At 55.4% G+C, this 55,831-nt stretch carries 61 protein-coding genes and 1 pseudogene (1 of these 62 cut by a window edge); 26 read left to right on the forward strand and 36 right to left on the reverse strand.

The window, feature by feature from the left end:
• Together WMO64_RS08980 and WMO64_RS17145 are read left to right on the forward strand one after the other, a co-directional pair.
• Positions 1 to 411, forward strand: a 411-nt coding sequence (locus tag WMO64_RS08980) for a hypothetical protein (RefSeq protein WP_349231749.1), incomplete at its 5' end; no start/stop codon positions are given.
• A 130-nt stretch (positions 412 to 541) separates the two neighbouring features.
• Positions 542 to 1,843, forward strand: a complete 1,302-nt coding sequence (locus WMO64_RS17145; RefSeq protein WP_433443700.1) for a hypothetical protein — start codon at positions 542 to 544, stop codon at positions 1,841 to 1,843.
• On the opposite strand, the pseudogene WMO64_RS08990 reads toward WMO64_RS17145, so the two are convergent.
• From WMO64_RS08990 to WMO64_RS09035, 10 genes and pseudogenes are all read right to left on the reverse strand, one after another.
• Positions 1,798 to 5,478 (reverse strand): annotated as a pseudogene (locus WMO64_RS08990) (DUF6273 domain-containing protein); the annotation flags it as partial. The gene WMO64_RS17145 and the pseudogene WMO64_RS08990 sit on opposite strands and share 46 nt — an antisense overlap.
• A gap of 184 nt (positions 5,479 to 5,662) precedes the next feature.
• The gene (locus WMO64_RS08995) at positions 5,663 to 6,847 is read right to left on the reverse strand and encodes a hypothetical protein (RefSeq protein WP_349231751.1); all 1,185 of its coding nucleotides are present in this window, start codon (positions 6,845 to 6,847) and stop codon (positions 5,663 to 5,665) included.
• Between the two features lie 3 nt (positions 6,848 to 6,850).
• On the reverse strand, positions 6,851 to 7,738 hold the full coding sequence (locus tag WMO64_RS09000) for a mechanosensitive ion channel family protein (RefSeq protein ID WP_349231752.1): 888 nt from the start codon (positions 7,736 to 7,738) through the stop codon (positions 6,851 to 6,853).
• Complete coding sequence (locus tag WMO64_RS09005; RefSeq protein ID WP_087389011.1) at positions 7,731 to 8,081, reverse strand: hypothetical protein; 351 nt, start codon at positions 8,079 to 8,081, stop codon at positions 7,731 to 7,733. Before WMO64_RS09005 ends, WMO64_RS09000 begins: the two co-directional genes overlap by 8 nt.
• A gap of 60 nt (positions 8,082 to 8,141) precedes the next feature.
• Entirely contained in the window at positions 8,142 to 9,104 is a 963-nt protein-coding gene (locus WMO64_RS09010; protein ID WP_204704451.1) for a hypothetical protein, read from the reverse strand.
• 423 nt (positions 9,105 to 9,527) lie between these two features.
• Positions 9,528 to 10,994 (reverse strand): helix-turn-helix transcriptional regulator, encoded by a 1,467-nt coding sequence (locus WMO64_RS09015; protein WP_087389012.1) that lies wholly within the window; start codon positions 10,992 to 10,994, stop codon positions 9,528 to 9,530.
• 344 nt (positions 10,995 to 11,338) lie between these two features.
• On the reverse strand, positions 11,339 to 11,704 hold the full coding sequence (locus tag WMO64_RS09020; protein WP_058962748.1) for a hypothetical protein: 366 nt from the start codon (positions 11,702 to 11,704) through the stop codon (positions 11,339 to 11,341).
• Positions 11,701 to 12,279, reverse strand: a complete 579-nt coding sequence (locus tag WMO64_RS09025; protein WP_349231753.1) for a LytR/AlgR family response regulator transcription factor — start codon at positions 12,277 to 12,279, stop codon at positions 11,701 to 11,703. Before WMO64_RS09025 ends, WMO64_RS09020 begins: the two co-directional genes overlap by 4 nt.
• Before the next feature lie 51 nt (positions 12,280 to 12,330).
• A complete protein-coding gene (locus WMO64_RS09030; RefSeq protein ID WP_349231754.1) occupies positions 12,331 to 13,029 on the reverse strand; it encodes a recombinase family protein in 699 nt (232 codons plus the stop codon).
• A 128-nt stretch (positions 13,030 to 13,157) separates the two neighbouring features.
• On the reverse strand, positions 13,158 to 13,421 hold the full coding sequence (locus WMO64_RS09035; protein WP_349231755.1) for a hypothetical protein: 264 nt from the start codon (positions 13,419 to 13,421) through the stop codon (positions 13,158 to 13,160).
• 401 nt (positions 13,422 to 13,822) lie between these two features.
• On the opposite strand from WMO64_RS09035, the gene WMO64_RS09040 reads away from it, so the two are divergent.
• On the forward strand, positions 13,823 to 14,464 hold the full coding sequence (locus WMO64_RS09040) for a hypothetical protein (protein WP_075705375.1): 642 nt from the start codon (positions 13,823 to 13,825) through the stop codon (positions 14,462 to 14,464).
• Positions 14,465 to 14,827: 363 nt separating this feature from the next.
• On the opposite strand, the gene WMO64_RS09045 is transcribed toward WMO64_RS09040, so the two are convergent.
• Entirely contained in the window at positions 14,828 to 15,166 is a 339-nt protein-coding gene (locus WMO64_RS09045) for a helix-turn-helix domain-containing protein (RefSeq protein WP_349231756.1), read from the reverse strand.
• A 125-nt stretch (positions 15,167 to 15,291) separates the two neighbouring features.
• Here WMO64_RS09045 and WMO64_RS09050 point away from each other — a divergent pair, with 125 nt between their 5' ends.
• On the forward strand, positions 15,292 to 15,651 hold the full coding sequence (locus tag WMO64_RS09050; protein ID WP_075705376.1) for a hypothetical protein: 360 nt from the start codon (positions 15,292 to 15,294) through the stop codon (positions 15,649 to 15,651).
• Between the two features lie 92 nt (positions 15,652 to 15,743).
• On the forward strand, positions 15,744 to 16,121 hold the full coding sequence (locus tag WMO64_RS09055; RefSeq protein WP_349231757.1) for a hypothetical protein: 378 nt from the start codon (positions 15,744 to 15,746) through the stop codon (positions 16,119 to 16,121).
• Positions 16,122 to 16,224: 103 nt separating this feature from the next.
• Here the strand turns inward: WMO64_RS09055 and WMO64_RS09060 are convergent, their stop codons facing one another.
• The 4 genes from WMO64_RS09060 to WMO64_RS09075 form a co-directional block, all read right to left on the reverse strand.
• A complete protein-coding gene (locus WMO64_RS09060; protein ID WP_280842643.1) occupies positions 16,225 to 16,350 on the reverse strand; it encodes a hypothetical protein in 126 nt (41 codons plus the stop codon).
• Between the two features lie 79 nt (positions 16,351 to 16,429).
• Complete coding sequence (locus WMO64_RS09065) at positions 16,430 to 17,638, reverse strand: hypothetical protein (RefSeq protein WP_075705379.1); 1,209 nt, start codon at positions 17,636 to 17,638, stop codon at positions 16,430 to 16,432.
• A gap of 136 nt (positions 17,639 to 17,774) precedes the next feature.
• On the reverse strand, positions 17,775 to 18,419 hold the full coding sequence (locus WMO64_RS09070) for a helix-turn-helix domain-containing protein (protein WP_349231758.1): 645 nt from the start codon (positions 18,417 to 18,419) through the stop codon (positions 17,775 to 17,777).
• Positions 18,400 to 19,077 (reverse strand): DUF3990 domain-containing protein, encoded by a 678-nt coding sequence (locus WMO64_RS09075; RefSeq protein ID WP_075705380.1) that lies wholly within the window; start codon positions 19,075 to 19,077, stop codon positions 18,400 to 18,402. Before WMO64_RS09075 ends, WMO64_RS09070 begins: the two co-directional genes overlap by 20 nt.
• Positions 19,078 to 19,222: 145 nt before the next feature.
• On the opposite strand from WMO64_RS09075, the gene WMO64_RS09080 reads away from it, so the two are divergent.
• Positions 19,223 to 20,635: an NYN domain-containing protein gene (locus tag WMO64_RS09080; RefSeq protein ID WP_349231759.1), complete on the forward strand. Its 1,413-nt coding sequence runs from the start codon at positions 19,223 to 19,225 to the stop codon at positions 20,633 to 20,635.
• Positions 20,636 to 20,800: 165 nt separating this feature from the next.
• On the opposite strand, the gene WMO64_RS09085 is transcribed toward WMO64_RS09080, so the two are convergent.
• From WMO64_RS09085 to WMO64_RS09110, 6 genes are all read right to left on the reverse strand, one after another.
• A complete protein-coding gene (locus WMO64_RS09085; RefSeq protein ID WP_349231760.1) occupies positions 20,801 to 21,025 on the reverse strand; it encodes a DUF5348 domain-containing protein in 225 nt (74 codons plus the stop codon).
• Between the two features lie 12 nt (positions 21,026 to 21,037).
• On the reverse strand, positions 21,038 to 21,430 hold the full coding sequence (locus WMO64_RS09090; RefSeq protein WP_349231761.1) for a hypothetical protein: 393 nt from the start codon (positions 21,428 to 21,430) through the stop codon (positions 21,038 to 21,040).
• A gap of 15 nt (positions 21,431 to 21,445) precedes the next feature.
• The gene (locus tag WMO64_RS09095) at positions 21,446 to 21,769 is read right to left on the reverse strand and encodes a hypothetical protein (protein ID WP_349231762.1); all 324 of its coding nucleotides are present in this window, start codon (positions 21,767 to 21,769) and stop codon (positions 21,446 to 21,448) included.
• A complete protein-coding gene (locus WMO64_RS09100; RefSeq protein WP_349231763.1) occupies positions 21,756 to 22,685 on the reverse strand; it encodes a ParM/StbA family protein in 930 nt (309 codons plus the stop codon). Before WMO64_RS09100 ends, WMO64_RS09095 begins: the two co-directional genes overlap by 14 nt.
• Before the next feature lie 113 nt (positions 22,686 to 22,798).
• Complete coding sequence (locus WMO64_RS09105) at positions 22,799 to 23,416, reverse strand: RNA polymerase sigma factor (RefSeq protein ID WP_349231764.1); 618 nt, start codon at positions 23,414 to 23,416, stop codon at positions 22,799 to 22,801.
• Between the two features lie 122 nt (positions 23,417 to 23,538).
• Positions 23,539 to 24,084, reverse strand: a complete 546-nt coding sequence (locus WMO64_RS09110) for a hypothetical protein (protein WP_075703402.1) — start codon at positions 24,082 to 24,084, stop codon at positions 23,539 to 23,541.
• Between the two features lie 253 nt (positions 24,085 to 24,337).
• Between WMO64_RS09110 and WMO64_RS09115 the strand changes: the two genes are divergently transcribed.
• The 16 genes from WMO64_RS09115 to WMO64_RS09190 all read left to right on the forward strand — a co-directional run bounded on the left by WMO64_RS09115 (position 24,338) and on the right by WMO64_RS09190 (position 35,215).
• The gene (locus WMO64_RS09115; RefSeq protein WP_033117917.1) at positions 24,338 to 24,775 is read left to right on the forward strand and encodes a helix-turn-helix domain-containing protein; all 438 of its coding nucleotides are present in this window, start codon (positions 24,338 to 24,340) and stop codon (positions 24,773 to 24,775) included.
• Positions 24,776 to 24,885: 110 nt separating this feature from the next.
• Positions 24,886 to 25,425: an ImmA/IrrE family metallo-endopeptidase gene (locus WMO64_RS09120; protein ID WP_075703403.1), complete on the forward strand. Its 540-nt coding sequence runs from the start codon at positions 24,886 to 24,888 to the stop codon at positions 25,423 to 25,425.
• Positions 25,426 to 25,487: 62 nt separating this feature from the next.
• Positions 25,488 to 25,646 (forward strand): hypothetical protein, encoded by a 159-nt coding sequence (locus tag WMO64_RS09125; RefSeq protein WP_178388437.1) that lies wholly within the window; start codon positions 25,488 to 25,490, stop codon positions 25,644 to 25,646.
• 18 nt (positions 25,647 to 25,664) lie between these two features.
• Positions 25,665 to 25,931 carry an IreB family regulatory phosphoprotein gene (locus WMO64_RS09130; RefSeq protein ID WP_075703404.1) on the forward strand — a complete coding sequence of 89 codons (267 nt, stop codon included), beginning with the start codon at positions 25,665 to 25,667 and terminating at the stop codon, positions 25,929 to 25,931.
• Positions 25,932 to 25,992: 61 nt separating this feature from the next.
• Entirely contained in the window at positions 25,993 to 26,154 is a 162-nt protein-coding gene (locus WMO64_RS09135; protein ID WP_349231765.1) for an S-layer homology domain-containing protein, read from the forward strand.
• Between the two features lie 422 nt (positions 26,155 to 26,576).
• Complete coding sequence (locus tag WMO64_RS09140) at positions 26,577 to 27,734, forward strand: transposase (RefSeq protein ID WP_349231766.1); 1,158 nt, start codon at positions 26,577 to 26,579, stop codon at positions 27,732 to 27,734.
• A 5-nt stretch (positions 27,735 to 27,739) separates the two neighbouring features.
• Entirely contained in the window at positions 27,740 to 27,967 is a 228-nt protein-coding gene (locus tag WMO64_RS09145; RefSeq protein ID WP_075703406.1) for a hypothetical protein, read from the forward strand.
• The gene (locus tag WMO64_RS09150; protein ID WP_033117911.1) at positions 27,968 to 28,510 is read left to right on the forward strand and encodes a hypothetical protein; all 543 of its coding nucleotides are present in this window, start codon (positions 27,968 to 27,970) and stop codon (positions 28,508 to 28,510) included. It abuts the gene before it with no gap.
• A gap of 2 nt (positions 28,511 to 28,512) precedes the next feature.
• Positions 28,513 to 29,547 (forward strand): YqaJ viral recombinase family nuclease, encoded by a 1,035-nt coding sequence (locus tag WMO64_RS09155; protein WP_349231767.1) that lies wholly within the window; start codon positions 28,513 to 28,515, stop codon positions 29,545 to 29,547.
• An 83-nt stretch (positions 29,548 to 29,630) separates the two neighbouring features.
• Entirely contained in the window at positions 29,631 to 29,969 is a 339-nt protein-coding gene (locus WMO64_RS09160; RefSeq protein WP_435412062.1) for a DUF7768 domain-containing protein, read from the forward strand.
• Positions 29,959 to 32,172, forward strand: a complete 2,214-nt coding sequence (gene recD2 / locus WMO64_RS09165) for an SF1B family DNA helicase RecD2 (protein WP_349231769.1) — start codon at positions 29,959 to 29,961, stop codon at positions 32,170 to 32,172. Before WMO64_RS09160 ends, recD2 begins: the two co-directional genes overlap by 11 nt.
• Positions 32,173 to 32,234: 62 nt before the next feature.
• On the forward strand, positions 32,235 to 33,011 hold the full coding sequence (locus WMO64_RS09170) for a hypothetical protein (RefSeq protein ID WP_208318783.1): 777 nt from the start codon (positions 32,235 to 32,237) through the stop codon (positions 33,009 to 33,011).
• A gap of 31 nt (positions 33,012 to 33,042) precedes the next feature.
• On the forward strand, positions 33,043 to 34,170 hold the full coding sequence (locus WMO64_RS09175) for a CHC2 zinc finger domain-containing protein (RefSeq protein ID WP_349231770.1): 1,128 nt from the start codon (positions 33,043 to 33,045) through the stop codon (positions 34,168 to 34,170).
• A 68-nt stretch (positions 34,171 to 34,238) separates the two neighbouring features.
• Positions 34,239 to 34,391, forward strand: a complete 153-nt coding sequence (locus tag WMO64_RS09180) for a hypothetical protein (protein WP_156113767.1) — start codon at positions 34,239 to 34,241, stop codon at positions 34,389 to 34,391.
• A gap of 1 nt (position 34,392) precedes the next feature.
• Positions 34,393 to 34,998, forward strand: a complete 606-nt coding sequence (locus WMO64_RS09185) for a hypothetical protein (protein ID WP_208318781.1) — start codon at positions 34,393 to 34,395, stop codon at positions 34,996 to 34,998.
• Complete coding sequence (locus WMO64_RS09190; RefSeq protein ID WP_209344451.1) at positions 34,976 to 35,215, forward strand: hypothetical protein; 240 nt, start codon at positions 34,976 to 34,978, stop codon at positions 35,213 to 35,215. Before WMO64_RS09185 ends, WMO64_RS09190 begins: the two co-directional genes overlap by 23 nt.
• A 752-nt stretch (positions 35,216 to 35,967) precedes the next feature.
• On the opposite strand, the gene rpsI is transcribed toward WMO64_RS09190, so the two are convergent.
• Together rpsI and rplM are read right to left on the reverse strand one after the other, a co-directional pair.
• A complete protein-coding gene (gene rpsI, locus WMO64_RS09195) occupies positions 35,968 to 36,372 on the reverse strand; it encodes a 30S ribosomal protein S9 (protein WP_006570737.1) in 405 nt (134 codons plus the stop codon).
• A 16-nt stretch (positions 36,373 to 36,388) separates the two neighbouring features.
• Positions 36,389 to 36,820: a 50S ribosomal protein L13 gene (gene rplM / locus WMO64_RS09200; protein WP_294516811.1), complete on the reverse strand. Its 432-nt coding sequence runs from the start codon at positions 36,818 to 36,820 to the stop codon at positions 36,389 to 36,391.
• A gap of 238 nt (positions 36,821 to 37,058) precedes the next feature.
• Between rplM and WMO64_RS09205 the strand changes: the two genes are divergently transcribed.
• A complete protein-coding gene (locus WMO64_RS09205; protein ID WP_294516807.1) occupies positions 37,059 to 37,832 on the forward strand; it encodes a tRNA lysidine(34) synthetase in 774 nt (257 codons plus the stop codon).
• Positions 37,829 to 38,356, forward strand: a complete 528-nt coding sequence (locus tag WMO64_RS09210; protein ID WP_294516805.1) for a P-loop NTPase family protein — start codon at positions 37,829 to 37,831, stop codon at positions 38,354 to 38,356. Before WMO64_RS09205 ends, WMO64_RS09210 begins: the two co-directional genes overlap by 4 nt.
• 59 nt (positions 38,357 to 38,415) lie before the next feature.
• Here WMO64_RS09210 and WMO64_RS09215 read toward each other — a convergent pair whose 3' ends face one another.
• Positions 38,416 to 39,507, reverse strand: a complete 1,092-nt coding sequence (locus WMO64_RS09215) for a glycerol dehydrogenase (protein ID WP_349231771.1) — start codon at positions 39,505 to 39,507, stop codon at positions 38,416 to 38,418.
• A 208-nt stretch (positions 39,508 to 39,715) separates the two neighbouring features.
• Between WMO64_RS09215 and WMO64_RS09220 the strand changes: the two genes are divergently transcribed.
• Positions 39,716 to 40,915 carry an ATP-binding protein gene (locus tag WMO64_RS09220; protein ID WP_349231772.1) on the forward strand — a complete coding sequence of 400 codons (1,200 nt, stop codon included), beginning with the start codon at positions 39,716 to 39,718 and terminating at the stop codon, positions 40,913 to 40,915.
• Positions 40,916 to 41,065: 150 nt separating this feature from the next.
• Positions 41,066 to 42,979 carry a molecular chaperone HtpG gene (htpG, locus tag WMO64_RS09225; RefSeq protein ID WP_349231773.1) on the forward strand — a complete coding sequence of 638 codons (1,914 nt, stop codon included), beginning with the start codon at positions 41,066 to 41,068 and terminating at the stop codon, positions 42,977 to 42,979.
• Positions 42,980 to 43,041: 62 nt separating this feature from the next.
• Here the strand turns inward: htpG and WMO64_RS09230 are convergent, their stop codons facing one another.
• The 12 genes from WMO64_RS09230 to WMO64_RS09285 all read right to left on the reverse strand — a co-directional run.
• Positions 43,042 to 44,253 carry a stalk domain-containing protein gene (locus WMO64_RS09230; RefSeq protein WP_349231774.1) on the reverse strand — a complete coding sequence of 404 codons (1,212 nt, stop codon included), beginning with the start codon at positions 44,251 to 44,253 and terminating at the stop codon, positions 43,042 to 43,044.
• A gap of 180 nt (positions 44,254 to 44,433) precedes the next feature.
• Positions 44,434 to 45,906, reverse strand: a complete 1,473-nt coding sequence (locus WMO64_RS09235) for a tyrosine-protein kinase domain-containing protein (RefSeq protein ID WP_349231775.1) — start codon at positions 45,904 to 45,906, stop codon at positions 44,434 to 44,436.
• Entirely contained in the window at positions 45,899 to 47,389 is a 1,491-nt protein-coding gene (locus WMO64_RS09240) for a polysaccharide biosynthesis tyrosine autokinase (protein WP_349231776.1), read from the reverse strand. The genes WMO64_RS09235 and WMO64_RS09240 overlap by 8 nt, the downstream gene beginning before the upstream one ends.
• Positions 47,390 to 47,413: 24 nt before the next feature.
• Positions 47,414 to 48,220 carry an immunoglobulin-like domain-containing protein gene (locus WMO64_RS09245; protein ID WP_349231777.1) on the reverse strand — a complete coding sequence of 269 codons (807 nt, stop codon included), beginning with the start codon at positions 48,218 to 48,220 and terminating at the stop codon, positions 47,414 to 47,416.
• 122 nt (positions 48,221 to 48,342) lie between these two features.
• A complete protein-coding gene (locus WMO64_RS09250) occupies positions 48,343 to 49,104 on the reverse strand; it encodes a tyrosine-protein phosphatase (protein WP_294516788.1) in 762 nt (253 codons plus the stop codon).
• 22 nt (positions 49,105 to 49,126) lie between these two features.
• The gene (locus tag WMO64_RS09255; RefSeq protein ID WP_349231778.1) at positions 49,127 to 49,903 is read right to left on the reverse strand and encodes a hypothetical protein; all 777 of its coding nucleotides are present in this window, start codon (positions 49,901 to 49,903) and stop codon (positions 49,127 to 49,129) included.
• Positions 49,904 to 49,925: 22 nt separating this feature from the next.
• The gene (locus WMO64_RS09260) at positions 49,926 to 51,884 is read right to left on the reverse strand and encodes a polysaccharide biosynthesis protein (protein ID WP_349231779.1); all 1,959 of its coding nucleotides are present in this window, start codon (positions 51,882 to 51,884) and stop codon (positions 49,926 to 49,928) included.
• A gap of 173 nt (positions 51,885 to 52,057) precedes the next feature.
• Positions 52,058 to 52,549, reverse strand: coding sequence for a S24/S26 family peptidase (locus tag WMO64_RS09265; RefSeq protein ID WP_349231780.1), 492 nt, complete (start codon positions 52,547 to 52,549; stop codon positions 52,058 to 52,060).
• Positions 52,546 to 53,787: a nucleotidyltransferase domain-containing protein gene (locus WMO64_RS09270; protein WP_349231781.1), complete on the reverse strand. Its 1,242-nt coding sequence runs from the start codon at positions 53,785 to 53,787 to the stop codon at positions 52,546 to 52,548. The genes WMO64_RS09265 and WMO64_RS09270 overlap by 4 nt, the downstream gene beginning before the upstream one ends.
• A 15-nt stretch (positions 53,788 to 53,802) precedes the next feature.
• Entirely contained in the window at positions 53,803 to 54,669 is an 867-nt protein-coding gene (locus WMO64_RS09275; RefSeq protein ID WP_349231782.1) for a metallophosphoesterase, read from the reverse strand.
• Positions 54,670 to 54,930, reverse strand: coding sequence for a PqqD family protein (locus WMO64_RS09280; protein ID WP_349231783.1), 261 nt, complete (start codon positions 54,928 to 54,930; stop codon positions 54,670 to 54,672).
• Between the two features lie 9 nt (positions 54,931 to 54,939).
• Positions 54,940 to 55,831 carry the 3' portion of a radical SAM protein gene (locus WMO64_RS09285; RefSeq protein WP_349231784.1) on the reverse strand. The gene runs 230 nt beyond the window's last position, so only the last 892 of its 1,122 coding nucleotides appear in the window; its start codon lies beyond the right edge, outside the window; it ends in the stop codon at positions 54,940 to 54,942.

Raw genomic sequence — 55,831 nt, forward strand, 5'->3', positions numbered from 1 at the left:
ATGGCTCTTTTTATTTGCCATTGGGGTGCTCACTTTTTGAGTACCATTTGCTACATTTTCATTTTACCGAAAACAACGAAAAGCGGTTTTATTCTCTTAGCCAAGGATCTTAAGAACAAGTATGGCATCCCTATTTTGATCGTTCGTCCCAAAGCAATGCTCACAAAAAACTATGTAAATGTCCCGCCAGAGATTGAACAGGAGTTTCTTGCTGCGTTCGGTAATTATGCAACCCCGCTTGGTTTTGTCAGTGATCGGGTTGAGGCGAGCCGTAACCCCTCACGAGGATCAGACATCCGAATCAGAAATCATGGTAAGATTTATTCTGTTCAAATGGGGGAACTCTGGGAGAATCACTTTGCAAATTACTACTTTTGGAATGAGCCTCGACACGCTTACTACTTCCCGTGAAATGCTCCGTCCCAGACAGCACATCAGATTAAAATTGAATACGACACCGCAGAAGCGGCGTTCTCTGATCCCCTTGAGGGAGAAAAGGACGCCGCTTTTTTGCGCCCAAAACCAGAAAGGAGGCGACGCCATGTATTTCACTTCCGGCAGCGACCGCGCCTTTGAACATCTCATGCAAGGCAAGCCCGGTTTCGACCACTACGACAGCGGCGAGGCCGGAGCGCCGGAGGATTGCGGCGACTGCCGTTTCTACCGCCCCGGCTGGAAGTATCAGTTTTGCGTGTATGCAGAGTGTCCCTACCAGCCGGGCAAGCTGACCGCCTACGACGCGGTTTTATTCCAAGTAAAAGGAGTTGACGACGAGATGGCAGTTTTTCGTGTAGAGAAAAACCGGGGCTACACGGTGATGTCCAACCATCACCTGCGGAACAAAGACCTGTCCCTGAAAGCCAAGGGCCTGCTTTCGCAAATGCTGTCCCTGCCGGAAGATTGGGACTATACGCTGAAAGGCTTGTCCCTTATCAACCGGGAAAGCATCGACGCCATACGGACAGCGGTGTGGGAGCTGGAAAAGGCCAGGTACATCACCCGCCAGCAGAACCGGGACGGCAGGGGCAAGATGGCCGACATGGTTTATACCATCTACGAACAGCCCCAGCCCCGGCCAGAGGCAGCACAGGGAGAACAGCCGGGATTGGAAAACCCGGTGTTGGAAAATCCAACATCGGATAATCCAACGTCGGAAAACCCGGTATCGGGAAATCCAATGCATATGGATGGCGGTCTGGATAGCGTCAATGGCATAGTAGATGGCCTCGTTGTCCGGCTTGGTTGTACCCTCCATATAGACGGGGCGGTTCAGATGTCCCGCATTGTGGACGCTGGTAAGCCGGCCGAGCTTTTGGAGCAGGGCCGCACTCTTCTTCTCCGTGACAAGGTGGGAGGACGCCACAGCGTCCGCCAGCAGCTTCAGTTCCGGCAGTTCAAAAATACGGGAACCGATGAAGTAGCGGTTCTGTTTGCTTTTCACGCGGATAATATCGTGGCCGGCGTCCAGCAGGAGCTGGACATCTCCGTACACATTCTTCCGGTTGGCACGGATGCCCGCATCCTTCCAATATCTCAGAATGTCCGCACCGGATACGAAATGGGTTTCATCCGTCTGTTCATACAGCAGCTTCAGCAGCAGGAGCAGGCGGCGTTGGTTATTGCTCGTCATAGGCGCCTCCTCATACGGAGAAAGGGGGACGGCGAACCGCTCCCCTCTCCTTTGCTCTCAATGATTCACTTTTCTGCGTACTGCTCACAAAACCGCGTGAACATAGCTGCCGCCTGCGCTCTCGTGGCCTGCCCCTGCGGGGAGAGGGTGCTTTCACTGGTGCCGGTCACAATACCCGTGGCGTTGGCCCAGTCCATGGCCTCCAGCGCATAAGAGGAAACCTGGCCGTAGTCCGCATATTCCCGGATGGCCATGCCGCCCTGGGTGGTGTCATAGCCCATGTACTGGGCATAGCGGTACATCATGACGGCCATCTGCTCCCGATTGATAGGGGCATTGGGGCCGAAGGTAGCATCGTCATAGCCGCCCGCAATGCCGTTTAGCCGCGCCCAGTAGACCGCTGTGCCGTAATAGGCCGTGGCGTCCACATCGGCAAAGGGGTAGCCCCAAATCTTGTCCTCCATGTCGGGGCTTCCTGCCATACGCCAGAGGATGGTGACGATCATGCCCCGGCTGGTAGTACCCTCCGGGCTGAACGTGGTGGCACTCGTTCCATTCATCAGGCCGTTTTGGTAGACAAACTTCACATCATTGAAAAACCAATCGTTTTCGGAAACATCGGTAAACGGGTTTTCAAATCCTGTACCCGGATTTTCCTTGATTTCTTCCCAGCCCGCATAAACCGTCGTGTTGCGGGTAAGGCGTATACTCGTGATTTTTTCCGTCAAATTCTCGTCTGCATACCAGCCTGTAAACTCGTAGCCCTCGCGGGTCGGGGTATAGTCGGTGAGGTCGATTGTCGTATACTCGGCGCGTCGAATGGAACTAATCTCGCTGCCGCCGTTTGTTTCAAAGGTCAGGCGGTAATAATCCGTCGTACTCCCGCCACCGCCAATATACCGCCAATTTGCCGTAATTGTTGTGTCGGCTGCGGGCATGGTAAAGGTGGTGCTTGCGCTGGAAGCGTCGGCAAAGGTGCCGCCATCGGAAGATGTCCAGCCATTAAAGCGGTAATTGCTGCGGCTTCCCGCATTGATGTTGACAACCTCACCTGCGGGATATGTGCCGCCTGTCGTGCCGCCTGTCGTGCCGCCGCTGCCGCCGTTTAAGTCGACTGTGAGTGTGTAGGTTTTCGGAACTACGGTGTAGGCAGGTATCTCGATTTTCAGACTTTGGCTCACATTCCCCGCCGCGTCTTTCGCCACAATGTAAATGTCCTTTGCTGCTGTATCTGTAAGATCGCTGATGGAAATGGTATTCGGTCCGCTAATACAGGTAGTCCCATCCCCGGTGGTGTCTATGGTCGGGGCGGTATCGCCGCTTTCCACGACTGCATAGTAATAGGTGCCAGCTTCGCTGCTGGTAAACTTCACCGTTGCGGAAGTTTCGCTGGTGCGGGTTGCTGTGCCAGCGGTCAGTGTCGGGGCGGTGGTGTCAAGCACATCGATCAGTTGGCTGGCGTAGTCCGTCAGCTTGGTGTCATCGTTTTCCTCGCCGTTGTACTGCTCGTTGAACACATACAGCTTTGTATCATTGTCTAATGTTACACCCGCAGGGATCGTAAGACTTGCCGTTCCACTTGCGCCATTGGTCGTGCCGTCCAACTGTAAAATGCGCCCGTAGTAGGTGATTGCGCCATTGTCTACGATCACAGCGGAAATGTATTCATTTGTCCCTGTTTCTGCATCGGAGTAGGAAAATGTGATTGTGTTGTTGCTAATCACCGCATTGGAAATAGAAAAATTGCGGGTGCTGTCTAACAGCGTCAATTTCCATTCGTTGCCGTCGTAATTGCCTATCGCCGTCAAACCGCTGTCCATGCCGCTTGCGGATTTGCCGCCTGCGGCGGCAGATGTGAAGAGGACAGATTCCAGATCTAAATTAAAAGCGGGACGAACGGCGTAGAGATAGAGGAACACAATACCGCCGTTGCTACCCACGCCGCCGATGTCAGTCACAAGCGCCGCGATTTTATCATAGTTGCCGGGGGAGCGCAGCCACCAGTTGTCGGCTTCGCCGACACCGTACATATCGCCACCGATTTTCCCGCCGCCTGCTACATAGGCGGTATTGGTCGCGATACGGCTGCTGTTATCGGCAAAATAGCTGCTGTTCTGCGCTTCCGCAATCGACAAAAGAAAGATTTTATCGGTGTTGTTGCCGCCCTCTATACTTCCGTTATCGTCATTGACAACGGTTGTATCCGCGATCGCCCCCTGCTCTTTCTCCGAAAAAGCGGTGCCGATAAAATTATCGCTTGTATAATCCGTACCGCTGTCGCCGCCGATGTTTTCAGACGCGCCGTACCCATTGAGCCAGGAGCGCATGGTGCTCTTTTCCCATGTGACGCTTTCACTATCCGTGTGATACTGAAATACATCCAGATTTTGGTCGGAAAGCAGGAACAGCTGCCCGCTGGCGTTGGACAGCACCCGCCATTTGACGGGGTCTATATAATAATACGGACCTTGTCCATTTTTGTTGGCTGTGTCCGACTTGATCCAGTCCACGCCTTCCGTGCCGTCAGGCTCTGTGCTTCCGTCGCTGCTCTGCTGATAGGTGCCAAAATAAATGTTGTCTGCCTGTCCGCCGCTGATGTTTGCGACAGTTCCGCTGTCCACAAGCTGGATTGCCTTGCCGGTGTCAATTCCCGGTGCAGCAGCTTCCTCAACGGTGAGAGCAACCTCTGCAAAGGCGCTGGCATAATCGGTCATGTAATCGCCGTTATACTGCTCGCTGAACACATTAAGGGTATACTTCCCGGCTGCAAGGGAATCCGGAATTTTTATTTCCACTTGTCCGTTTGCACTGTCCGGCTGTGCAACTCTCCCATAGTACAGGGTGCTGCCGTTGCTGTCTGCAATGATGACAGAGATATATTCATTTGTTCCGGTGGTCGCCCCGGTGTAATTCAGCGTAATGGTACCGCCGGGGGCCCCGCTGACGGTTTGTTCCGTCACGGCAAAACTACGGCTTTTGTCTAAAAGCGTCAATTTCCACTCGTTGTCGGCATAATTGCCTATCGCCGTCAACCCGCTGTCCATGCCATTAGCGGATTTGCCGCCTGCGGCGGCAGATGTGAAGAGGACAGAGGTCAGATTTAAATTAAAAGCGGGACGAGCAAAAGCGGGACGAGCATCCCTGTCTTTGTTCACGAGGTAAGAGGTCACATAACCTTCAGGGTGGACCACGCCCGCATAGGGCAGGTCGCTGATGTTGCTCGCGCGAGGCGAGCGGAGCCACCACACACCGGCGCTGTCGCCATAACAGGCGATACGCGCCGCGTCATCGGTAAAGCCGTATCCGTCGTTTTCCGCTTCCTGCGCCGAGAGGAAAAACACCTTGTCCCCGTTCAGGATATTTTCAGACGCTTCAAACGGAAAGCTACATGTGCTGCTTGTAAACCCATCATCGCTTTTCGTAGTGGCAAGTACCGCGCTCTGTTCGCCTGTGGAAAAATTATCGCTGCAAAAATTCTGGCACCACGTTTGCGCGTTGCTGCCATGCCATGCGCTGCTGTACGGGGAAGATTCATCAAAATATACACCTCCGTTAGTACCGCTGCCTAACAGGACGTCGGAGAGCAGGAACAGCCCTGTGCCACCTGTATTGGTCTGGTCGTCCAGCACCCGCCATTTGATCGGGCCGGAAGTGGTGTGGTTGTCCGGCGCAGACCAGTTGCCGTAATAGATATAGTCGTAGCCTTTTGTGCTGTCATAGCCGCTGATCCCACTTGTCCCCAGCATAATGGTTTTGTCACCGTCTGCCGCAAACGCCGTTGTCGGCATAAGCCCTGCAACAAGGCAGATTGCAAGCAGTAAACTTAATATTCTGCTTTTTGGTTTCATGGTCTGTCCTCCTGTCCTTTTCTTCACACCTTTGATTTTATTCTATCGCGGGTTTTTCTCCCGTAATATCCCTTTTCTCTCTTTTCGGGGCTTTCGTCAAGACAAAGTTCCCATATACCTTAGCAGCTTCCTGCCCCATTTTTTTACCATTTTCTCCACTCCTTCCTTTCTGTCAATTTCAGTGTCAGACCAGCGGATCTATAATCGGATTTTTGGAGGTAAACCGGTGCCCGTTCAACTCCATATCCAGCGCGACAGTCGCCTTGGCATCGGCGGAAATGGGCTGCGGCAGTGTGGCGGTGATCACTCGGATATAATCTGTGACAGTCTCCACCTCATCCGGAGTATCCATATGGGACACCTGGCTTTCCTCTGTTTCATCCGCAACCGTGTAGTTTTCCTGTGGGATGGGCTGGCCGTCCACGAACACCGTCACGCTGACCGTCTCGCCCGCAGCGTCTTCCGGCGCGCCGCAAACCACGGGGATGAAATCCTCGCCCAGCAAGTTATACAGCCGGACCTTCACCGCGCCGGCATCCTTTTCGTACCGCACGGATATGGAGCTCGGGCCGTCTCCCATATGCTCGGACGCGTATTCCTCGCTTTCTCCGTCTGTCCGCTCGATGGTCAGTGTGAACGCAAAGTCAGGGAAAGCGCCCTCGCCGTTGGCCGCCCAGTAGGCTTCAAAATCCGGTACATAATTATAATATGTAGTGCTATAATGCCCGGTCTTAATATCCTCCTGGGGAATACCGGCACCAAATTGATCTTCATAGTATGTTTCTCCTGAAATCTGATCGAACATGGTGATCTTGGCCGATGAAATGGTCTCAGGATCCGCCAGGGTCACATCGATCAGGCCGTAAGAGCCGCCTATGGTAGCGGTGTAAATGGAGCTTTCCTCTTTAGGCTCTGGGGGCAGTTCCTCTGCTGATGGCGGAACCTGCATAGAATTATCATTAGGCTGTACTTGCGTTGCATCGTCGGGTGGGTCTGGGGGCAGTTCCTCTGCTGATGGCGGAACCTGCATAGAATTATCATTAGGCTGTACTTGCGTTGCATCGTCGGGTGGGATAGAAGAGGTCATATCTCCAGCTTCTGGCAATCCGGCCTCATACACCGCAACGGCCAACAATATCAGCGAGAACAACATAGTTGCCATACGCCATATGTTCTTGCGCTTCATCCTAAACGAATTGTTTTTTCCGCTGCTGTGAAACTCAGGAGGTAACGGTGCGCGTTCTGGTCCAGGAGAAGGTTCCGGCGGGATCATATACTCCTCTGGCAGAGGAAATTGTTCAGGTAAAGTATCCTCTGACGGAAGCTTATGCTCTAAAGGCGGCTCATGCCGCACATCTTTCCTTTTCATAGCCTATCTGCTGTGAACATCCAACTGCGGGAAGGGGCACTCCACTCCCAGCCGACGGAAGCCTAGCAACAGCTCTCGATTGAGGATTCGGATTGCTGAGTAGATATCTTTCTCTCTCACATCCACACAAAAACGCAGTATAACAGCGCTGTCGGCCAGACTTTGCACACCCAAGTAGACAGGCCCCGCTTTCATTGCATCACTATGTGCTTTGTAGATCTCATCAAGCAGCCCTGGAAGAGCTGCCTCCAAGTCTTCCAAGTCGGTCTTGTAGGGAATAGGTATATCGCAAATAGACTTTGAGACGCGATCAGATCGATTTAAAATGTTGCGCATATCCGCGTTATTGATGACTTTGATGTTCTCGCTGGCATCGGTAATTGATGTCGTGCGAATGCCAATATCGGTCACTGTCCCACGAAATCCCCCTATCTCCACAATGTCTCCCACGTTGTATTGATTTTCAAAGAGCATAAATAGGCCAGTTACAAGATCAGTAATAAGACTCTCTGCACTGAACCCAACGATCAACGTCAGTACCCCTACGCTGGCCAATACCACCGTAATATTTACTCCAATGATCGTCAGGCCCCAACAGAGTATAACGATGGCAGCTGCGTATTTCAACAGGCTGCGGATAATTGTAATCACCGACCGGGCACGATGTGCCTCTGGCTTGCAATATCCCAAGATAAGCTCTACCAGGTATTCCACGAACAGTACCCCTGCCATCATGATAACAAGGCGCAGCAACACATCGGCACTAAACGCCCAACTGGAAGCAAGCGCATCTGGTTGTATTGCCCCAGTTAAAAAACCGGTAATTATCGCAGCGACTAGTACCACTGCCAAGATCAAAAGCTTTATTACTCCTGCACGTTTCTTATCCATATTTATCCTCCTGCGGCATTATTATAGCAGCGCGATTATTCATCAAAAGCTCGTTTTCCAGATATTGTACGATTCGATCCATCACAGCGGTCATGGCCCGCTCTTTTCCCTGCTCAGACAATCCCACGCAGGACTGCAGCATGGTGACCTTCAGCTCGGTCCCCATCTCTTGCTCCTCGGCAGAGATAGAAAAGGTGCTGAGATTGCCGTATACCTCCGCTTTGGCCACGACCGTGTCCTCTTTCTTTTGATAAGGCACTCTTTCGCCGTCCAGCACGTCATAAATTCCAAGGAGCACATACCGACGGACATATGGGATGATCTTCGAGATGCTATAATTCATTCACGCTCCTCCTGTTCGTTAAAAAAATGCAGCTACCTGTCGTTGTAAGCAGGGCAGTTTTCACTCAATATAGCCGCTGATGGGCTGTACGTACATCTCGTCTTCCGTCACCGGCTGATAGCGCTCCCCAGAATAGCTGTCGCTCCAGCCGTTCTCCGCCCGGTAGATATCACCTGTTTCCGTGTCGTAAACGCGCTCATATCCCAATGTGGCGTCGCTCTGCTTCTGGCTCTGGATGTCCACGCTGGTGTCTCGCGCCTTCCAGGAAGACATGATCCCGTTCAGCACCTCGTTTGCATTTCGGCTGAAGTCCATGGCCTGCTGTACCACTTCCTGCCCCGCCTGGATGGTGGCGTTTACAAAGTTTTCCGAGTACTCCAGTGTGCCGAGGCTCTCGGTCAAAATGCCCTCCCACTCAACGAAGGTGTCCTTGGCCGCTGTGACCGCCATGATGTTATACGCCATATAATACCCGCCGTCCGCCTGGGGGAGCTGGTAGCCTACCGGCGGGCCGGCCGCGATGGGAACACTGCCAAAATCCACGACCGACGCGGCAAACATCCCCTCTCCCTCTCTGCCGTCTTCGGTGAAGGTGGCCCGCAGCAGCTCATCGCCCAGCGCGTAGGCGCTCAGGCTGCCGGTGGACGGGAAACGCTCGGTCACAGTGAAGGCCTCAAACTGGGGGAAGGTATAGCCGGCATAGCCGGGGCCATATTGGGCGGCAAAGTCGGCGTACTGCGGGAAGATCTGATAAAAATTCTCTGTAGATGGGCTGGACAGCACGGGAGCCTGGGCAAATATCTGCATATCAGGCATACCGGTCACGCCGGAATAATAGGTCCAGGCGTCCTTTCCCTCCTGACTGTGGAGCAGGATATCCGCCTTCAAGAGAACGAACATCTGATTGAGGGGCTCAGCGGGGTCCTGAATCCGGATGGAGTGATACATCCCTGTACCGCCGCTGGTGACCGTCCAGCCCTTGGGAATCTGGATGCTGAAATCTGGGGTTTCATACAGTTCCAAATCCACAGTCCTGGCCGCCGTTTCCGTGATCGACACCGCGGGTTCCCGGGAAGATGGGGCAGGCTCCGATGTTATCTGACCATCTCCCTTCGGCACGCTTTCGCTCTCCGGTTCGTTTCCCGGACCGCCGCAGGCAGTCAGGCCAAACAGGAGCAGCAGGGCCACTAAAATAGATCCTGTTTTTCTCAAATTTCATTTCCTCCTTATACAGCGACTGCCTGGCCTGAGCGTCCCACACCGCTGCGGACGGGGTGGACGCAAAAAACCGCGCCAGGAGATCCTGACGCGGTTTGTCGTAGGCCGGGATGCTGCGCCAGTATCTGTGGAAAGCGTAGCATAGATGGCCTTAAAATATAAGGTTACATTTGTCTCTTTTTTTATTTTACATCGTTTTTTTCGAATGACAGGGGGGGTACATTTGTCTCACGCCTTGAAATCCGGGCTTTTTTCAGGGGTAACGCCCTTGTTCTCCGGCATCCACTCATAATAGAACTGCAGCAGGCCGATCCGGCTCTGGGTTCCGGTCTTTTCATTCAGGCTTCTGATATGGCGATACAGCACAGGACGGGAAAGGGCCATCTGCTGCGCGATATCCTGCACGCTGCCGTCCGAGACCAGTAAATACTGCAGCACATCCCGCTCCCGGTCAGTCAATGAATAGAGGCTGGCAAAGGAAGAGAACTTTTCCTTCGGCGTGTAGCCCGCCGCCGGAGCCGGGGGCGGCGCCAATACGGCATGAGCCTTGACCGTGTAGGCAAACATCAGGATGCTGGCCGCGACAAACAGCACCAGCATGAGGACGATCAGCGTAATACTCCTGCCGGCAAGGAGCAGCGTCACCGAGCCGTTGGTAACCAGCGCCGCCACGAGATTATTCACCGCCCGTCCCATGCCGGCCCAGAGGTCCGGCAGGCGCATACAGGCAGCGAGCTCCAAAAAACTGGTGGTAAAAAACACGACAAAAAATCCGGAGGCCACATAGGCGACCGCTACTCCGGTCAGGAATGGCCCGCCCCACCGGAGAACAATCACACACAGCACCGAGAGCACCATCACGCAGTACATCATCAGCGTCATATATTTTCTTTTCCGGATATCAAAGAGGAAACCGGCAGCCAGGCCGCTCAGGGCCAGCAGCATACGGGGCCATTGCCCGATGTCCATCGTGCCCGCCGCATGGCCCAGGGTGATCGCGTTATCCAATGTGCTGAATACGCAGGCCATCAGGGCCACCAGAAGTACCAGGAGCAGTCCCGCCGGTATTTTCTTTCTGGACATTTCATCGGGGCGGAGCGCGGTTCGGAGCGGCGCCGTTTCATCCGATGCGAGTGCTTCTTTGTGGATGCGGCGTGTGCGCATGATCAAAACACTCAGTACCGCAAGGGAAACAGAGAGTACCGCGGCCTCCGCGATCTCTATATTTACCAAATTGTTGTTTGCGTACTGTAGCAGGATGCCGGCCGCGTAGGAGATTCCCACCAGGCCGGCTATGCGTTCGGTCCGGATCGTGCAGGCAGCCAGATAATGAACGGAGCCGCCAAAAACGCCCAGCAACAGAAACAGAACCACGCCTGCCGCAAGCGTGACGGAAAACGAGATGTGCTGTTGGATCAAAAATATGCAGATAATGGAGAGGAACGATAGGGAAAATATAAGGATCGTCTTGTTCCTCTCGCGGACAGAGCGGTTTATCAGCGGGTATATAAGAAATCCAAGGGCATTGACGCCCAGCGCATAATTTTGTGCAATGACCGTCTGGCTTTCCTCGACAATGCGGGAGACCATATTGACATATAGATATTCCGAACCAAGAAACACAAATGTAAAAATACTCAGCAATAAAAATATGGCGCTATGCGACGCCATAGCCTGCGTTTTCCTTCTCTCCATTGCTCCTCCATATGGCATGAGTATACTGCACTCATATCATTGCTCTGGCACCTGTAACCATCTTAGGGGCCGTTCTCGTTTTACTTCTTGTTTGTTGTCCAAGTGGCTATACTTTATTGTAATTTCTGACGGCCCATTATACCACAACAAGAAACGTCAGGGAACTACAACTGATTCCAAACACATAATACGGGAGGAAATATTATACCACAACAAGAAACGTCAGAAAAGTGATTTTCAAAGATCAAAGCCGATCCGAAAAATGGCCTCCCGCTGGTGTCCCGGGGCTGTGTGGTCCGTGCGTATCGGCCATAAAGTTTTCCCTTATAGTTTCCCTTACGCGCTTAACACAGGTCTTTCGGCGGCGGTACAATCCAACACAACAGCGGATGATCTTTTCCCGAAAACAAATCAAAAAAGACCACAACGCAGTCAAAAAGATACGCTAACAACGCTATCTTATAATTCATTTTTTTCCGTTGATAATACCATGCAACCGCAGTGATAACCAATACTTCAACGGCCATTACGCCGATGGTGGGTAACGACGCCGCTTGCAGAATGGTGGCAAGGCATCCACCAGCACCGGTCAGCAACAATGCTTTCCGCTCCAAAGAAAAATCCGTCAGCCTTGCCACGAGATAAACCCCTAAAAACAGGCGCAGTTCATTGGTGAAAAGGCAAGAAACCACCCGTACCCAATCCATCATATATGCGCCCCCCAAAATTGATTGATTTGTCGCTTGACTTCCTGCAAGTGGGAGCGGCTGATGGGTAGCTGATCGCCGTTTTTCAGTATGGCAATGCTATCGCTGACCTTCATAATCTGGACGATATTGACGATATAACCACGGTCAATAAAAATAAATTCCGGTGCATTCAGTTCATCAAATACCCGCTGCAAGCTCTTTCGTACTTTTGAAGTTCCAACGCTGGACACGATACTGGAATTCTTGCCGTCCCGTTGGATATAGAAAATATCCTTGTAGGGAATCTTCTCCATGTGGTTTGCGGTCTGAATCGTGTATTCCTGTCCAGCCTCCAACTCAATCAGTTTTGCGGCATCAGTTATAGCGGCGGTCAGCTTCGTTTCCAGATTATTTTTCGGCACATAGCGGAAAATGGACAGTTCAAATGCATCAATCGCATACTCCGTATGTGAGGTCACAAAGATAATTCTGGCATTGGGCAGAAACCCTTTGACCTGCTGAGGGATTTCCATGCCGCTGATCCCCGGCATTTCAATGTCCAGCAAAATCAGGTCATAACTTCCGATGAATGTCATTCACACTGATGTGGAATTACCTCCAATAGAAAGAGGTGGCCGCAGCTGAGTTCACTCGGCAGCGACTGTCTCTTTATTCTCATCCCGGAGTTCCCTTTTATATTTGTAATAAGTATTCCGAGCCAGGCCGGTCAAGCGCATGATTTCCACATCACTGAGATTACCGTCAAATTCCATGGAGAGTTTTTTGATCACTTCTTTCGATTCGATGCTTTTCCTCGTGACGACGATACTGTTCTTCTGACGTCCAATCTGTTTCCCATTCAGGCGTGCAGTTTCAATTCCTTCCCGTGTGCGCTGATGCAGATCCTGGACTTCCTTTTCGGACTGCTCAAAGGCCAGTCGAATCTGTTCCTTGGCCAGTTCCAACAGGTAACGATTGATACCTTCCAAGATGTAGTCCACATTGCTGCCGGTCAGTTGAATGTTGTTTTCCAATGCTTTCTTATAGGTCTCAGTATTGATGTGGGGTTCTTTGAGGTAAACAAGGTTTACCCCTTTTTGATACAGCTCTTCATAGGCGGCAAACCCTTCTTTGGCATCTCCGCTCATACGGGAAACACTGTCAAAGACAATCTCATCCCCAGGCTGGATTCTGCGCATCAGTTTCAGCCATTCTGGCCGATCCAGCCGCGTCCTGGTAAAAACCTCCTGCACAATGACAGCATCAGGGTAGGCAACCTTGATATTTCGGATCTGCCTCTCGATGCTCTGCTTGGGTTTCGATGTCCTACAATAACCATATCTCATATGCTTTGTTTCACCCCTGTAATCCGGCAATATCCATATCGCATATTTTCGTTCCTCACGCCCATTGAACTCTAATTAGTAATACGAGAATGCCAGCAAATATGCAACATAACCTTTCCGGATAAGAGTTACTCAGCATCACACTTAATGCGAGGATCCGTTATAATGGCATACACATAGGATGGACCACGCACTTTTGAATGTAATGCTGCCGTGTTCTTTGGATTAAGCGAAGCAGCCTTGACAAAATCACTCCGTGGGATTCCTGCTGAAGTAAGATTGTGATATAACATATCGCCAACTACTTCATACACGAGTTCCTTTTTTCGGACTGTATAAAAGGTTTCACCTTGATGTTGTTGAATTTTAGCCCACAAAATTTCATCATTCACGTTAAGCACCTCCCGGGTTCATTATCGCATCTCCTCCAAGCATCGTCAATCCGTAAGTCGTGGTGTTGTTTGCGTGGTGTGATGTTGTGGTGTGATAAAAGGAGAACTGTAGTTTATAGAAACAGGCCCGGCCTTGCGATAATACGCAGGCGGGCCTGTTTCCTATTTGCTGGAGTATTAGATTAAACCATCGTTTTAACTAGTACTATGATTTACGCCAAGATCGATCTTTCAGCAACAAAGATTGAGACACTTCAAAGGCAGGTTTATTTTGATACTGTGAGGGAGCGATTCAACCAGCAGTTCAATGACAAACGCGTGTGGATGCAGTACGATTGGAGCAACGGTGAAGCACTTCTGGCGTTAATAGTAGTCTGATGTCGTTCAAGGAGGTATGCACTATGAACATGAAAGATGCATTCCGTTTTCAAAACAAACTCAAAAACCTGATGTGTGAGGCCACCAGCATCCTGCAGGACCGGCGCAACATTGTCAAAGTCAAAACCACCCATCTGCGCAGTAAGGTCATGTCGGATGCCCTGGATGCCGTGGTGGAGGAGACTGCACCCAGCGAGTATGCCGGGCACGCCAACGAGGTGGCGGCCTTCATCATGCTTTTGATGGAGGAGCGGGAGAATCTGAGCAAAGCCATTCATGCGGCCAAGAGCGGACTGGATCTGGATATGGACAGCGAGGTCGGCCTGAACCGGCAGCGCCAGGAACTGGCCGAAGTTTTCCGGCATATGACCACGCTCCGCAACAGCGAAAAGACCATCGCCGGCGGCGGATCCGGATTCCGCTTCAATGGTGAGGGCAACCAGGTTTCTTATCGGTGTGACGCCACCCAGGTTACCACCATCGACTTCGACCGGAACAAGATCCGGGGCATGGCCACGGCGATGAGCAAGAAGGCAGACGAGATCTCCATGGCCTTGGATAAGTGCCTGGTCAATACCGAGGTGGCCTACGAAGCTCCTTTTGATATCAACGACAGCTTTGGGGAGATCCTCAACGACTTCATTGAAAAGGCGGCAGTTGCATAACTTTCCGAACCACACCTTTGGGTGTGGTGGGCGTGGCAGAATGGATAGGTCGTGATGATCGGTTCAGGCGCAGATGAATTATGAGGCTGCGCAACTCCGGCAGATTATGGACAGCATTTGCATGAATGTGAAATGAGCTCATAACTCATGATGAAAGGAACGCCAGGCGTTTCCCTCTGCGTTCAGCGCATTGCCGCCGTTTCTTCCACACGTTTACCCTTAAATGCAGAATTCAATTTTACGCTCCCTTGGTACACATAGTAATGATGTGAAAATCTTTTTTCAAGTCGCTTGCTCACCTGGGGGAGGCCTGTGACTCAGCTGGGTCGCGGTGGGCCCCAGGTTGGACAAGTGGATAAGGGTCTAAGCGGTTTTGAAGTTCTGCCATGCCCACTGCACCTGAAGAAATTCTCTGATAAAATGATCTGAGCAGCAGACGGCTGCCTGCTGCTCGAAAGAGACGATATGAGAAGTGGGGATGATGATTTCGTTCATTGGCACCTGGAGCAAAGCGCTCAGTGCGTAGAGATTATCTACGCTGGGAAGACTCTGCCCTCGCTGCCATTTGTAGATGGCCTGCGGCTCCTCAAATCCGAAATAGTGCTGGAGATCTCGGACTGTCAGGCCGCGATCCTTTCGGAGCCGGCAAATATTCGCTCCGGTGGCCACAGGATCGATCACGGGAAACTGAATCATGGACATATGGATCGCCTCCATTCATCAGGATGATTTCCGCCGCAGCGGAGTATTTCAGCATACCCGATATATTTCGGAATGGCAAGCAATTTTGACCATTTGTAATGAGATTGTCATATAGGAGGCGTTCATTGAAACAAACAGACTTTTATCAGGATATTGAGCGGTTCTCACTGTTGAATGCCTACTACGCATACATGGATACAGATGCGTATCTGGCTGACCAACTTTTTATCAAGCACCAGGTGCGGGTCCATTTTCGAGAGGAATATGTGCGGGATGGTTCTCCATACCGGGTCATTTTCTGCCATGTACGAAAGCGGGATCAGGAGCGTTTCCTTGCGGCACTGAATGAATTACCAGGTAAAATGATGCTGCTCGGCTATACAGACTATCTGGATGCCTGCCGTGCCATTTGGGGGAACCGAAAATCGCATAATGAGAAGGAAGTGACAGACTGTGATGCAGTTCGTACCACTGAACAAGCGTAGCAAGAAGGCGCAGCGGGAATTTTACGCCCAAAAGCGCGGCTCCTGGCATGGAGTTAACCCGATTTCCCGGACGGTACAGAGCAGGAAGGCTTATGACAGAGCAAGAGTTAAACAATCGGATTACCGAAATCCTGAAGGTATCTGAAAAAGATGCGCGGCTGTGTCAGACCTCGGGTGGACGTCGGACTGGCAGGCAATACCGGCGCATACAAAGGGCCAGACACGATGACCGACTTCTGTTTCTTATTCAACACAGTGGATATGCACCAAACATAGGGTATATCATCGGAGATTATGAAGAGAAGACGACACTGCTTCATTCCGGCCTGCACATCAAGTATATGAAATCCAGCAGTCGGCAGCAGTATCTGAAACGGAAGGCCAATCGCAAGGCTCGCAAATACTGCGGCCTGTCAGGTAAAGGGAATCGGTATCGTAAGGTGTTTGACTATTGGTGGGAATTGTATTGAGAGACTGAATTTATCATGCAGCATTTGCTGTCATGCTTATATGGAACAGGGGCAGTGTGTTTTCCGTCAGAGAAACTACACTGCCCGTTTTTCATATGTTCAGCTAAATCCGAAAGAAATCCTCAAATTCTAAGGCAAAGAAATCTGCAAGCTCCTGAACAACGCTTATTTTATTGATCCCTTGATTTACATATCTGCTCACTGTCCGCAGTTCCATACCGTAGTCCAATGCGAACTCCTCCTGAGATGAATAGCGCTCTTGAATCAATCGCTTGAGAACCAGGCCGGCCTTTTGCTGTGGAGTGCAGCTACTCATCATCTTCACCCCCACGAGCATTTGAACGCGCCCAGACACGAGCAATCATTTCACGGTCACTCTCTTCTGAGGGTGTGTAAGGTACCCGGAGTCCTCCTATTGAGGTGGAACTGGAGACCGCTTTCAACCTCTCTACATATTCTTTATCAGTTCCAAGTTCTTCGTCCGTCTTTGGCACGAAGATTACCGTCTCATCCGGCGGGTTAAAGGAATCTGGTCCGACTTCCACAGTCATACCCAGCCCAGGTAATTCTACGGTTTCCGGTTGTGCCGGCGCTGCATCAGACCACTTAAAGCGGAATTGAAATTTCGATACCGCCATAGCAAACTCTCGCATGTCTTTTTTCATGGAGGGATAAAGATTCACAAACTTCTGGACAGTTTCTATATCGTCCAGGAATTCCGCGCAGCGGTATGGCGCAAAGGATCCAAATGGAGACAGTCTGACCGTGTCGCCAATTTCAACAACGCCTTCCGCCTGATATACTCCTCGATACTTCACAAGACGATCATAATAAAGATACTGATCTGGATCATAGCGATCCTCCATTTCCAGTACAGAGGCCAGCCTGTTGAACTCGGATATTTCGCTTTCAGAGAGTTCATTGGTCAGTGCTGCCTGAAACAACTCATTTTCGCGTTTAACCATTTCGAGATAAGAATCGCACAGTTCCTTTATCTTGCTGAAATGACAAAGCTGCGCTGTTCCAATTCTCAATCCCTGCATGGCAGCACCTTCGTGGAATGTCCCTGGTACTTCTTTATCCATTTGCCGAAGCAATTCCAACAACCTTTGATATACACTGCGGTAATTGTACTGAACCGGAAGAACATCATGGTTGTGTATTTGATCACCCAAGATGGCTTTGAGGAGCCTGTGCTCGGCCAGGCGTGGGCCGTAGCGAAGCTTCTCCAATTCCTTCTCAAATTCAGAGCGAAGTTTGAAGTAGGGGTATTTCGTCATCCATGAACTGATTTCTCGTCCATCGAGCTGCATCAGGGCCTCAATCGGCAGCCCGAGAGATTTCGCTGCCCTGGCCAAAGTTTTCTTTTGAAGTTTTCCATGCTTTTCAATGGGGTTTGGTGAAAAATCATTCTCGTCGTCCGGTGAGGCGTATCCAACGCAATGAGCGTAATCGATATACAACCAATGAAATAAATCCCGGACAAAATCTTCGATATCGGTTGCTGTCGGTTTCATGTCTATCCCCCCTTGCTTTTGTACTACCATCATAACGGACAGAGGACAAGTTGTGTAGGACTATTTTTGTCGCATGCAATGTGCAATCCCAGTAAACAAAGCAATCGCTCCCTCCGAGCAAAGGAGGGAGCGGTTTTTATACGACCTTTTCGAGAATATCTTCTATGTCGCAGCACAGAATTCTGGCAAGCATTACAAGGTATTCGACTTGTGCTTTATTGATGTTTTTCTGGCGCTGTTCGTATTGCTGGATTGTCCGGATGGGCACTCCGGACGCATCGGCCAACTCTTTCTGGGTGAGCTTCACCTTCTGCCGGCGCAGCTTTAGGTTGGTATCCGGTTTCGCAACCCGGTATAACTCGTTCATCCGATCACAGAATTGGCGAATGTCCATCTCATGGTAGGGATGATAAAATGCGGACACTTGCCGAATGGGAATATAGGCATTGATCTCCTCAAAGGAAAGTCCTGTCTCCCATTGATAATAGGCCAGGGCCCAGCCAGTCCAGTATTCAACGCTGCGGTCAACCGGATAGTTTGGTTTGACCCGCTTTCTGCTGATGCCGGATTGCTCCAGAACATCATAGGCAAGCTCTACTCCGGACTGACCAACGATGACTGTGAAGTCACCACGGCCAAATCGATCTGCGATACCGGAGGCCAAAAAGAGGTCATAAAACGTCTCCAGACTGTATCCCAGGTCATGCACCGCAAAGTCCAGCATACGCCCGAGGGCAGTGCGCGCCTTCTCCAGATAAACATTATCGTAAGCGTTCATCATCGGGCTTCATCTCCTCGTCCAAAATCTGCGTGATATACAGATCGCCACGCTGCCGCTTGTTGCGTTCAACGCTGAAGTACTCGCGTCGGGCTGACCGATCTCGCAGCATCTTTTTTGCGTACCATTCATCATGATCAGCCACTTCATAACCAAGGAATTGAATCCGATCAAATGCCTGTTTGCTCTTCAAAACGAATTGCTGACCCAGTTTTCCCAGATGCATCGCATTGTTGAGCTGCCGATAGGAGATCGTACCGTTGATAAAGTCCTGGGCAAAGGAAAAATAACTGTCATCGGCACGATATCCGATGATGGCATCCTGTGACTGATAATCTACGCGAAAAGTATTCAGGATATATTCTTTGGCCTCCAGCGCCAGTCCGGAGGGCACGTCAAACTCACGGTTTTCCAAAAGAACAGCGAGCCAGTGGAGGATATTGAAAGAAGGTCCGTTCAGATCCAAAATTTTGAGACCTTCACAGTCCAGCTCATAGCGGTTGGCATACCCGTTCCGATTCTGAGCCACGCCCCATTCTTTTGCCATTTCCAGACTGTCGGTACAGTAAAACCCCAGGCCATAGTCATTATATACTTTACCATAACCAAATTGGGGCTTCTCTATGATGCTGGGGGATCCATGAAATAACTGACGGATCATACTGCCACCTCCTCAAAAGAATTATACTCCTTTAGGAGTATAAAGTCAACTCGGTTGGATAACGGGGTGAACAGTTGTCTTTCTATTGCCATTCCCGTATAATAAACTAAAAAGGACAATCAATGCGAAAGGGGGACAATGGCTTGTGAAAGAGGAGCAGCTGATTGCCGAAGTGTTGTATGGCGAGGAAACTGCAGATCGTTCCCGATATGCGTTATATGAGAATGGTACCTATATGGTGATCTCCAAGTTCGCATATCTCATCGGTGTTCCGTTCCATATCTTTGAAAATGAGCATGAGCCCCCGAAGATGGAGTGGTATGAGGCGCTTGAAAAAGATAAGAATGCCCGGATCATTCGGAACCTCTGTATGCTGCGGACAGCATTCGAGCGCAACTACCGGAACATCTTTCAGGCTATGCGGTATGATTTGAAGGGCATTGCCAGTATGCCGGAGTATATTCCGAGAGAATGTATCGATCAGCTGTCGGCAGATGGCCTTTCCATCTATCGAGCCAATGCCCAGCCGATTCAGTACATTATAGATATCAACAACCATATCGCAAACCGGATCAACAACTGCAAGAATCTTTTCCCCATCTGGTTGAATTGGTCTTACATCCGCCAACTGTTTATCATGCCAGGCGGTACAACGGAGAAAGGCGCCAAAGGCGCTGCCGCTGACTATTATGCCCATAAAGAGATCTATCCCTATCAAGTTTACATGAACTGGTCAGCTCCATCCGATGTGGGTAACATCCTATATAACGATAAGAAATTCGTCCGGCTCCTCTATGAGCACCATGAGGACTACTTCACGGACATGAGCAAGGTCACAGATGCAGGGCTCATAGCCAAAAACGGAATCTATGACTTCCTGGAGCGAAGCAATCGGACAGCAATCGTCGTGGACTGTGAGAACGCAGACCCCTATAAACTTTATGCCACCCTGAACAATCTGGATCAGGCTGCACTTCTTGGGAAGATCAGCAAAATCATCCTCTATGATGATGTCCACACCACCACTGCCTGGAAGATTCTTGAGAAATTCACCCAGATCCCGATCGAGCACAATATGATCGAGCGCATCAAGGAGAACAAATCTCTGGTGGATATTCGCCTTACCACTGGAACTTGCCGGGAATTCTTTCAGAACGACACAGATTCCTTTATTTTGGCCTCCAGCGACTCGGACTACTGGGGCCTGATCTCGGCCATGCCAGAGGCGCATTTCCTGGTCCTTGTGGAGTCGGACAAGTGTGGGCCGGATATCAAGCGAGCAATGATCGATGCGGGCATTACCTATTGCTATATGGACGACTTCTGCACCGGAAACAGCGACGAGATTCGCATTCAGGCGGTTTTGAATGAGGTCAGAAAGAGCTTGGACGAAGCAGTCCATTTCAATATCCAGGAATTGTTTCAAGAGGCCATCCGCCGCACCAGGGCCGAGCTCTCTACCGGTGAGCAGGCGCAGTTTTACGATCGCTACCTTAGACCCATGCGGCTGAATGTGGACAAAGAGGGGAATGTGGAAGTCCTGCTGGGGCCACTCTGAGGAAATAAATAAGGTGGAGAACGGGACAGTTAATAAAAGCTGGCTGTCCCGTTCCTATAAGCTCTATGGAAATAATAGGCGGATAGATTGCAAATAACAAATAGCGGGAAGAAGGGCGGACTTCAATACGAAGTCCGCCCTCTTTTTGTGTATCTTCAAATTTACTTAGATTCTCACCCTCAAGCCAATCAGATTATCCGTCTGGATTCCCACCAGGTACCAAGTGCCGGCCATTTCAATGCGAGTAGGCACCCAGCGCCCACCGACCATCACATCAAAACACTGGCCGCAATGCAGCCCACCATAGTAGTTGTTAAGATCAAATCGGATATCGATCCGATCCCTCTCATTGTTGTAGACCAGCACGCCGCAGCGCTGTTTTATGGGCATATAGTTTCCCTCCTAATCTCTTTTGGACATGTGGTTCTCTTCAAACTCCTGTTTGGCAACCCATTCCGGGAGTTCAAAGATGCGGGCGGAGTGCAGTTCTAAGGCATACAGCTCGCGCTCTCTCTTGGTGTGCAACCACGGGGTATCCGCCTCAACCCAAGCGAGAAGTGCTTGGTACAGCGCCTCTTCCCCGCTGTTCCGAATGAGCCGGTGCATCGCAGCTTCCCACACCGAAATCTCAATGTCGCCGATCTCGGTCTGTGCACCAAAGCGGTAGTCACTATGCTTGCGCCCATATGCACCTATGGATGTTTTCGACTGGCCTGTACCATGGAGATATCGAAGATCCTGGAAGGTTGCAGATTCCGGGATATGTTCGAGGTTATCGATTGTGATGTGCTTCATTTTGCGCCCCTCTGGTCATGCTTGATTTCGAAATGCGGCCATCATATCACTGAGATCCGGATCGGCCGCAGGTTCATCCGGCTCAGAGGACGGCGAACAAACGCCAAGGCTGCCTTCTGCCTGCATTTCTAAGATGACCTCCCGAATAATCTTCTTCATGGACTCCTTGTTGTACTCCTGTTCAGCATCCGGACAGCTGATAAAGTGCAGAATTGCATTCACAACCATATCCGTCATGTTGCGGGGCCTGGCTCGAAGGATCTCCAACACCTTCCGGTGCCGGAAATCGAAGTCATTGAATTGGAGAGAGATTCTGGGACGATGATTACTGGCCGCCATGTGCTGCCACCTCACTCTTATAGAGAAGATCATAGCCGACGGCATTGGCATGGATGTCCTCGATAAAGATCGGGAACCCGACCTTATCACTGCGTTCAATGATTTGACGAAGCAGCAGAGAACCGCCGCCGGCGAAGACGCATTTGCTGACCTTCAGATCGATGCTGCGCTCACCAAGGAAATTGCAGAACTCGGTCAGGAACTGACTGGCCATCTTTCGAATCAGGATCTGCACCTCTCCCGGCAGAATCGTGGGTTCACCTTTGATGACCTCGTCAATATCGCAGTCTTCCAGATGAAGAGCATACTGGGAATTACACTGGCTGAAGATGCTGTTGTAGAGCGTAATCACACCCTGCTCAAAACTTTCGACCACAGCCAGGTCCGGCTTGCCATACCTCAGTTTCAGGACATCGACGGTATAGCCGCCGATATCGATGATATAGGAGGAGGCGTGTTTTTTAAGTTCACCGAACCTCGTAACTGCGGCCGCCAGAGCCTGGGTATAACTCACTACCTTTCCGATCCGGATGGAGTAGTAGCGGCCATTGTACTCGAAATCTACCACTTCGCGTTTTCTCAGGAAGTACTGTTCGAACCGCGCGTGAAGCTGGCCATAATGTGCGGGCGGCAGCCCGATCAGGAGCGTGACATCTACCGTATCATCGGGTTCCTTGATGCCGGCATACTCCAGCTCTTTGGCAATGGCGAACAGTGTAAGCACAAAGAACCGGTCATCCTCAGTCTTGTCCCGTAAATAAGAGATGCGCTTTTCCGTCAAGGAATAGTATTTTCCGTCCCAAAAAATACAGTCCGTTTTGATTCCGGGCTGGTTTTCGGATTCGACCAGTCCGGACGTAAAGAGCAAATGCGGTGTTTTGATGCTCTTGTTGCCGTGATCTACTGAAATAATCATACGATGACCTCCTGCTGATTGAACTCTATTTCTATTTACGCACATCGTCGTCAAGTAACAACAATGCGAGGAGAGCGGGGGACAGCCAGGGACGGCTGCCCCCCTGGGATCAATTAACCTTTGAGGAGAATACGTAAACGCAGAAAACTCTTTTCCACGGAGCGGTAGATCACAGAGGGATCCCTGCCTTCGGCCTTTGCAATCTGCCAGCAGTTCATATCCTCCAGGAGCATCATGACGCGGCGCCGCTGGATGGGCGTCAACTTGCTGATGGCCTCGTAGAGACGTACAGCCTCATCGCGGCGCACGACCTCATCCGATACGGGATCAGGGCCGGTTGCAGCCATGTTGATTAACACATCATCAAGGGGGACGCCGTAGTGATGGTAAGAGATCCGTTTGCGCTGGCGATCTTCCTCGCGCTGAAGCTCAAGCCACTCTTCATAGACCTCATCACTCACGGGAACCACTTGCTCGACGCCATAGTAATCCTTAATTTTAATCGTTTTCATAATTCCTCCAAGTTGTTCAAATTTTTGGGATTTGAACAACTTGGAGGAGGCCCTCGGGCCCAACAGGTCGTACGCATTGGCCATGCTCCCCAATTTGGGCAGCAAAAAAGCCGAGTTGCTGCTTTGTGCAGCGACTCGGCTCATGCTCCCGTATTGGCTGGTGAGAGTATGAAAAAAGGGCTCTTGGATGACTCCAAGAACCCGAATGCTCTCCAGCATAGTCAATTATACCTGGTTAAAATGTCACCTTCAATGCCAGCTGCCTGCCAATTTCACCTCCATTTTACTGCCATTTGTTCTCCCATTTGACTCCCACATTCTCTCCCATTTCACCTCCCACTTCATGCCTCAGCTGCTGCAGAGGTTTTATGGTTTCGCATCTGTTCCTTCAGAACCAAGTCGGGAATGATGATGCACCACAGATAGGCGGCATACATCCGCACAGCCTTTTTGGAGTGCCGGTAGTATGTGGATGAAGGCATTCCAAGCGTCAGGAACGCATCTTCATTTGTCCTGCAATACGCATTAAAATACCGGCCGGAAAGGATTTTGTAGTAGAGTTCCCCATGGCGCTGGTCTTCTTTGACCAAGAGCAGTGCAGATTCCAGGATAGAGAGCAGCTGCATGGAGTGACCCATATCGGTCAGTCGTTCCGCAATGCGTTTCCGGTCTGTATCGTGGTCATAGTCGATGGCCAGATTGATAAAATCGGTAATGGATTGTCGGCGCCCCTCGTAACACATCTCATCCAATTCACCCAGGCTTTGCGCGGCAGCCCGCAGCATAGGGCCATATACCCGCAGTAAGGTTTCTGTCTTCTGGACTTCTTCGTCTGTGACATTCTGTAAAATGTCTAACTTCTGAAGAAAAAGTGTGAACTTATCCAATTCGCTTACCTCCCTTTGTGTATCGTTCAGCCGGACATACGCTCCATTCGCTTGATTTCAACGTAAATTCTATAAAGTTCCTGTTCGTTCTGCTTGACAACACAGTAAAGTCCCTTTATAATGCAATTAAGTTCCAACAAATTCTTGAAAGTTCCTTAAAGTTCTATAATCAAAATAGCAGGTGACTCGCGAGTTGTCAATAGAAGTTTTGAAATTTCGACCGAGAGATCACCGGCAGAAAGAGGACGACTTAATGAAAACAATTGGCGAAAAGATTCGTGAGTGCCGCATCCGTCTCAACTTAACACAGGCTGATTTATCGGAAAAAACAGGGCTCACTGTACGTACAGTTTCCAAGTATGAAACGGATTCTGTCACGCCTCGTGGCCTAAACTTGCATAAGTTGGCAACTGTACTCGGTGTAGCCGAAGCGTATCTGCTGAATCCGGAGATTGAAGATCCAACCTATGGCTTGGAAGAGGCGCCATACATTGAGGCGGCACGAGAACAATATGGGCGGAAGGGAGCAGACGACATGGGTAGTCTCCTCTCCGGTGTGCAAACCATGTTTGCAGGCGGTGATATCCCTCAGGAAGAGAAGGATCTGTTCTTCCAGGCAGTCATGCAGGCGTATCTGGAGTGCAAAGAAGAGGCACGCAACAAGTTCACACCGAAGAAGTATCGCAAGTAATCTGAACCTCTTTTGGGGGATTCCCGATGGAGTACAGATTATGGGACAACGAAACTGTTACTATGACCGTATCAGGTGAAATCGGTCTGTTTTGAATCGAGGTGCTGGAAATGCGTGCAGAGGATATCAAGCGTGAAGTGGCTCGTCTGAAGATCAAGTTCAAGACATCGGATGCAGCGGAGATGTGTGACGCGTTGGGGATTCGTGTTTCCAAATTCTCCATGGGAATTAGCGAAAAAGCCTGTAAAGGTTTTTTCATGGTTCAGGATAGGATCAAAGTTGCTGTTCTGAATAGCGATCTTGATGAACGAATCCAAAATGTGATTCTGCCGCATGAGTTGGCACATGGAGTTCTGCATGTGGATCGCAGAATTCGCACGTTTCATGAACTGTCCTACCTGGATGAGACCGATTTTCTTGAACGGGAGGCAAATATCTTTGCTGCGGAGTTCCTGATAGATGATACATCGCTCTTTGATGTGGCAAACAGTCAGGCGGACTTTTTCCAAATGGCCAATTTGCTGAATGTACCTCCAGAACTTCTGGATTTCAAATTAAGACTACTCAAACAACAGGGGCATCGTGTCAATGCGCTCTATATTGCGCAGTCGGATTTTCTCAAACGGGATATTAGTAAGCCTCTAATCTGAACCGCAGATTCCGGTGAATGCCGTGAAATACTATCACGCAAAGTCCTTATGGGGGTATGAAGATGATAGCTACCAAAGAGAACGTATGCTGGGTGGATTGGGAAAATCGTGTCATCTCCTTCCGCGATTTTGCGCACGCCGAGCTGCGGGTATTTGAGGAGCGGGAAAAGATGCTGAAGTATGTGTTGGATGCGGTAGAACAGGGCTTTCGGATTCAATAACGAGAGGGGGCTTCTGACGTGTCTGATGCCGAGAGATTACAACAGATTCATGCAGCGCTCATGCAGCGTGGTTATTCACCTATTAGGCAGATCGTTGGATTCCTTCTGACCGGTGATCCGACCTACATCACGAATTATAACGGTGCAAGAACACTGGCCGGCCAAATCAATCGAACAGATTTATTGGCTGATATCGTGTCATATTATCTGGAGGAACATCAGCTCATGGAACCTGATATCAAGCACAAAGAACAGATCCTCCCGGCTGGTGAAAGGTGCGGATGAATAGTATCATAGATTTTCCATATGGTTTGAACCACACAATGTCCAAGAGCAGGGCTATGATGTGTCCATCGGTGAGGACACCAATATCCTGTCCTATACGGATGTGGCCGATCTCAGTGAGTATGCCATCCCTGCCATGCAGTGGGCCGTGGGCGCCGGAATCATCAACGGCACCGGCGACGGCTCCACCCTCACTCCCCAGGGCCAGGCCACCCGCGCCTAGGCGGCGGTGATGCTCATGCGGTTCTGTGAGGAATATGTAGTCTGGTAACTGCACTAGAAGGCGCCTGCGAATGTTCGCAGGCGCCTTTACAATGTCCATGGTGTTTTTTGAATTCTTCTGTGAGATTTCTGATTATAGGCAGATGGGCGGCGGCGTAATTTCTGGTATGATTGTTGTAATCTTCACTACATGGTATGATTCCTTTGTACTTATTAGAAAACCTTTCCCCTTGGGAATCTAACTAAGCAGTGATTAGCGAGTCATGTAAGGCTCGCAAAAATGGAAAGGCACTCCAACCGGACAGGTAGGGGGCCGCAAAAGTGCGCTTTGATTTGTGATGACGCAAATCGAAGTGCTATTTTTTTGTCCAAATTCCGTTTGAACAGCGGATTTGAGAATAATTTGAAAGGCGGTATTGACCAATGACAGACCAGAAAATTTACGCAGACAACTTCCGATGCACATTTGATGACCCAGGTGATTTCATTCAATTCCTGAAGGAACGGAAAGAGAACAGCCGCTGGATGACAGCGCCGTCCCGGAACCTCGTGTTCGAGTCCTTGGAGAAGAACACGCAGATGGGCGAACTGTACCTGAAGCTCTATGACCACGACGGCCGCGCGGAAATTATTGCCGACACGATGGAGAACACCAGCTTGTTGCTCAAGGTCAACGGTGAGACTTACCCTGTGCGATCCTGTGCAATCAAATCGATTTTGGAACGGGCCCGCATTTCCGGGCACGCCCTGAACAAGGTATCCAAGTCGATCTTCACACAGATCCTGAACTACTGCATGGATGTCGCTTCCGGGGACAGTCTTATCAAGGTGGCGGACGACAAGGTTTCTGCAGTACACGGCGGGGACCCGAAGGATTACGCCATTCTGGAGATTCTTCCGCTGGTCCAGTGTGTCCGGTCTATTCTGGATCGAGACTTTGCGGGAAATCACTTCCTGACAGCCAATTTCGACCATTCCATCGTAACAGCTATCTGGAGCTTGGATGGCCAGGCCAATGAGCTGATGGAGACCTACCGGCAGGCCGTTGCGGAAAAGGGTGTGACCGAGGCGATGTCTGCCCGGCCCGGGCTGCGCTTCACTACGTCGGATGTCGGCGTGAGTGCGGCCAACCTGTATCCTATCCTGCTTCTGGGCGGCAGCAATCGAATCATTCCGCTGGGGGACCCTTTGAAGCTAGACCATAAGAACGGTGCAGACCTGGATGCCTTCGCGTCCAGCATGGATCAGCTCTATGCCTGCTTCAAGGAGTCGATCGAACGGCAGCAACAGCTGCTGAATGTGGAGATCCGCTATCCCTATACCACAATGCTCGGGGTTCTCAAGCGTATCGGCATCACCAAGAAAATGAGCTATGAGGTAGCAGACCTTTTCGCCGGCCAGTCTGGTGTAAGTTCTGGATGTAATGCCTATCAGCTCTATCTGGCCATGTCGGATGTGATTTTCCTTGCACAGTGCGAAGGCGCCAGCGCCTACCGCATTGCACAGTTGGAAGAAAACATCGCGCGTGCTCTGCGCATCAACTGGCATGAGTACGATCGGCCCGGTGACTTCAAGTGGTGAGCGCCATGGGAATCTATCGTGTCCCTTTGGTTTGGCAGATGTACGGGCATATGGATGTGGAGGCCAAGTCATTGCACGAGGCAATCGAGTATGCGCTTGGCCCGGAATGCCCGTTGCCTGAAGGCAGCTATGTGGATGATTCCATTATGGTGGATACCATTGCAATGGAGTGCCATGATGAAGCCCGCAGCAAGGAAATTCAAGCGTATTTGAAGAAGAACGGGGGTGAATAAATGTCTGATTGGGCAAGTGGAATCGTTGATGTGACCGGGACGAAAGCCTCCATTGAGGCGTTCTTGAACCGGTTCCTCTATGATGCTGAGCCATCGACTGTACCGGGCGTAAGATACTTTGCTCGGAGCGTACTCTATGAGAGCCGCGATAAGATCCAGGAAGATCTCGATAGTGTCTTTTTGGATGTGCCGGAAGGCGAAGAGCGGGAGTATCGAGTCTATCCGGAGTTTGCGTGGTCTGCGGCTTATTGCCTTGCGGGGCTCTATTCCATGAAGTATCCCGGACAGTGTGCCGGGTTGGCAGATGCCTGTGTGGAAGACCAGGTCGATGTCATAATCCGCACAAAAGCTGCATCTGAAGGTTTTCAGGAGCTGATCCAATGCAACCGGATCGGTGTCCTCATATGCCAGGCAGATTCACTACACAATGCTCGCTGCAAGAACTGCGGCCAGATCGAGTCCATGGCAGATTTTGAGACCCTGGACGATTTGGAGTGTTCTGAATGCGGCGGCACCGAATTTGAAATGAGCGAGGAGATGTAACTATGGCGCTGGATTTGAATTATAAGCCGATTGCTCTTGTGGATACCTCCACCTTAACGGAGGAAGAGTGGCTTGCCTGGCGGAAGAAGGGAATTGGCGGTAGCGATGTCGCTGCCGCCCTTCATCTTTCTCCATACAAAACGGCACGAGATCTGTACTTCGACAAGATTGGGGTTGAACCAACTGTCGAGCAGCCGGACAAGTCCATCACATTTGCCATTGGCCACCTGCTGGAGGATGTGGTTGCTCAGATCTTTTCCAAGAAGACCGGGTTCACCGTATACCGGGATCAGACGATGTATCAGCATCCGCTTTTCCCGTTCCTGCTGGCTGATGTGGACAGATTTCTTATCCTCCCGGATGGCAGGAAAGCCATTTTGGAGTGTAAGACGGCCCACTACAACATGCAGTATCTCTGGGCCAACGGAAGTGTGCCGCGCCATTACGAGCTCCAGGTGCGCCACTACATGAGCGTTATGAACATCGATGTCGCATACATTGCATGCCTCTTTTCCAACCATGAAGATGATTTCGTGTGGCAGCGTATTGATCGCGACCTTGATGACGAGGAAAACACGATCTACTTTCTGGAGGACTTCTGGAAAAATTATGTCTGCCTGCGTAAAGAGCCTCCGCTGACGGAAAAGCCCGATTTGGTGCTTGAGACAATCCGCAGTTTTTCGGGTCTGGCAGATAAGAATGCTCCCTGCATCCAGTTGGAAGAGCATTTTGCCAGCCAACTGGAACAGATCATCGCATGGAAAGAAGAGAAGTGTGAACTGGATCGGCAATCGCGGCAGTTGGGCAGCAAAATCAAGAGTGCTTATGCCCCGATCGTAGAGCTGATGGGTACCGCATGCAAGGCCTCCTGTCAGGGCAATGACGGAATCTATGCCGTTTCCTATGTCCCTGGGTATCGGGAAGGTATTTCCAAGACTCAACTGTCCCAACTGCGTGCACAGTATCCGGAGATCTACCGCGATTTTGCGGATGTGACCGAATACCGCACATTCGATGTGAAGAAGAGCAACCTGTAAAGGGGCTGCAGTGCGACCGGTATGCATGGCAACACTGATTAAGAAGTTGGAATCAATGAAGATTTGGAGGTGACTGAATTTCTATGACATATGTATGCTCTCCACTGTCGGCGGCCACAAGGGCGGAAATGCTCTCAAATGCGGCCAAGGCGAAGAACTATATGGGACTGGCAGAACGGGAGTTTGGGGATCGCGCTGTTGCTCCTCACGCCTTCCTGCCGTACCTACTGGATGATGGTGTTCCGGAGGAACGAACTCTGGCAGTTGAGTTTGGCAAGAAACTGTTGGCGCTGTGCACGCGGCTTGTGGTCTATGGATCCAGAGTGTCGGCGGGTATGCAGGGAGAAATTGCTATGGCTGAGCAACTCGGAATTCCAATCTACTATCGAACGGAAACCGGAGGGGTGCGGGATGCGATGTAAATTCAGCCATGCAAGGTACAAGGGGCCAGATGGATTCTGTGTGTTCCTGTATCACACCCAGGACCTGCAGGTACCTGTCGAGGCGAGGACACATAGCAGATACGGAACGGACTGGGCGCTGATCACTGCTGTGGGATATGGACTGACGGATACCAGCAGTGTGGACGTGGAATTAGAAGGCACGTGGCAGAACTCAAAATACGGCATGCAGCTCAATGTTACTTCATGCCGGGAGGTGCTGCCCAACACGGCGGCCGGAGCCATCGCCTATTTGAGTTCAGGACTGATCAAAGGCATTGGGCCTGAAACGGCAAAGGCAATCGTGGCTCGTTTCGGGACGAATGCCATTGCAGTGCTGGACAGTGAGCCGGAAAAACTGCTCGAGGTCAAGGGCATTGCCAAGGCCAAGCTGGAAAAGATCCTGGTATCTTACCGGGCAACCAGAAAACTCCGCGATCTGACGGAGTATCTTGCCCCATTCGGCGTGTCGGTCAAGAAGATCGCCAAGATACAAGAGGTGTTTGGCGATGACAGCCTGGCCATTGTTCGGCGTGATCCGTTTCAACTGTGTAGAATACGTGGTTTTGGATTCCTGACCGTCGATGAAATCGCACGCAAGACCAAAGTCAGTCTCAAGAATCCACTGCGCTTTGCAGGTGCCATTGAATTCTTGCTGGATGAAGCAAAGGGAGCCGGGCACCTGTTCCTTCCGCTTGAGAGCCTCTCAGGGCGATGCTATGACCTGCTCAACCGCGACTGTGAGCAGGAGGTCGTTTCTCTCCAGGACGTCGCTGCGGCGCTGCAGACGGCTCACCAGGAAAAGCGGATCTACAATGAGAACGGACGTGTCTATCCGTACTTTGAACGGCACTGCGAGGTTCAGACAGCAAAGCGTCTGGTGTCTATGCTGCTATACGGTGAAGCGCCCACAATTCATGGACTGCGCAACGAAATTGAGGTGAGTGAACGCGCTCTGCATCAACAGCTCGCCGATTCTCAGCGCAGGGCCGTGGAACTGTGTCTGACTCAGCCGGTGTCCATCATAACGGGAGGACCTGGCGTGGGCAAGACTACGACCCTACGGGTGATTCTGGATATCTACCACCGCACGCAGCCGGACAATGAGATCCTGTTGGTGGCGCCTACCGGCAAAGCCAGCAGACGCATGAGTGAGCAGACTGGATTTCCAGCCTATACGCTCCACGCCGCCATGGGAATCAAGTATGACGATGATCTGGAATCAACGGACTTTGATCTGCTGTCTGCGGATTTTGTTGTGGTGGACGAAAGCTCCATGGTGGATATGCGCTTGGCCTACGCGCTATTTGAGCGCTTAAAGCCAGGGGCGCAGCTGGTGCTGGTGGGAGATCCCGATCAGCTGCCTTCCGTCGGCCCGGGGAATGTGCTGCGTGAGATGATCCGCAGCCAGATGATTCCGACAGCCGTGTTGGACATCGTGTTCCGCCAGGCATCCAATAGCCGAATTGCGCTGAATGCGCAGGCGGTCAACCATAACGATACCCGGCTGCAGTATGGGCCGGATTTTGCGTTTTATGATGTGGCGGACAGTGAAGCGGCAAATCAGCTGATTCTAAAATGCTATTTTGAAGAAGTCTCAAAACACGGCGTAGAAAATGTGCAGATCCTATCTCCTCAGCGTAGAAAAGGAGTCGTCTGCTCCAATCGCTTGAATGAGCAGATCCGTGAGATAGCGAATCCGCCTCGTATCGGAGTCCGGGAAATCAAATGCGGAGGAAGGCTGTTTCGGGAAGGAGATCGCATTATCCAAACGAAAAGTGAGGGTGATGTCTCCAACGGAGATGTCGGGGTAATCACTGCCATTCGTGAGGATGGCGAGGGGGAACCCACAATCCACATCCGGCTGCTGGACGGTCGAGAGTTCGAGTATTCTGCGGACATGCTGGAAAAAGTGGATCTCTCATATTGTATCAGCATCCATAAAAGCCAGGGCGCTGAATTCCCGGTAGTCATGATCCCGATACTGAAGGAGCACTACATCATGCTGCGCCGAAATCTGCTGTATACCGCGATTTCCCGAGCCAAGGTAAAAGTGATCCTGATTGGTCAGAAACAAGCGGTCTTTATGGCCATTCACAAGAGTGATGTGGACAAGCGCAATACGATCCTATCCGATCGGATTGTAGCCTACTATGCCCGCGAGAAACAGAATTTGGTTGGTTAAGTCCGGAGGAACAGGTGGTATCGATGCCCCTGTTCCTCCATCAGAATGGAGGTTATTTTATCATGACGGAAACTGTGACAAAGAAAATCCCTACGATCAATGCGGTTGAAGGATTTGACCCGGCGGAATTTACTCGGCAACTGCCCAACGAAGATGGCAGCACAAGCCTTTATCTGGACGTGAAATACAGACTTCTGTGGTTCCGTCTACACCGGCCCCAGGGCAAGATCGTGCCGGATATCGTCCATGTTGACGAGAAGTCGGCTGTTGTGAGCTGCAAGCTGTACGAGGATAAAGCGGATGCCGCCGATCAATTCCTGGCGCAGGCCTCAGCTCAGAGATTCTGCTCTGAAGAAAAGTACGGCGACCGCTATCTGGAGATTGCTGAAACGGCGGCAATTGGACGCGTGCTGGCGGCTGCCGGTTATGGCACACAATTCTGCGGCAATACGGATATGCTGTCCGGCATTATTGCAGATGCACCCATTGAAATGATGGATGCGGAAGAGGATGTGCCGGCGGCTCAGATCAGCAGCAGTACAATGCCCCAGCCGGCGCCCGCTTCGGTAACCCCGAGTCCTAAGCCGATTCCCACTACACAGCCGCCCCAGCAGACTACACCCATGTCTTTGGATGACTATCTGAACACCATGACGCTGGAGGATGCCAAGGCAGTGAAAGTGGATTGTGGCTATAATGCCGGAAAGACGCTGGGCGAGGTGGCGATGCGGAAACCAAGTGATCTGGATTGGTATGTTCAGAAGTACAATGGGCGAAATCTGGCGCTGAAGGCCGCTGCGATCCTTCTGGTCAATGCGGCAGCTCAGAGAGCCAGCTAAGGATGCAGCCCGTGAGAAGAGGTGATGCTATATGGGTGTTTCCAATCATCTGCCATGCAATATTGAAGATGTGGTAGACTTGCTCAGCATTCCGGTCGTTCGCAGTTCCGGGACACAACTGCATTGCAGATGTCCGTTCTGTGATGACCGGAAGGCGCACCTCAATATCAATCTGAGCAAAAATGTGTTTCGCTGCAATCGCTGTGGAACGGGCGGCGGTGTACTGCACCTCTACGCTGAAGTGAATAACATCTCAATAAACACAGCGTATGAGGAACTGTGCCGGATTTTCCAGTCGGGAGAAAAGGCACCGGAGCATCCAGTCCGCAAGGCTCAGACGAAGGTAAAGCAGAGTAAGCCGGCCCTTGAACTGGCCTCCGTTGAGGCCCGGGACAATACCTACAGCAACTTGCTCTCCATGCTTTCCCTGGGCACCGCTCACCGGGAATCCCTTTTGGGACGAGGACTCTCTGGCAGCGAAATCATACGGCTTGGTTATAAAACTACGCCGGCTGTCAGATCCGCTAAAATCGTGACGGAGTTGCTGGAGCGTGGCTGTGACTTGAAAGGTGTGCCTGGTTTCTATGTGGATGAAGAGACCGGACAGTGGAAACTGGATATTCGAGCCACCGGTATCATGGTTCCGGACAGGAACTGCGAAGGGCAGATTGAGGCTATCCAAATCAGGTTGGACAAGGATACTCATTCCAAGTTCAACACACTGACCAGTGTGGACAAGTATTATGGGGCGACGGCTTCGTGTTGTCCACATTTTGCTGGTGTAACCGGTGAGGAAGATGCCGTCTATCTGACGGAGGGCGTGATGAAGGCCGACATTGCTCGATACTTTTCCACAGTTCTGGGCCATCCCTGTGCATTTGTTGGGTTAACCGGTGTCTCAAATATCAATCAGTATGTGCGAATGCTTGAGGAACTGAAGCGATTTGGGATCAATACCATCAAAGTTGCCTTCGATATGGATCTCCATGTGAATGAAAATGTTCGCAAAGCTCGTGATCGAGTGATCCAGGTCGGATGCGAAAATGGATTCGAGGTTATCCCAAAACGCTGGAGTTCGAACTATAAAGGAATTGATGATCTGCTGCTCTCCTTTATTGAGCGCCGGCGGATCACGGATTCGATTTTTGGAAGGTTATAAGCAAAGGGGACTGTGTATGGAGACATACGCAGCCCCCTTTCTTACCGTATGAGTGGAGGAATTTAACCATGGAAGAATTGAAAATCTTTTTTTCTGATTTGAATGAGGAGACACAGCAGCGTGTCCTGAAATTCTACGGCATTGCTGATCCCAAAGAGGGCAATTTCGATTCGGATATTGTCCCGCTGTTTATCCTGGAATGCCCTGAGGAGGGAATGTGATATGGGATACAGAAGCAACTTCTTGCTGACGGCAAAACCGATGACGGAAGATCTCTATCAGAGAATCAGCGATGAACTGAAACAGTATGTTCCGTACATCATGTGTGAGTGCATGGAAGACGGGGCTGGGGTTTGGCTGAATGAGGACGATACATGGTATAGCTGCCAGAGTGATATGATTCAGCTCTCCAAAGACTTCCCTGACACTTTTTTTGAACTGTCTGTCGAAGGTGAAAATCACAACGATGACTGGAGAGCCTATTTTTCCGATGGTAAGTATCAGGTAAACGATGCCCTGCGGCTGTTCTGGCCATTTATCCCAAATGAACTGCGCGAGGACCACTCGGACGAGGACGCTTTGGACTATGCCGGTTGTGCCAGGCTTGAGCATCTGAAAGTGATAAGGGCAGCAATTTATCATAGCCTTCGAATACTCTTGGCAAAAGACGAAAAGGACTTTCCGTGGGATGAAGATTTGATCCAGGCAGCTGAGGCTATGTGCAGAAAATTCCTTGCATCAAAAGGTTTTGTAGTTCCGGCGGCTGAGCAGCCTGATGGCAAGCAGGAAAAAGACGGAGGAAACGATGATGAACGAGAAAAAACATGAACGCTTTATCCGTATTGTTGAGCGGCGTATGGATGTCCTGATCAACGATTTTGAGAAGTTGGGAAACTGCGCTTCCAAGGTGTCATATGACTATACTGAAGAAGAGGTCATGTGTATTGTGGAGGAGCTGGAGCGGCAGGTCGCGCTGCTGCGTGAACGCTTTGCCGGAAAGAAGAGCTTTACTCTTTCCGTGGATGCCAATACACCCGAGCAATAGAAAATTTGTACAGAGGCAATTCCGATGATCTGACCAATTGCCCAAGCATTATTGTAAAAGACAAAGACGCCTGTGCTGAGCATAGGCGTCTTTTATTTTGGGCCCAAGCATAGGTGAGCACCAGAATTACAATGAAAAGGCCGAAGAAAAGGGCAAGGTTCAGTTTACTTTTTCTCCATTTATATAAGGGATATTTTATGCTCAGTCAGGAGGTGTTTCTCTTGGAACTCTACTCTCGCAGCCAGGCTGCTGCCATGTTGGGAATCACAGTACGGAAACTGGATATGCTCCGCGCCAATAGACTGATTGGCTATTACCAGCCATACCCTGGAGGGAAGGTACAGTTTTCGCAGGCCCATATTGAGAAGTATCTCCAGCGGATTGAAAAGCCGCCCAGGGCAATTACAAAGTCCAGATAGGTGGTCACCTTATCAGAAAACAGCACACGCGGCAGAAGCCTTGCCACGTGTGCTGTTCTATTACATTCAAAAATACTGTATCCTTATCCAAGAGACATAGTCAACTTACTACCATTTTGGGAGGGCACTCGTAACCTCTTTTGTAACCTCAAATGTGAAAATTAAGTTTTGTAACCTCTAAATAACCCTATATATTGTGTCCAAAATTAGTCTAATGAACTATATATAGTACCACGTTGCAACGACGGAATGCGAATGGCAAAAAACAAGTTTAGAACAATTAGATAAAAAAATCCCGGAAAACCGAGGTTTTCCGGGATAATTTGAAACATTTTAGCGCTTGGAGAACTGGGGAGCACGCCGCGCGGCCTTCAGGCCGTACTTCTTACGCTCCTTCATACGAGGATCGCGGGTCAGGAAGCCGGCGGCCTTCAGAGCGGGACGGAACTCGGGGTCCACGTTCAGGAGGGCGCGGGCAATGCCGTGACGGATGGCGCCGGCCTGGCCGGTCACGCCGCCGCCCACGACAGTGGCGACGATATCCACCTTGCCGACAGTGCCGGTGGTGTTCAGGGGCTGACGGACCACCATCTTCAGGGTGTCCAGGCCGAAGTAGTCGTCGATGTCACGGCCGTTGATGGTGATGGCGCCAGTGCCGTTGGGGAACAGGTGCACACGGGCCACGGAGGACTTCCGACGGCCGGTGCCGTAGAGATAAGGCTTCTTGCTCTTATACATAGTTCAGTTTTCCTCCTTATTCCGCGGTCCAGGCCTCGGGCTTCTGGGCGGCCTGGTTGTGCTCAGCGCCGCGATAGATGTGAAGCCGGGTCAGAGAGTCCTTGGTGACGATGTTGCGGGGCATCATGCCGCGGATGGCCACCTTCATGGCCAGCTCGGGCTTCTCCTGCATCAGGATGCGGTACTTGGTCTCCTTGAGGCCGCCGGGATAGCCGGAGTGGGTGCGATAGAACTTCTGCTCGCCCTTCTTGCCGGTCAGGACAGCCTTCTCGGCGTTGATGATGACCACGTAGTCGCCGCAGTCAGCGTGAGGAGTGTACTCGGGCTTGTGCTTGCCGCGCAGCAGGTTGGCGGCGGTGGCAGCGGTCTTGCCTAGGGGCTTACCGGCCGCATCGAGGATGTACCACTTGCGGACGATGTTTCCCTTGTTGGCCATAAAAGTGGACATAGGTGAAACCTCCATTGCTTTTATATCTTCCAAATCTGGACTTAACAGAATCAAAGCTCCACCTGTACAAGTGGAGCGTTTTGTATTATAATGCACTCGTTTCAAACTGTCAACGGCTTTTTTCATGTTTTTAATTTATAAATATGAAATCTCCGTTTTTCTCTCGTTTTCTTCCTTATACTCTCTCATACTAATTTTCATTTTTTAATTTATTTTCGTCAAAAAGTGAGGTTTCCCTATGAACACCAAGCTCCTGAGCTACGTCCGCCGCTGCGTGGAGGACTACGACATGATCAAGCCCGGCGACCGGATCGCCGTGGGCGTGTCCGGCGGAAAGGACTCCGTCACCCTGCTGGCAGCCCTGGCAGGCCTGCGCACCTTCTACCCCGTGCCCTTCACCGTGGAGGCCTTCACCCTGGACATGGGCCATGTGGACGGCGGCGAGGGCATGGACTTCACCCCGGTGGCAGAGTTCTGCAAGACCCTGGACGTGCCGTACACCATCCTGCCCTCGGAGATCCACCACATTATCTTTGACCTGCGGAAGGAGAAGAATCCCTGCTCCATGTGCGCCAAGATGCGACGGGGCGCCCTCCACAACGCCCTGATGGACCACGGCATCCACAAGATCGCCCTGGGCCACCACTTTGACGACGCAGTGGAGACCTTCTTTCTCTCCCTCTTCTACGAGGGCCGCATCTCCTGCTTCCAGCCGGTGACCTACCTGGACCGGACCGACATCGTGCAGATCCGCCCCCTTCTCTATTTAAGCGAGGCCAGCATCCGCACCATCGCCACAAAGGAGGGCTACCCAGTGGTCCACAACCCCTGCCCCGCCGACGGCTTCACCAAGCGGCAGGAGATCAAGGAGCTGGTCCACAGACTGGACAAGCAGTATCCCGGCCTGAAGCAGCGGGTGCTGGGGGCTATGCAGCGGCTCCCCCTCCCCGAGTGGGGCCCGGTGAATCCCCGCCGCCGTCCCCTGCCCGACGTGGGAGGCGAACAGCCGTGAAAATCGCGGTGATGGGCTACTCGGGCGCGGGGAAATCCACCCTGTCCAGGGTGCTCTCCCAGCGGCTGGACCTGCCCCTGCTCCACCTGGACAAGATGCAGTTCACCGCCAACTGGCAGGAGCGGGACCGGGCGGAGGCCCTGGCCATGGTGGAGGCATTCATGTCCCGGGACAGCTGGGTCATCGACGGCAACTACTCCGGGTTCCTTCAGGAGCGCAGGCTGGAGGAGGCCGACCTCATCCTCTTTCTGGACCTCCCCCGGCTCACCTGCCTGCGCCAGGCCTGGGGACGGTACCGCCAGTTTCGCGGCCAGGTGCGGGAGAGCGCCGCCGACGGATGCTGTGAAAAGTTCGATCTGGAATTTTTCCGCTGGTTGGTGTGGGACGGGCGCAGCAGAAAACGGAGGGCCCGGTACCGGAGCCTCATGGCCCAGTACAGCGCAAAGGCCGTGGTGCTGAAAAACCGGGCCCAGATCCAGGCCTTCCTGGCCCGTTTCCCGGAGTCCGCTCCTACATCCCTCTGAGAAGCACGCCCCCGGCTGTCCTGACGGACGGCCGGGGGCATTTGTATGCTGCATTTCGCTCACTTGTACTGGCGGCCCAGAGCGTCGGCGGTCAGAATGGCGGCGCACACCTTGTCGGCGGTGATCTCCATGGGCATGTTGTAGATGCACCCGCCGGGCACGCAGGCGGCCTCTGCCACGGCCCGGATCGTCTCCATATCGGCGTCGGCCAGGCCCAGGCCGGCCAGGGTGGTAGGCAGGCCCACGCTGTTGCAGAAGCCCAGCACCTCTTCGATCTGATCCATGGGGGCGTTCTGGAGCACCAGCTGGGCCAGGGTGCCGAAGGCCACCTTCTCGCCATGGTACATGCCCCTGGTCTCGGGGGCCACGGTGAGGCCGTTGTGGATGGCGTGGGCGGCGGCCAGGCCGCCCGACTCAAACCCCAGCCCGGACAGGTAGATATTGGCCTCAATAATGTTCTCCACCGCCCTGGTGCACACCCGGCGCTCCACCGCCAGCTTGGCCTTCAGTCCGTCGGCAAGCAGGGTGTCATAGCAGGCCCGGGCCAGCACCAGGGCCGCGTTGGTGGCCTGTCCCCCCGCGTTGCTGACGGCCCGGGCATCCGCCGCCGCCCTGGCCTCGAACCAGGTGGACAGGGCGTCTCCCATGCCGGACACCAGCAGCCGGACCGGCGCCTTGCTCACCACGTCGGTGTCCACCAGCACGATATTGGGGTTGGAGGGCAGCTGCAAATACCGGTCAAAGACCCCGTCGTCGTGGTAGAGCACCGACAGGGACGAGCAGGGCGCGTCGGTGCTGGCGCTTGTGGGGACCACCGCCACCGGCTTGCCGCCGTAATAGGCCAGGGCCTTGGCGGTATCCAGAACCTTGCCGCCCCCCACGCCCACCACCACGTCGGCCTCCAGCCGGGCCATGGCGGCCTTCATGCGCTCGATCTCCGTCCTGGAGCACTCGCCGTCAAAACACTCGAAATGGACCTCGCAGCCGCCGGCCCGGAAGCCCGCCTCCAGCCGCTCCCCCATCCGCTCGTAGCCCGACCGGCCTATGAGCACAAAGGCCCGCTGTCCCAGCGGGCGGATATGGGCGCCGATCCGGTCCAGCTCCCCCTGTCCCTGAATGTACTTTCCCGGTGCAATGATGATGTTGGCCATATGTCAGCGCTCCTCACTGTACGGCGGCCTGGCCGCCGCGCTTTTCTGCTATATCAAAGCACCCTGAGTATATATTTATGATAATTATTTGTCAATCTTTCGCCGGGATTTTTTACAATTTTCCCCTGCTTCCCCGGCGGACAGCCCATTGACAACCGGTGCCGCCGCGCATAAAATGGAAAAAACACACGTCCGGGAGGGACCAGATATGACATTGGAAGCGCTGCGGTACGCCCTGATGGGGATATCCGCTTATCGGAATATGATGGACGAGCCCCTGATGAAGGAGGTCTCCGCCCTGCTGGAGGCCATTGGCGGCGGCCGGGGCGGCGAGGCCCTGGAGCGGTACTCCGGCGTGTTCTACCGCCTGCGGCAGGAGGGGTATGAGACTCTGGGCGGCTGGCTCCACGACAAGCTCCGCTATGAGGACGGCCCCTATCCCCGTCTGGTGGAGCGGGGCGGCGAGGACAAGGAGCTGACCGCCGCAGCGGAGCGGGATGTGGAGGTGCTCAGCCAGCTCTCCGGCCTGAGCGGCGGGCTGATCCTCAGCAAGATCGGCGCCCTGCTGCCCCCCGATGCGGCCACGGTCCCCGCCAAGCTGCCCCGCTGGAGCGGCGGCGTACCCTTTGACTTTGCCTCTCTGACCGAGTTCTACCGCCGCAGCGGCGCGGGCCTCTTTGCCCGCAACCGGGCCTTCCTGTGGGAGGAGGGCGCCCTGCGCCCGGTGGACAACCCGGACTGCACCGACGGCGCGGAGCTCATCGGTTACGAGCGGCAGCGGGACAAGGTCATCGCCAACACCCGGGCCATGATGGAGGGCAACCTGGTCAACAACGTGCTGCTCTACGGCGACCCGGGCACCGGCAAGTCGGTGACCGTCAAGTCCCTGCTCACGGTGCCCGGCTTTGAGGACCTGCGGCTCATCGAGGTGCGGAAGGAGGAGCTGGGCGAGCTCCACGACCTGATCCCCACCCTGGCGGGCCGGCGGCACAAGTTCATCCTCTTTATCGACGACCTGGCCTTTGACCAGGACGACAAGACCTACTCCGTCCTCAAGACCATCCTGGAGGGCGGCCTGGAGCGCCGTCCCGCCAACGTGGCGGTGTACGCCACCTCCAACCGCCGCCACCTGGTGCGCCAGACCTTCTCCGACCGGGCCGGGGACGAGGTGGACCGCACCGAGACCATCGCGGAGAAGACCTCCCTGTCCGAGCGGTTCGGCCTGCGCATCCCCTATCTGGCGGTGGGCAAGCCGGAGTTCCTGGACATGGTGGAGCGGATGGCCGACCTGTACGGCGTCTCCATGGACCGGGACACCCTCCGGGCCGAGGCGGTGAAGTTCGAGATGCACCATCCGGGAAGGACGCCCCGCACCGCCCGGCAGTTCATCGCCAGTCTCAGCATGTAATCTGTCCTCTTCGGGGGCAATTTGTAAATTTTCTTTGAACCCCCTTGAAAATTACAGTACGAAGGATTATCATAGCGTTAGCACTCAGAAGTTCCGAGTGCTAACGCTATGTTGTTGATACGCATCTTTTTATATATGGAGGCAGATATCATGGAAAAGAAACAGTTTCAGGCGGAATCCAAGCGCCTGCTGGACCTGATGATCAACTCTATCTACACGCACAAGGAGATTTTCCTCCGTGAGATCATCTCCAATGCCAGCGACGCCATCGACAAGCTGGCCTACAAGTCTCTCACCGATGACAAGGTGGGCCTGAACCGGTCCGACTTCAAGATTGTCCTCACCCCCGACCAGATCGCCCGCACCCTGACCATCAGCGACAATGGCATCGGCATGACCAAGGAGGAGCTGGAGGAGAATCTGGGCACCATCGCCCGCAGCGGCTCCCTCCAGTTCAAGCAGGACATGGACCAGGACAAGAAGGCCGACGTAGACATCATCGGCCAGTTCGGCGTGGGCTTCTACTCCGCCTTCATGGTGGCCGACAAGGTCACCGTCACCAGCAAGGCCTACGGCTCCGATCAGGCCTGGCGCTGGGAGAGCGAAGGCGCCGAGGGGTACACCATCGAGCCCGCGGAGAAGGCCGGTGTGGGCACCGACATCGTGCTCCACATCAAGGCGGACACCGACGACGAGAAGTACGGCCAGTACCTGGAGCAGTACCGTCTGGACGACCTGGTGAAGAAGTACTCCGACTACATCCACTACCCCATCCAGATGCTCATGCACAAGTCCCGCCAGAAGGAGCGCCCCGCCGACGCCGGCGAGGACTACAAGCCCGAGTGGGAGGACTACGACCAGTGGGAGACCCTCAACTCCATGGTTCCCCTGTGGCAGCGGCCCAAAAACGAGGTGACCGCTGAGGAGTACAACAACTTCTACAAGGAGCACTACGGCGACTGGGAGGACCCCATGTCCGTCATCCACGTCCACGGCGAGGGCCAGGTGGAGTACAAGGCCATGCTCTACATCCCCGGCCACGCCCCCTATGACTTCTACACCCGCGAGTACGAGAAGGGCCTTCAGCTCTACTCCTCCGGCGTGCTCATCATGGACAAGTGCGCCGACCTGCTGCCCGACCACTTCCGCTTTGTCCGCGGCGTGGTGGACTCCGCCGACTTCTCCCTCAACATCTCCCGTGAGGTGCTCCAGCACACCCAGGTGCTGAAGATCATCGCCACCAACCTGGAGAAGAAGATCAAGGCCGAGCTGCTCAAGCTGCAGAAGGACGAGCGGGCCAAGTATGAGACCTTCTGGGCCGCCTTTGGCCGTCAGATCAAGTACGGCGTGCTGGAGGACTACGGCATCCACAAGGACATGCTCAAGGACCTGCTCCTGTTCCACTCCTCCAAGGACGGCAAGCTGACCACCCTGGCCGAGTACCGCCAGCGGATGCCTGAGGACCAGCAGTATATCTACTACGCCTGCGGCGAGAGCGTGGACCAGATCGCCCGCCTGCCTCAGGCCGAGCGGATCCTGGACAAGGGCTATGAGATCCTCTATCTCACCGAGGAGCCCGACGAGTTCATCATGAACGGCCTGGGCGCCTGGGACGAGAAGTCCTTCAAGCCTGTGACCGACGAGGACGCCCTGCCCCAGACCGACGAGGAGAAGGCCGCCTCCGAGAAGAAGGCGGAGGAGAGCAAGGACGTGCTCACCTTCGTGAAGGAGACCCTGGGCGACAAGATCAAGGAGGCCCGGGTGTCCAAGATCCTGAAGTCGGGCGCGGTGTGCCTCACCGCCGACGGCCCGGTGACCATTGAGATGGAGAAGTACTTCTCCCGCATGGACCCGGAGCGTGCCCAGGGCATGAAGGCCCAGCGGGTGCTGGAGCTCAACCCCGACTCGGGCGCCTTCGCCGCCCTGCGGGAGGCGGTGGACTCCGACCCGGAGAAGGCCAAGAAGTACGCCGAGCTGCTCTACGACCAGGCCCTGCTCATCGCCGGCCTGCCGCTGGAGGACCCTGCCGCTTACACCGAACTGGTGTGCAGCCTGATGAAGTAAATCGGAAAACAGAATGCCGCCCCGGCGCCGATGGCGCCGGGGCGGCGTTTTCTATGCTGTGATTACCCCTCGTAGGGCTTGTCTGTCTCGATGTAGACGCCCAGCTCAGCGCTCCAGCTCACGTTGAAACCCAGCGCCTGGCCCAGGTCACGCAGCTTGTAGTAGGTGTACCCGCCGCCGGCGTCGTCGGTGAGCAGGATGGCCTCCAGAGCGGCGGCAGAGCCGTTCACGTTGGTGGTAGCGGTGGAGTCCTGATAGCTCCGGTTGCCGCTGAAGGGGGTGGACATCTCAGAGCCGTTGGCGGTGTAGGCCTGGCCGGTAACCAGGTTCACCGCGCCGTCCCAGCCCACGTTGAACTGAGCGGCGGTGCCGTTGAGGGCATAGGCCACGTCACGCACCTTCACATAGTTGGTGTCGTTGCCCTTCTCGTCCTTCAGAGCGTACATCTGGAACTCCACGGCCACGCCGTCCACCTTCACGGACTGGGTGGAGGCATAGGCGGTCTTGGCGGGGGTGGGGGGCGTGACGCCGCCGCCGGTCCAGACGGCATAGGTCACGTATTCGCCGGCGCTGTCATAGATGCTGGTCAGAGTACCCCAGTCAAAGGTCTCCTGCTTGAGCTGGAGGGGCTTACCGTACTGATCCTTAAACTGGGAGACAAGGGAGCTGGCCGCAGCCGTATCGTCCATATACACCCGGAATCCCTCAAAGGCGGGCTCATCCCGCTCCACCAGGATGCTGCCGCTGTTCAGGGTATAGCTGTCGTTTACAGTCAGGCCGGTGGTGGTGATAGAGCCGCCGGTGAGGGTCAGCTTGAAGCAGGAGAAATAGGTTGAGGTGATGGCGGCGTCGGTCAGCGCCAGGTCGCCCAGCGTGAGCTGATGGCAGGAGAGACTACCCCCGCCCTGGATGGTCACCGTGGGCTGGTCCTCCAGGGTCTTGCCCATCTTATAGATGGAATCCATGGTATTGACGCTGTTGCTCGTGCCGCTGGTCAGCACAAGGGTGAAGGACTTGTCCAGATTACACAGCTGGAAATAGCCGCTGTCGCCATAGGGATTGTCAGGGGTTGCGATGTTAAGCCCGTTGAAGGTCATGGTATAGTTGCCGTCATAGCTCCAGCCGGCGCCGCTGGCAGGGACGTCATAAGAATAAAAGGTTTCGCCGAAGCGGAAGCCCACCCGGGTTTCACCCATGGCATCCGCCAAGGCAGGGACGGACAGCCCCAGGGCCAGAGCCATGGCCAGAAACATGGATAGAAATTTTTTCCTCATAAAAATACCTCCCATTCCCATATCCTGCGGCGTGAGCTGTTCCGCAGGACATAATTTCCTGTATTTTATACTTTTTCTAAATTTAAATCAATAACATAAGTTAATAGAAACTGGAAAGCCGAGAAACATTCGAAATAAAAATTTCCCTTGGAGCGGCTTGCGCTCCAAGGGAAATTTTGTTTATTTTCTCTCTTCTTCCAGCTGGCCGTCCCGGCCGCTCTTGCGGCTGTGCCGCTCATAGCTGCGGTAGCCATATCCATAGCCGTACCCGTAGCCGCCGCCGCTCTCCTTCACGCCGTTGAGCACGCAGCCCATCAGGGGCGTCCGGCTACTGGAGAGCAGCTGAATGCTGTCCATAATGTGGGGCACCTGGGCTTTGCCCGCACGCACCACATATAGAATTCCGTCGGCCAGAGTGGCCATGGCGGTGCTGTCGCCCAGCAGGCCGTTGGGCGGCGTGTCGATGATGACGTAGTCCGCCTCATCCCGCAGGGTCTTGAACAGCCCGGACAACCTGCGGGACTCCAGCTGCCGTCTGGGGTTGTCCAACGCCTTGTCCCCGGCCAGCACCCGCACCCGGGTGCCCTTCAGGTCCACCAGCGCCTCCACCGGATCGCTCTCCCGGCTCTGGAGCAGCTCCGCCATGCCCTTGGAGGGCGCGGTCAGCCCCAGGGCCTTCTTGACGCTGGGCTTGCGCAGGTCCATGTCCACCAGAATGACACGGGCGCCGTTCTGCCCCAGGGTCAGGGCCAGATTGACCGCCACGGTGGTCTTGCCCTCGCCGGGCACGGTGCTGGACACCAGGAACACCTTGCTCCCCTGCCGCTCCGCCTCCCGCAGGAACCGGATGCGCAGGCTGCGGATGCCCTCCTGGAAGCCGCTGCCCGTCCTCTCGTTCAGGATGGACACCGCGCCCCCGGTCTTGCCGGTGCGCCGCTTGAAGGACACGGTGGGCAGGGTGCCCAGACAGGGCACGTTCATCCACTTCTTCATGTCCTCTCTGGTGCGGATGGTCTTGCTGGCCATGGCCAGGGCCAGCAGAAACAGCACCCCCACGCCAAAGCCCAGCACCGCGCCCTTGATCACCGTGCGGGCGGGCTGGAAGGCGTTATAGGGCTCGCTGGCCACCGCCGGCGGCACCAGCACGGTCAGCTCCGTGCTGCCCACCACGTAATTGGCCACCTGGGGATAGACCGCGATGACTCCGTTGAGGATATCGCAGGCGTCCTGGGCGCTGGTGCTGGTCACCTGCACCGAGAACAGGTTGGTGTTTTCCACGGACTGGGCCGTGATGCTACCGTTGAGCCAGGTCACCCCAAGCTCCCGCTGGAGGAGCTGCTGCATCAGGTCGGAGGAGAGCAGATAGGGGAAGGTGTTGGCCAGCTGCTCGGCGGCGGCCTTGTCGTAGTAGCTGTCCACGCCGGTGATGTCATACTGGTTGCTCAGCAGCTGGACGGTGAAGGTGGCCTCAGAGCGGTACATGGGCGTATAGCTGCGCCAGCTGCGCAGCCAGAGCAGCCCGCCCGCCAGCACCGCCAGCACCAGCGGCACCCAGAACATGCGGGTGAAGATCCGCAGAAACTCCCACAGCAGGGCGGTCAGATCAATGGGCTCGGGCTCTTCCATATGCTGTTTTGTCTTCTGTTCATCCATTGCCGTTCTCCGTCTCCCGGTTTTCCTCGTCTCCGGTCCGGCTGTGCCGGCGGTAGCCGTAGCCGCCATAGCCGCCATAGCCCCCGTAGCCGTACCCATAGCCATATCCGTACCCGTAGCCGTACCGCCTGGACTCGCTGAAGAAGGGGGTGGTGCGCACGTCGTTCAGGATGCACCCCAGCAGCTCGCTCTTGCAGCCCCGCAGCAGGTCTGCGGCGTCATTGATGCGGGCGGCGGGCACAAAGTCCTGCCGCACCACCAGCAGCGAGGCGTCCGCCTGGTCGGCCAGGTACTCCACGTCGGAGAACAGGGCGATGGGCGGGGAGTCGATGATGACAAAGTCCATCTCCGCCCTGGCCTTTTTCAGCAGCTGTCCCATGCGCTCCGAGGCGATCTGCTCCGCCGCCTGCCTGCTCCCCTGCTTGGACAGCAGCACATACAGCTTGTGGGTCCCCAGGTACTCGGGGGCGTACTCCGCCTTGCCCGCCAGCACGTCGGCCAGCTCCACCCGGGGGTTGTGGCTCAGGATCTTGTACTGGGCCGCCTTGTGCATATCGGCGTCCAGGAGGAGGACTTTTTTCCCCTGCTGGGCCAGGGTCAGGGCCAGGTTGGCGGCAACAGTGGACTTGCCCTCGTTCTCCGCCACGCTGGTGACCAGAATGACCTGGTAGCCGCTGTTCTTGGCGGCATAGCCCAGCTTGACGCCCAGCTTGTACATGGTCTCGGTAAAGCGGAAACTGGCCACCGGCATGGTGACGAGCAGCCCCTTGTTGGTCCGGCGGAGCTTGGTCCGCAGGGTCTTGTTCTTGCTCTCGTGGAAGATGACGCCGAACTCCCGGGCGTCCACCTTGTGCCGCAGGCCCGTGGTGTTCTGCACCGTATCCGCCCACAGGGTGAGCAGCACCACCAGGGCCGCCACGGCGCCGGCGCCGCCTATGGCGGCCAGCTTCACCGTCCGGCCCCGGTTCAGGGGGTTGGAGGGGGCGGTGGGCACCCTGGGGCTGTCCAGCTGCTTGAGGATCACGTTCTGGAACATCTGGTCGGACACGCTGTCGTAGTTCTCCAGCACCAGCTTCAGAGTGCGGAAAGCGGTGTCCGGCCGGTCCGCCGTCACGGTGAGCACCAGCAGGTTGGTCTCCGGGATCACCATCGCAGACAGCTCCCCGGGCAGGGTGGCCTCCCCAATCAGCTCGGCGGCCAGGCTGTCGAACACGTTGCTCTCAAAGAGGGTGGTAAAGGTCTCCGCGATCTCGGCGGACATGCTCAGATTGGACAGCACCGAGGAGTAGCTGCTGCTCTTGACCGACACGGCCAGAGTGGTGCTGGCGGTATAGGATGGGTGGTACAGGCCGGTCATGGCCATCCACGCGCACAGCGCGCCGATGAGCCCGCCGGCGATGATGGCCGGGAGCTGGCGCAGCACCCGCCGCACCATGCACAGCGGCTCAATGCCGCCCCAGCTGAACGCTTCCTTTTCTTCCATTGCTTCGGCTCCTCCGTTCCGGCTTTACTCCACCACCACAAAGAGCTCGGTGGTCCCCGTCACGCCGGTGGTCCCGACGCAGGAATAGGTCACCTGATAGCTGCCCGGCGTGCCAGTGTCCACATTGGACTCCACCGTCACGTTGGCCGCGTCGCCGCCGATGACCTCGTCAAAATAGTCCATGGGCTGGAAGCTGTCCCCCGCCTTCAGATAGACCAGGTACTGCTTCAGCAGCAGGTAGGGCTCGCCGGCCGCACGGTTCTGGATGCGGATCTCCGCCGTCCAGGTGCTGGTGTCCCCCATGCTGTTGGTCACCTCAAAGGTGACCGGATAGCGGCCCTCCGCCATGGCGTCCAGGCCGGTGCTGGTGACCTTCACCTGGGTGGACAGGTCCCCGTCGATCACGTCCCAGGCGGTCACCCGGTCCCGGATCACCACCGGCTCCCCCAGCTCATAGCGCAGTTCCGCGCTCAGGCCGAACCTGGGCGGCGTGTAGTCGGTGTAGCGGACGGTGCGGGTCAGCTTGGTCACATGGTTATCGCTGTCCACCACGGCGTAGGTCACGGTGGTCTCGCTGTCCTGGATGCTCTTCTCGATTCCCTCCACCATGATCTGGCCGGTCAGGTCGCCGTCCTTCTCGTCCCAGGCGGTCACGCCCTCCAGCAGCACGTCCTCGCTGCTCTCCCCCACCTGGATCACCAGCGGAGTATCCGGGCACTCTATGACGGGCAGCGTCTGGTCCACGGTGCTCCGCTGCCGCACCTCCATCCAGACAAAACCCGCCGCGCTCACAAGCAGGAGCGCGGCGATGATGAAATGAAGCTTTCTCATGGAATCTCCTCGCTAAATCATGACTGGTGTTTTGCCGCCCTGAGCGGGGTAATTTTCACTCCGATCTGTATTTTTCATTTTAAAAATACAGATCGGAATCAAAATAAGCGCAGGCTGCCGCCTCAGAATCCGCCGAACCGGTCGAACAGGGGCTCCGGGGCCGCCACCGGCTGGTCGGCCAGGATACGGCTGGGGTTGTCCTCCAGCAGCAGGTCCGCCAGCTCCTGGGAGGCCGCGCCGCTGATGTACTCGTGGATGTCGGACAGGCGGGTGGTCCGCTGGTAGGGGCTGTGGGCGTCGCTGCCGATCAGGTGGACGCAGCCCTCCCGCAGGCACCAGTGGGCGGTCCTGGCCGCGGCCTCGCCGAACCGGCCGAAGAAGCTGCCCTTGTTGAGCTGGAGCACATACCCCTCCTCCATCCAGCGGAAGAGCCGCTCCGGGTCCCGCTGGACAAAGCGGTACCGCTCCGGGTGGGCCACCACCGGCCGCACCCCCTCCTGCCCCAGGGCGGAGAGCATACGCTCGGCAAAGGCGGGGGCGCACTGGAAGTCGAACTCCGCCAGCAGATACCCGCTGCCCCCCAGGGTCAGCAGCCTCCCCTCCCGCAGCAGGCGGGGGGTGGAGGGGGTCACAAAGACCTCCATCCCCGCGTGGATGCGCAGGGGGAGCTTGGCCTTCTGGACCGCCTGTTCCAGCCGGAGGAACCGCTGGGCCAGGTCCCGGGAGCGGTAGTTGTCAAAGCCGCTCTCCGGGTCGCAGTGGGGGGTGGCCGCAATGGCCCGCACGCCGCTGTCCACCGCCAGCCTGGCCATGGCCAGACTCTCCTCCAGAGAGTCCGCGCCGTCGTCCACGCCGGGCAGAATATGACAGTGCAGATCCACCATGCGCCTTCCCCCCTGTCCTGTCTCAGCCCTCCTGGAACGCCCGGATGTAGTAGGCCTTCTTCAGGCTCTTCTCCTCCTCATAGGTCTTCTGAACCTCGTCGGCCAGGCTCTCGCTCTGGCCGGTGGACTTCAGCAGCTCCCGCATCCGGGACACGATATCCGCCACCTTCTGGTCGCACTCCTTCTCCAGCGCGGTGAGGGCCTCATATTTGCTGTACACGATCTTGGTCCGGTTCTCCGAGGTGTGCTCCCCGGCGGTATACTCGTCGATGGCCTCCTGCACGATGGCCTCCAGCTTGCCCTCGTAGGTGGCCTGGAGCACGTACATGGTGGCCACCAGCTGCCGCAGCTCCTCCTCGGCCTCCTGGGTGGAGGTGTCCCCGCCGGGGGCCGTGCTCTGGGAGGGCTGGGTGCTGCTCTGGCTCTGGCTGGCAGACGGACTCTGGCTGGGCGTTCCGCTCTGGGAGGCCTCCGGCGTCTCCGCCTCGCTGCCGGTCTCCGCCCCGTCTGTTCCGCTCTCGCCCAGCAGCAGGGCGGCGGCGTCCTCCTCGCTCAGCTCGCCGCTGGCCAGCTGGGCCATCTCCTCCTGGGAGAAGGTATAGGTGGGGATCTTGTAGTCCTCCATGGCCTTCTCCAGGGTCTTGCGGTTCTCCTCCGCCCTGGTGTCCAGGGTGTCGGTGTCCATGGTCATCATGTAGGCCACAGCCTTGATGTTGTTCCACTGCACCGCCACGGTGATGGCCCCTGCCACCAGAACCACGCCCACAACAGCCAGTGCGATCTTTCCCGCTTTTTTCATGTCAGTTCTCCTAAGTGTGTTGTCAGCCGATGCGCTGCAGCGCCCGGGCCTCAAAAGGGAGGGGCTCCTCCGTCTCGGCGGCCTCCTGCTCCCCTTCTTCCCCGCCGGACTGTCTGGCCAGACGGCTCAGCGCCGCCTGGTTGACCTCCTCCGGGTCGTGGAAAGTGGGCACCAGATGGTGGAGGGCCCGGAAGATATCCGCCCGCTTGCCGTGCTCCAGCACGTCGGACAGCTCTGCCAGACGGCGCTCCAGCGCCGCCTCCGGGATGACGGGCTTGAATTCCACAAAGATTTTGTCGTTCTCCGTCCGGGACAGGTTGGCCGACTTGGTCAGCAGCTCCTCGTAGAGCTTCTCACCGGGGCGCAGGCCGATCTCCTGGATCTGGATGTCCTGGTAGGGCGTCAGGCCGGACAGGCGGATCAGGTTCTCCGCCAGATCCAGAATCCGCACCGGCTTGCCCATGTCCAGCACGAACACCTCGCCGCTCTGGGCCAGGGACCCGGCCTCCAGCACCAACTGCACCGCCTCCGGAATGGTCATGAAGTACCGGATGATCCGCTTGTCCGTGATGGTCACCGGGCCGCCGTAGGCGATCTGCTTCTTGAACAGGGGGATCACCGAGCCGTTGGAGCCCAGCACGTTGCCGAACCGGACGGCGGCGAACTTGGTCTCCGCGTTCTCCCGCAGGCCCTGGAGCACCTGCTCGCACAGGTACTTGGTGGCCCCCATGATGTTGGTGGGGTTGACCGCCTTGTCGGTGGAGATGAGCACAAAGGCCTCCGCCTTGTGCTTCCGGGCGGCCAGGGCGGTGTTGTAGGTGCCGAACACGTTGTTCTTGATGGCCTCTTCCGGGCACTGCTCCATCAGGGGCACGTGCTTGTGGGCCGCCGCGTGGAACACCACCTGGGGGTGGTACAGGCGGAACAGCTTGTCCATCTTCTCCCGGTCCCGCACCGACGCGATCTCCACCACAAAGTCCAGCTTGCCCTGGAACCGGTGGAGCAGCTCCTGCTGCAAATCATAGACCGAATTTTCCGAAATGTCCACCGCAATCAGCCGGCTGGGCCCACATTCTGCGATCTGCCGGCACAGCTCCGACCCGATGGAGCCGCCGCCGCCGGTCACCAGCACCGTCTTGCCCTCCAGGAAGGACCGGACGCTGGCCTTGTCCAGCTGGATGGGGTCCCGGCCCAGCAGGTCCTCGATCTGCACCTCGCGGACGTTGGAGGCCATGATGGAGCCCGCGTTGCCCTCCAGCTGCTTGATGGGGTCGGACAGGATATGCAGGCGGCACTTGGTCTTGGAGCACAGCTCCAGGATCTCCGCCTTCCGCTCGGCCTTCAGGGTGGGGATGGCCAGGATGATCTCGGTCACCGGAGTGTCCTGCAGGATGGCGCACAGGTCATTGATGGGGCCTTTCACCGGCACGCCCTGGACCACCTTTCCGATCTTGTCGGGGGCGTCGTCCAGCAGGCAGTAGGGGGCGTAATTCCCGCCGATGTTGTGCATCAGCTCGTAGAGCAGGGACACGCCGGCGGTGCCGGTGCCGATGATGGCCACCTGCCGCTGGCCCTTGTTCTGCATGCCCGCCCTCCGGAACCGGAACAGGCGGTAGGCAAAGCGGTAGGCTAGCATGACCACCAGGGCGATCACCGTGCCGAAAAAGGCGGAGGCGATCCACACACTCTGGGCCCCCAGCAGGACATTCAGCACGGCGTAGAGCACATAGCCCGCCGTCAGCCCGCTGAGCAGGCAGAGGTACTCCCTGCTCTCCGCGTAGCGCCACAGGCTCTCATAGGTCCTGAATACCACCTGGAACACCAGCACACAGGCGGTCAGAAACCCGATGTGCAGGATCAGATTGAGCAGGCGGATGTCATTCCTCAGATAGGCCGGCAGAAATATCAGGATATTGCACGCAAAGATGGTGAACACATCCATGGCCAGCACAATCCACCCGCGAATACGTGCCATGTTCATATCTCTCTTCTCCCCTATATCTGGCTTTATTCGTTCCATTTTATCTCATTTCTTCCTGGAAGTCAAATAAACCAGGTATATATTCGGGAAAATATTGCCTCTTTTCCCACTATGCCCGACAGCCTGGAAAGCCCTGTGGGGACAGCGCTGCAGGCGTTTTGCGGAGGGGCGCATCAGGCCCTCCGGCCCGTCGGCCGCCTGGGTCTCAGCCGGCCGATCCGTCCCAGAACCCGCAGCAGCGCCGGCCGCACCGGCAGCAGCAGCTTCCACAGCCGGCGCAGCAGCGCCCAGTCCCACCGCCGGGCGGGAAAGGGGGACTTTCCGCTCCGGCTGATCTTCACCACCACGCCCAGCACCTGGTCCGGGCGGATGGTCTCAAACCAGGTCTGGCCGTCGCCGTTGATGACCAGCAGACCGTCCGCCGTGAAGTGGTGCAGCCGGTGGAGGATCCACTGGCCGCTGTCCCGCTTGAAAAACAGGATGTCTCCCGTCCGGACGGGCACAAGATCGGGGGATTTCAGGTACACCTTGTCTCTCCGGTCCCGGAGGAAGGGGACCATGCTGTTTCCCGTCACCACCAGGGGCACCTCCGCCCCCGCCCGGAGCAGCGGCGCCAGTCGCTCCTCCACCTGGTCGTCGTGCAGCAGACGCCGCCCGCTGTTCATGGGATCACCCCGTATTTCTTCAGTAAAGCCACCCGGCGCTCGCCGATGGCCACGCTCTCCCGGGCCGCGCCTGTCCGGCCCAGGTTCTCCCCGGCGTAGTGGGCCAGCCGCTGGACCCAGGCCCCAGGCAGCAGCCAGGGCTTTTTCTTTAAATAAGGATAGCGCCCCTCCAGCTCTCGGGCGGAGGGAAACACCGTCCGCAGTACCGACCGGCCCAGCGTCTGCTCCCCCTCCGCCGCTGCGGCGTTGAGGGTGATGCGGCTGCTGTGGAGCCGCACATCAGAGCTGCTGCCGTACACGCCGGCGGTGAGCAGATCCTCCAGCAGGGCGCCGCAGTCGGTCTCACCCCGGGCGGCCAGGGCCGCCTCCATGGGCAAAGGCCAGCGTCCGGCAAAGCCCAGGTACTCCGCGCCGATGGCAAACAGGTTCCGGGCAAAGCAGTCCGCCCGGAAGGGCTCCAGGGCGGCGAAAAAGCCGTCCCAGTCGATGCGCTCTCCCCAGGCAGCTGCCGCCAGGCAGATGTCGCACACCTGCCGGACGCCAAAGCCCGAGTGGAGAAAGTGCTTGAAGCTGTGGCAGATGAGATAGAGCAGGTGGTCATCCGGCCCCATGGTCCACACCGGGCCATTTGCCCCCTCCAGGCGTATGCCCCGGTCAAAGGACTGCTCAAAGCAGCGGTTCATGCCGCCGTAGGCCCGGGCGTCCTCGGGGAACAGCTTCCGGTGGAGCTCTATGCGCAGGCCGCTCTCCCTGTCCCAATAGGTCACCACCTGGGCCTCGCCCAGCCGGCCGTCCCCCTCCTGCTCCATCCCCATGCGGGTAAACACCCGGTGGATATCTTTCAGCTCTTCCTCCCGGGCCAGCAGGTCCTCGTCGGAAGAGGGGCGCAGGTCCGGATTGGGGTAGAGCAGGCGGCAGGCCAGCCCCTTTACCAGAAGGGGCCGCAGGCCCTCTGCCTCCAGCGCGCTATAGAGCGCCTCCAGCTTCCGGGTGCGCCGGGTCTGCCCCACAGCGCTCTGGAGCAGCATCTGCCGCAGGGGGCGCAGAGCGTCCGCCTCCGCGCCGGCAGTCCTGGCGGCGGGGATGAGCCGGTCCAGCACCAGGGGGAGGACGTGCTGCTCCTCCGCCAGCGTCAGGAGCCTGTTAAGCTCTTCCTCATCTCCGGGCCACTGGGCGGCCTCCTGCCGGAACAGGGCCGACCGGAGGCACTGTAAAAGCTGCTGCTCATGTTTCTCCACAGGCGGTCTCTCCTCTCAGGCCGACAGATCCAGCACCATGACCTCCGGCGGGTTGTTGAACCGGGGCAGCCGCTCCGGTTGACTGCCCAGGCCGCTGGTGACCGCCAGGACAAGCTTGTCTTTCTCATAGATGCCGTGTACATACTTCGGAAACAGGCCCTGGTCCCCGCCGAACACGCCCCCCAGCAGGGGCAGCACCACCTGTCCCCCGTGGAGATGGCCGCTGACCACCAGATCCACATTCCAGGTTACGGATGCCTCCCCGAACACAAAGCTGTCCGGCCGGTGGGACAGCATCACCTTATACCGGTCTGTGTCCTGGAAATCCGTCAGGAACTGCCACACCTCCGGCTTCATCCGCGCCGGGTCGCAGGAGTTCTTGTCGTCCAGGGCGAAGGCGTAGTCGTACATGCCGCCCAGCCGCAGCGGTGCACCGTTGACCGTCAGGTCCACATAGTCCAGCTCCAGCACCACCGCCCCCAGAGCCTCGATCTGGGCCCGCAGGTCGGAGGTGTTACAGGAGATGTACTCCCGCTCATGGTTGCCCCAGGCGTAGTAGACCGGCGCGATCTCCACCAGCTGCCCCAGCAGATCCAGCAGGTCCTCTGCCCCCGGCGCGTCGCCGTTGAGCATATCCCCGTCCAGCAGGATCAGATCCGGCTCCTGTTCCGCCACCAGGGCGACCAGCTCGCCGTTATGTTCCCCGAACACGCAGCCGTGCAGATCCGACAGCACCGCCAGCCGCACGGGCAGCCCCGCCTCCACCTGCCAGGTCCGGGCCACCGGCCGGTGGCCCGAGCGCCACACTCCCCAGACCACCCAGGCCGCCAGGAGCAGGAGGGCCGCCGCCGCTAACAACAGCCACCACCGCCGTCTCCTCACTCAGAGGATCTCCATCTGTCGGAGCTGATCCAGGAATTCCGTTACATCCTGCTCCAGCGTCTCCCGGTCCACGTCGTACTCCTCCAGCAGCGTGTCCACCAGCTGCTCCGTACCCTCAGCCTGGGGCAGAAGCTCCCAGATGCGGGCTCCAGTCTCGCTGAGCGAAAACAATCCGTTATTTTTAATTACAGTATCACCTACTGGAATCAGAGCATAGTCCCCTGCGATCTCCCGCAGGACCAACTGTTTCTTCACTTCCATTGTGCGTTCTCACTTTCCGTATTTTTCCCATGTCAGGTGAATCAGGTTTCTGGTCATCTCACAGAGATACTCCGGCTTACAGTCCCACCGGCCGGTCTCCGCTGCGCAGGAGGCAGCACAGGAAGCGCACTGCTGCTGCATAGGGCAGCCCGTGCACTCCTTGGGCAGGCGAATGGCTGCCGCCATCTGTCTGGCCGCCCCCCAGGCTGCGGCAAAGCCCTGCTCCGGCACGGACACGCCCTGGTCCGCCATCATACCGCAGGGGAGCAGACGGCCGTCCCAGGTCATCCAGAAGGCGCTGCGGCCCGCCCGGCAGAAGAGGGGCTCGCCCTCGGCGCCACCGGTGCACTCCTCGCCGTCCGGCGGCAGACCGCCGTTCTTCACCGCCTCGCGGAGCTGCTCCTCTGTCATGGTCTGCTCCCGGCAGAGCAGCTCGTATTTGGCCGCGTCGGCCGCCGAAAAGCGGTGGTCCGCCTGACCGGCCGCGCCGCCGTTGATACGAACCGGCGGGAACATATAGGTGGTGGACTTGATGTAGACCCCCAGCTCTCTGCCGATGCGGAAGATATCCGCCACGTCGTCCTTGTTGTCCGGGGTGATGGAGGCGTTTAGCCGCACGGGGATACCCGCCTCCTTCAGGGCCCGGATGTTCTCCACCACCTGGTGGAACATGGGCCGGCCGCACAGCCGCTCATAGGTGGCGTCGCTGCCGCCGTAGAGGGTGATGTTGAATCGGAGCGGCGGGTCCTTTTTCAGCATCTCCAGCACCTCCCCGCGGATCAGGGAGCCGTTGGAGTTGATTGACACCAGCAGACCCAACTGCTTCAGCTCGTGGAGCAGCCGTGGAAACTCCGGGAACACCAGCGGTTCTCCTCCGGTGAGGAGCAGAAAGACCATACCG

It is taken from the genome of Pseudoflavonifractor intestinihominis, from assembly GCF_040096055.1.
Classification (GTDB): Bacteria; Bacillota; Clostridia; order Oscillospirales; family Oscillospiraceae; genus Pseudoflavonifractor; species Pseudoflavonifractor intestinihominis.

What these genes read in the sequence shown, in the direction of transcription:
- WMO64_RS09045 (WP_349231756.1), bottom strand. Translation starts at nt 15,166, where the DNA reads ATGTCCATGATTCAGTTTCCCGTGATCGATCCTGTGGCCACCGGAGCG.
- WMO64_RS09005 (WP_087389011.1), bottom strand. Translation starts at nt 8,081, where the DNA reads ATGAATTATAGCATCTCGAAGATCATCCCATATGTCCGTCGGTATGTG.
- rplM (WP_294516811.1), bottom strand. Translation starts at nt 36,820, where the DNA reads ATGTCCACTTTTATGGCCAACAAGGGAAACATCGTCCGCAAGTGGTAC.
- WMO64_RS09245 (WP_349231777.1), bottom strand. Translation starts at nt 48,220, where the DNA reads ATGAGAAAGCTTCATTTCATCATCGCCGCGCTCCTGCTTGTGAGCGCG.
- WMO64_RS09205 (WP_294516807.1), top strand. Translation starts at nt 37,059, where the DNA reads ATGAACACCAAGCTCCTGAGCTACGTCCGCCGCTGCGTGGAGGACTAC.
- WMO64_RS09000 (WP_349231752.1), bottom strand. Translation starts at nt 7,738, where the DNA reads ATGGATAAGAAACGTGCAGGAGTAATAAAGCTTTTGATCTTGGCAGTG.
- WMO64_RS09100 (WP_349231763.1), bottom strand. Translation starts at nt 22,685, where the DNA reads ATGATTATTTCAGTAGATCACGGCAACAAGAGCATCAAAACACCGCAT.
- WMO64_RS09255 (WP_349231778.1), bottom strand. Translation starts at nt 49,903, where the DNA reads ATGAAAAAAGCGGGAAAGATCGCACTGGCTGTTGTGGGCGTGGTTCTG.
- WMO64_RS09120 (WP_075703403.1), top strand. Translation starts at nt 24,886, where the DNA reads ATGCGTGCAGAGGATATCAAGCGTGAAGTGGCTCGTCTGAAGATCAAG.
- WMO64_RS09250 (WP_294516788.1), bottom strand. Translation starts at nt 49,104, where the DNA reads ATGGTGGATCTGCACTGTCATATTCTGCCCGGCGTGGACGACGGCGCG.
- WMO64_RS09175 (WP_349231770.1), top strand. Translation starts at nt 33,043, where the DNA reads ATGGGTGTTTCCAATCATCTGCCATGCAATATTGAAGATGTGGTAGAC.
- WMO64_RS09215 (WP_349231771.1), bottom strand. Translation starts at nt 39,507, where the DNA reads ATGGCCAACATCATCATTGCACCGGGAAAGTACATTCAGGGACAGGGG.
- WMO64_RS09140 (WP_349231766.1), top strand. Translation starts at nt 26,577, where the DNA reads ATGACAGACCAGAAAATTTACGCAGACAACTTCCGATGCACATTTGAT.
- WMO64_RS09145 (WP_075703406.1), top strand. Translation starts at nt 27,740, where the DNA reads ATGGGAATCTATCGTGTCCCTTTGGTTTGGCAGATGTACGGGCATATG.
- WMO64_RS08995 (WP_349231751.1), bottom strand. Translation starts at nt 6,847, where the DNA reads ATGAAAAGGAAAGATGTGCGGCATGAGCCGCCTTTAGAGCATAAGCTT.
- WMO64_RS09190 (WP_209344451.1), top strand. Translation starts at nt 34,976, where the DNA reads ATGATGAACGAGAAAAAACATGAACGCTTTATCCGTATTGTTGAGCGG.
- WMO64_RS09160 (WP_435412062.1), top strand. Translation starts at nt 29,631, where the DNA reads ATGACATATGTATGCTCTCCACTGTCGGCGGCCACAAGGGCGGAAATG.
- WMO64_RS09155 (WP_349231767.1), top strand. Translation starts at nt 28,513, where the DNA reads ATGGCGCTGGATTTGAATTATAAGCCGATTGCTCTTGTGGATACCTCC.
- WMO64_RS09025 (WP_349231753.1), bottom strand. Translation starts at nt 12,279, where the DNA reads ATGACATTCATCGGAAGTTATGACCTGATTTTGCTGGACATTGAAATG.
- WMO64_RS09260 (WP_349231779.1), bottom strand. Translation starts at nt 51,884, where the DNA reads ATGAACATGGCACGTATTCGCGGGTGGATTGTGCTGGCCATGGATGTG.
- WMO64_RS09180 (WP_156113767.1), top strand. Translation starts at nt 34,239, where the DNA reads ATGGAAGAATTGAAAATCTTTTTTTCTGATTTGAATGAGGAGACACAG.
- WMO64_RS17145 (WP_433443700.1), top strand. Translation starts at nt 542, where the DNA reads ATGTATTTCACTTCCGGCAGCGACCGCGCCTTTGAACATCTCATGCAA.
- rpsI (WP_006570737.1), bottom strand. Translation starts at nt 36,372, where the DNA reads ATGTATAAGAGCAAGAAGCCTTATCTCTACGGCACCGGCCGTCGGAAG.
- WMO64_RS09085 (WP_349231760.1), bottom strand. Translation starts at nt 21,025, where the DNA reads ATGCCCATAAAACAGCGCTGCGGCGTGCTGGTCTACAACAATGAGAGG.
- WMO64_RS09125 (WP_178388437.1), top strand. Translation starts at nt 25,488, where the DNA reads ATGATAGCTACCAAAGAGAACGTATGCTGGGTGGATTGGGAAAATCGT.
- WMO64_RS09230 (WP_349231774.1), bottom strand. Translation starts at nt 44,253, where the DNA reads ATGAGGAAAAAATTTCTATCCATGTTTCTGGCCATGGCTCTGGCCCTG.
- WMO64_RS09265 (WP_349231780.1), bottom strand. Translation starts at nt 52,549, where the DNA reads ATGAACAGCGGGCGGCGTCTGCTGCACGACGACCAGGTGGAGGAGCGA.
- WMO64_RS09055 (WP_349231757.1), top strand. Translation starts at nt 15,744, where the DNA reads ATGACAGAGCAAGAGTTAAACAATCGGATTACCGAAATCCTGAAGGTA.
- WMO64_RS09030 (WP_349231754.1), bottom strand. Translation starts at nt 13,029, where the DNA reads ATGAGATATGGTTATTGTAGGACATCGAAACCCAAGCAGAGCATCGAG.
- WMO64_RS09065 (WP_075705379.1), bottom strand. Translation starts at nt 17,638, where the DNA reads ATGAAACCGACAGCAACCGATATCGAAGATTTTGTCCGGGATTTATTT.
- WMO64_RS09075 (WP_075705380.1), bottom strand. Translation starts at nt 19,077, where the DNA reads ATGATCCGTCAGTTATTTCATGGATCCCCCAGCATCATAGAGAAGCCC.
- WMO64_RS09220 (WP_349231772.1), top strand. Translation starts at nt 39,716, where the DNA reads ATGACATTGGAAGCGCTGCGGTACGCCCTGATGGGGATATCCGCTTAT.
- WMO64_RS09105 (WP_349231764.1), bottom strand. Translation starts at nt 23,416, where the DNA reads ATGCTGGAGAGCATTCGGGTTCTTGGAGTCATCCAAGAGCCCTTTTTT.
- WMO64_RS09170 (WP_208318783.1), top strand. Translation starts at nt 32,235, where the DNA reads ATGACGGAAACTGTGACAAAGAAAATCCCTACGATCAATGCGGTTGAA.
- WMO64_RS09235 (WP_349231775.1), bottom strand. Translation starts at nt 45,906, where the DNA reads ATGGATGAACAGAAGACAAAACAGCATATGGAAGAGCCCGAGCCCATT.
- WMO64_RS09280 (WP_349231783.1), bottom strand. Translation starts at nt 54,930, where the DNA reads ATGGAAGTGAAGAAACAGTTGGTCCTGCGGGAGATCGCAGGGGACTAT.
- WMO64_RS09150 (WP_033117911.1), top strand. Translation starts at nt 27,968, where the DNA reads ATGTCTGATTGGGCAAGTGGAATCGTTGATGTGACCGGGACGAAAGCC.
- WMO64_RS09020 (WP_058962748.1), bottom strand. Translation starts at nt 11,704, where the DNA reads ATGATGGATTGGGTACGGGTGGTTTCTTGCCTTTTCACCAATGAACTG.
- WMO64_RS09070 (WP_349231758.1), bottom strand. Translation starts at nt 18,419, where the DNA reads ATGATGAACGCTTACGATAATGTTTATCTGGAGAAGGCGCGCACTGCC.
- WMO64_RS09115 (WP_033117917.1), top strand. Translation starts at nt 24,338, where the DNA reads ATGAAAACAATTGGCGAAAAGATTCGTGAGTGCCGCATCCGTCTCAAC.
- recD2 (WP_349231769.1), top strand. Translation starts at nt 29,959, where the DNA reads ATGCGATGTAAATTCAGCCATGCAAGGTACAAGGGGCCAGATGGATTC.
- WMO64_RS09185 (WP_208318781.1), top strand. Translation starts at nt 34,393, where the DNA reads ATGGGATACAGAAGCAACTTCTTGCTGACGGCAAAACCGATGACGGAA.
- WMO64_RS09040 (WP_075705375.1), top strand. Translation starts at nt 13,823, where the DNA reads ATGAACATGAAAGATGCATTCCGTTTTCAAAACAAACTCAAAAACCTG.
- WMO64_RS09240 (WP_349231776.1), bottom strand. Translation starts at nt 47,389, where the DNA reads ATGGAAGAAAAGGAAGCGTTCAGCTGGGGCGGCATTGAGCCGCTGTGC.
- htpG (WP_349231773.1), top strand. Translation starts at nt 41,066, where the DNA reads ATGGAAAAGAAACAGTTTCAGGCGGAATCCAAGCGCCTGCTGGACCTG.
- WMO64_RS09015 (WP_087389012.1), bottom strand. Translation starts at nt 10,994, where the DNA reads ATGGAGAGAAGGAAAACGCAGGCTATGGCGTCGCATAGCGCCATATTT.
- WMO64_RS09090 (WP_349231761.1), bottom strand. Translation starts at nt 21,430, where the DNA reads ATGAAGCACATCACAATCGATAACCTCGAACATATCCCGGAATCTGCA.
- WMO64_RS09095 (WP_349231762.1), bottom strand. Translation starts at nt 21,769, where the DNA reads ATGGCGGCCAGTAATCATCGTCCCAGAATCTCTCTCCAATTCAATGAC.